The following is a 57,671-nucleotide window of genomic DNA, read 5'->3' as shown; positions in this document are numbered from 1 at the left end:
GAGCGAGCGGATGCTGCCAACTGGCGAGTATCAGCCGCTGACGGAGAACGAACAGCTAATGAAGGGCGAAGGCGTGTATCCGTTCTTCGAGTCGCTCGACAACCACTACACGGCTGTCGCTCAGAACGGCCGCAATCGGATGGAGCTGACCGATACGAAGAATGGTGCGACGCTTGTGTACGATGTCGGTACTTCGTATAAGCAGTGGATGATCTGGAACAACGGCGCGACAGAAGGCTTCTTCTGCCCAGAGCCGCAAGTGAACCTCGTCAACGCGCCGAAGAGCGATCTGCCAGCTGACCAAATCGGCTTGTTCAGCTTGGCGCCAGGCGAGATCTGGGAAGAAACAGGCCGCCTGTACGTGAAATAATTCGTATCTGTACAAAAAAGTGTCGAGACAATCCTACGCCTTATGTTTTACGAAGGTGTGGGAGGATCTCGACACTTTTTTGTTTGTAACGGAATCTAGGAGTTATTGGCAGGGAAAGTGGGAAAATGCACCTACCTGTTCTGCTAAGGAACCTCAGCCCCCTTATTTGGTGCCATTAGCCTGGAACACGCCTCAAAACGTGCAAATAGTGTGTGTGAGTTCCTTAGCTGTTCATTAGCGCCAATTTTGCTCGATTGCCGCTGGAGTTCCTTAGGAGTTCCTTATGATTAGGCTAGACGGCGCAATATACTCCTGCCCCAGACTCGCGTGCTTGAGTCCAGCGTTGAAGTTCATTATCAAATCCAGCGGTCACCACGTCAGACGGAGCACTCTGCCCTAACCATCGAATACACATTCGTCGCGTGAGATCTGCCGCCTTGCACCATATAGTCCCTCAGCACGCCTTCCTGTTGGAAGCCGAGCCTCGTGAGCAGTGATATCGAAGGTGCGTTCTCCGGGAAGACGACTGCGCCTATTCGTGCGAGCCCGAGATTCTCGAATCCGTATGTAATGACCCGCTTCACTGCCTCCGAAGCATACCCGCTTCCCCAATACGCAGGATGAAGCTCGTAGCCGATTTCTGCTCTGCGGTGGGGGAGGACGAGCGCATTAAAACCGATCGTGCCCATTAACCCTGGTGACCCTTTACGTTCAATCCCCCAGCGAATCCCGCGTTTATTTTCATAGTTCGATGCAAATAAACCAATCAGTCTCGCTGCCTGCTCTTCGGATTCGAACGGCTCCTGACCGTAATATTGCGTTACTTCCCGATTGGAGAAACAAGCGAACACTTCTGCTGCATCAGCCTCTGTTATTTCTCTAAGCCGTAACCGCTCCGTTTCAAGCACCGGAAACATAGGCCACGCCACCTCCCTGACTATAACTACTGCCGCCCCTTCCGAATCTCCGTCGGCGCCACGCTGCGCATCTTCTTGAACACGCGGCCGAAATACGTCATGTTAGAGAAGCCAACGAGGTCCGCGATCTCCGTTACGGGATAGTTCGTGTCGAGCAGCAGCCGTTCAGCCTCCTGAACGCGCAGCAGGTGAATATATTCAATGAGTGTCTTGCCGGTCACCTGCTTGAACACTTTGCAGAAGTGCGCCTTGCTCAGGTTCACCATCCGCGCGGCTTCATCGACGCTGATCGGCTCCTGGAACCGCTCGCGCAGCGTGTGCAGCAGCTGCGTGAAGTCGTAGGACTTCTGCTTTGGCACGCGCGTCAATGCTTGAGCCGCGCTCCGCTCGGCATAGCGGAAGTAAAGGCCGAAGATTCGCAGCAGCTCAGCTTTCACGAGCAGCTCGTAGCCTGGCGCCTTACCCTGAAACTCGGCGACGAGCCTGGCGAAGGACGCATTCATCTCCTCGATAAGCGGGTCGGAATCGAGCATCCAGCTTGGCCACTGCAGCTGCTTCTGCAAGTAAGGAACGAAATAATGATGCTCCGTAATATCAAGCCCGCTTCCGCGGACGAGCGCTTCATTGAAGACGATGGAGATCATCTCCGTGCCCGGCGCAAGCGCCACCGCGCTGTGCAGCTGCTTCACATTGACGAAGGCGAGCTCGCCCTTCTGCAGCGCCTGAAACGAAGCATCAACTTGCACTCGCGCCGAGCCTTCCTTCACATAGATCCATTCGATATGATCATGCCAATGCAGATGAATGCTGGAGACGGGAAAAACATTGATCGGAAACGTGCGGTCAGGCATGCGTGTGTTTTCTTTCAACGGGCTTACGGTCATCGGTGGTCAGTCTCCTCTTCGGCATCCATACGATTTTATCGGAAAAGATGCGTCTTGCATTCATGTTACCGCTTTATTTTACCAAACTATCGGAAGATTGTATGAATATATCACAATTTCGTTTCTAGTCTGGGCGAGCTTGTTTCGGTACGATTAGGTCAGTATTGCAATTTCCGAATATAGGGAGAGAATTGACGATGGCGAAGCACCGAATTGTAGTTGCCGGATGCGGCGGAATGTCCAACACGTGGATCGATTATGCAATCAAGCGGGAAAATGCGGAAATCGTTGGCCTCGTCGATATCTATGAAGAAAGCGCAAAGTCAATGGCGGCGAAGAAGGGGCTGGATGTGCCGACGTTTACCGACCTCGGCGCGGCGTTAGAAGCGACTGGCGCGAATCTCGTCTTCGACGTGACGATACCGGCAAGTCATAAACAAGTTGCCATTACGGCGATGCGTGCCGGCTGCAACGTGTTCGGCGAGAAACCGATGGCCGAGTCGTACGAGGATGCGAAAGAAATTGTGGCCGTCAGTGGGGAAACCGGCAAACGCTATTCGGTCATGCAGAACCGCCGCTATTTGCCGCAAATTCGTTCTTTCCGCGACCTGCTTCGTAACGATACGATCGGTACGGTCGGCTCCATTCATGCGGACTTCTACCTCGGCGCACATTTCGGCGGCTTCCGCGACCTGATGGACAGCCCGCTTATTGTCGACATGGCGATCCATACGTTTGACCAAGCCCGATTTATTATCGACGCCGATCCGGTATCCGTCTATTGCCATGAGTTCAACCCTCCAGGTTCGTGGTACAAAGGCAATGCTTCGGCGATCTGTATCTTCGAAATGAGCGACGGCTCCGTATTCAGCTATCGCGGCTCCTGGTGCGCAGATGGTCTGAACACCTCGTGGGAGTCGGACTGGCGCGTAACAGGCAGCAAAGGCGGCGCGCGTTGGGATGGTTTCGGAATGCCTTACGGTGAATACGTTGATGCTTCGAAGCCGGATGCTTTCATCCGTGAGATGACCCGCTTCGAAGGCACGAAGGATTGGAACGGGCAAGAAGGCCACTTCGGCTGCTTCGATGAGATGTTTGCCGCATTGGAGGAGGACCGTCCGGCAGAAACGGATTGCCTCGACAACATTAAGAGCGTCGCAATGGTGTTCGGCGCCGTAGAGAGCGCGCGTACCGGCCAGAAAGTCATGCTCTAATCGATCACTCCAGCCAAGAAGAGCCCCATATAAAGCCAAGAGACAACAGGTGCGAACCTGTTCTTTCTTGGCTTTTATTATTTGTCCTGCTTTGGTCACGAACGGGCATTCGCGCTTATTCGACAGGTTTAGAGCCACTCCCATTTACACATAATGGTAGATATATCTCAAAACCGGAAACCAAGGGGCAGCTATGTCGAACAGTCAAACAGAATCTTCCTTGCCTACGCTGGCTCATACCCTCGACCAATTCGAGGATTGCATGGATCTATCCCATCGTGAGTTTCCGAATCTTGGCGTTCATGCCGTGTATTTGAATACGCTGATTAGCGGAGCAAAACTGCAAAATGAAGTGTTTAAGCCGCTCCACGATCTGGAGCCCGACCAGCTTACAACGTTATTTCAGCAGTCGCAGTTTGAGAAACAAACAGATGATAAAGCGCTTATCCTTGGGATCTTATCAGGTAAAGCGGCAGTTTTTGCAGAAGAACAGGTCTATTTGATCGATGTGAGAGGTGCTGAGGGCCGGGCAATCACGAATTCGGAAATCGAGACGACCATTACCGGTCCCCACGACGCTCTAACGGAGCAGGTTAGCTTAAGTTTGATGCTTATTCGCGCACGCATAAGAAGCACGCACCTGAAGATTGTGAAGCTTAGCGTCGGCGAAATAACGAAGAACGATGTCTATATTCTTTACATCAAAGATATTGCGAATATGGACAATGTCCAGGAGCTCAAACAGCGAATCAGCGACATTGAGATTGACGCGGTACATGATACGAATATGCTGATTCAATTAATCGATGATCGGCCATATGCACTCTTTCCGCAAATTTTAACGACGGAACGTCCGGATGCAGTCGTCTCGAAGCTTGTAGCAGGCAGGGTTGTCGGCATCATGGATGGCAGCCCGTCAGCGTTCAGTGTACCCTCTACGTTCTATGAATTTTTCTCTTCGTCCGACGATTACTATCAGCGCTGGATGCTGGGAACGGCTACGCGGATGCTTCGTTTCTTCGCGCTCATCGTAACCGTCTCGCTAACGGCGCTATATGTGTCGGTTACAACGTTTCACTATGAGATGATTCCTGAGAATCTGCTCATGACGCTTGTTGAATCCCGCAGCCGGGTACCGTTTCCTCCGCTCTATGAAGCGCTTCTGATGGAAATGACGATCGAGCTGCTCCGCGAAGCGGGAGCGCGGCTGCCGACGAAGATCGGTCAAACGATCGGTATCGTAGGCGGTATTGTCATCGGGCAAGCGGCGGTTCAGGCAGGCTTCACAAGCAACATCCTCATCATCGCGGTTGCGTTGTCAACCATCGCCTCGTTCGTTATCCCGAACTATACGATGAGCGCATCGATTCGGCTGATGCGTTTCGGCTTTATTTTGCTGGCCGGCTTATGGGGGAATCTTGGTATCGCAATCGGGATTACAGCAACAACGATTCATCTATGCAGCTTGATTAGCATGAAGGCATCCTATGTAACGCCAATTGCGCCGAACCAGCCTTACGAATGGAGAGATGTGTTCATCCGTGCGCCGTTTAACCTGCTTAAGAAGCGTCCGACCCAGTCTCGTCCTATGAATATGACCCGAGTCAAGCCGAAGAGGTGAGCACCCTGCAAAGTTCGGAGAAGCTGTCTCCCTATCATATCGTCATTCTCGTTTATATGACGCAGTTTGGCGTTATTATATTCTCGCTCCCGCAGCTTCTCAGCAAAGCGTTCGGTACGAACGGTTGGGTGATGAACCTTATATTCGCTATCATCGTCATCGTGAATATGTTGCTGATTGGAGCCGCCTATTGGATGGGGAAGGGCAAGTCCATCTTCGTCATTCTCGAACGAGCCATGCCACGAATCATGCTTTATCCGCTCTATCTGTTTCTCATGTTCGTGTGGTCGGTGCTCGGCTGTCTCGTCGCCAAAGAATATGTGCTTATTTTTCAAATGATCGCATTCCCGACGACGCACCCGATGTTCTTCAAAATTGCGCTCGATCTGCTTGTTTTCTGGCTGATGATTCAAGGAATTTATAACATCTCCAAGTCCATTACGATGCTCTTCTATTTGACGATATGGATGCTTCCGGTTGTCTGCTTCTTCTATGCGGATTTCAGCTGGTCGAGGCTGACCCCGTTTTTCTTTCGGGAAGGCCAGCCTTCACCCGTTGAATTTGTTAACATTTTTGCTTCGTATCTCGGTTATGAGCTGATTCTGATGGTATTCCCGTATACCGACAAGAAGTCGAAGCTGATCAAATCTTCCATTATCGGGTCGCTGCTTCTCGCGTTTATCTATACGTACCTTTGCATTATTACCTTCGGCTTCTTCAGCTTGCGGCAGCTGCAGCGTATGGCATTCCCGCTTCTTGATCTGATGGCCTACATCAAGTTCCCCTTTATCGAGCGGGTCGAAAATTTGTTCTTCGGCGCATTCCTGTTTACGACCGTCGCCACGGTCGTGATGTATTTGTGGTCCGCTCAAGAAACGGCGCTTCAAGTGTTCAAGCGTGCGAATGTGAAGCTCGTCGCCGGTGTATTGGTAATCTTTGCGTATGTTATTGCTTTCATCCCGGATACGCTTAGCGATGTGCAGCATTGGTTAGGCTTGTTTGCTCAGCTTGAGATTGGGATTGCCTTCATCCTACCGCTGCTTCTCGTCGTAGTGCTTGCATTTACGAAGAATAAGAAAGAGGCCGCTTCATGAAAAATGCTCCTATCCGCCTCCGCCGCGCGCTTATCTGTATGCTGTTGCTTCTATTTATGCCTGGGTGCGGCGATCAGCGAATACTGGAGAAGCTCGGCTTCGTCCAGGCAAGCAGCTACGACCTGGGAGAGAACGGTCAGCTTGAGGTTACGATCACGATGCCGAAAGCAGATCAGAATGCAGGCCAGCGGCGCGATGTATTATCTTTGATGGCTAGAACAGGGAAGGAAGCGCGGGTGAAGCTGACAAGGGAGAGCAATCTGCAGCTTGTGAGCGGCCAGCTGCGCAACTCGTTGTTTGGGATGTCGCTGGCACGGAAGGGATTGCTGAAGCATCTGGATACGTTCCAGCGCGATCCTTCGATCTCGCCAAGGGTGAAGCTTTCTGTCGTGCGCGGCAACGCAAAATCGATGCTGGAGCGAAACTATCCCAATCAGCCTATTATTAGCCGATATATTGAAGGATTATTGCAGAAGGAATCAATGGGGCAAAATATCCCGGTCTCGACGTTGTATACATTCATCCGGGATTATTATGACGATGGAATTGACCCGGTGATGCCTGTGCTGCGGAATAAATCGGATAATATCATCATAGACGGCATCGCACTATTCAGAGGAGACAAGTATATTGCTGAAATTCCCGCCGATGATGGCATGGTTTTCTCGTTTCTGCGCGGTTCCTTCAAGCTGGGGGAACTTAGCATTCATCTGAGCGAGGGGGAACCGGGCGGCGATACCGTTATGATCACGTCGATTGTAAGCAAGCGCAAAGTGAGAGTTAGCCGAAGCGCCGAGGGAGCGCCGGAAATTACGATACAAGTTCGGTTGAAAGGAACGGTTATCGAGTATACAGGCGGATTGTCGCTTGATCGGCCAGCGGAGAAGCATACGCTCGAGAAACAAATCGATAAGGAACTCGTTAAAGAGGCGAACGAGATGATCGCTTTTATGCAGAAACATAAAACAGATGCCATTGGAATTGGGATTGCCGTCCGCAACCATATGAGCTACGGGGCGTGGAAGCAGATGAAGTGGCCGGAGATGTATCCGACAGTGAAAGTGAAATGCAACTTCCACTTTGAAATTATGAATGCAGGTAAAGTGGTCGAATAATGCAAAAAGCCGGGTGCTCCACGTACGATGTACGATGTGGAGGCATCCGGCTTTTTATAATTAAGATGCTTCTTTCTGCGTCTGAACAACCTTCTCTTCCTGCGGCTTTGTCTTCTTGATGAAGAACGCGAGGAGAAGTGCTGCGGCTGTCAGCCAAGTTGCAATCGTGAAGGAATGATTGATTCCGGTGACCGTTGCATGCTGGATGACGTCAGCCATTTTCACTTGATCCTTCGGATCGACATTGCCTGCGACTACCAGTTCCTTCGTTACGGCAGTTGCTTTGTTCGTCATAATCGTTACGAGCAGCGCAGTACCTAGAGCACCAGCTACGTTACGAAGCGTTTGCGACATTGCCGAGCCGTGCGCGTTCAGACGCTGCGGCAGCTGATTCAGACCTGCTGTCTGAATCGGCATCATCAGCATGGACATACCGAACATGCGGAATGTATAGGTGACGATAAGATGCATGTAGCTTGTATCGATCGTCAGTGTGCTGAACTCATAGGTTGTAACTGCCGAGATCAGGAGGCCTGCCACGGCAAGCCAGCGTGCGCCGATCTTATCGAATATCATGCCCGTAATTGGAGACATGATGCCCATCAGGATTGCGCCAGGGAGCAGCAGCAAACCGGAATCAATCGGCGAGAAGCCGCGGATGTTCTGCAGATAAATTGGAAGCAGAACCATACCGGAGTACATGGACATTGTAATGATGACGTTGATAACAGTCGTTAGCGAGAACATGCCGAACTTGAAGACGTCGAGCTCAAGGAGCGGCTTCTCTGCCGTCAGCTCACGCCATACGAAGAGAATGAGCGAGACAGCGCCGACGACCAAGCAGGTAATAACGGTTGTGCTATCCCATCCGTCTGCACCGGCATCACTGAAGCCGTAGAGCACGCCGCCGAAACCGAGCGTCGACAGGATAACGCCAAGCGCATCCAGCTTTGGTTTGGATGTCTTCACGACGTTCTTCATGGAGTATGCGCCGTAGATGAACGCGAAGATGGAAAGCGGCAAAATGATGTAGAACAGAACATGCCACGAATAGTGCTCAACGACATAACCAGACAGTGTTGGACCGATAGCAGGTGCGCAAATCATCGCGATCCCCATCATACCCATCGCTTTGCCGCGCTCGGCAACAGGGAAGATGGTCAGAATGACGATGGTCATGAGCGGCATCAGAATGCCGGCGCCAGCTGCTTGAATGAGACGACCGGAGAGCAGCAATCCGAAGTTCGGCGAGAAGGCACAAATAATGGTACCGACCGCGAACAGTCCGGCTGCGGTTAGAAACAGAATACGAGTTGTATAACGGGAAATGAGGAATGCGCTGACGGGTACAAGCACGCCGTTGACGAGCATGTAACCGTTGATGAGCCACTGAATCGTGTTCTCATTGACGTTCAAGTCTTTCATCATGCTCGGCAGCGCGACGTTCAGCACCGTCTGCGCGAGCAGCGCGACGAATGCCGCGATCAGCAGGGACGCGAGAATAGGGCCTCTCCGGAGAGTGCCTGAGGTAGCGGTAGTCAAATTTAATCTTCCTTTCGATATTGCTGTAAAATGTGTGCAAACTGTTTGTGGATGCGAAGCAGTGCGAGTTGATCCTCCGCCGACATCTGCATGAACGGCGTAATCCATTCCATCTTCCGTTCCGTCAATCTCTTCCAGATTTGCTCGCCTTTCTCAGCAAGCCTGAGCGTTACGGAGCGCCGATCCGCTTGGGATCGTTCACGCGTCACAAGCTCAGCTTCCACCATTCGGTCAACGATGCCGCTTGTTGTACTGTTACCGAGATGAAGCTCATCTGACAGCTCAGCCAGCTTCATCTCTGGATTTAGAGCGAGCGATCGCAGCACCATAAATTGCTGAGGTGTAATGCCATGCTGATGAGCGGCCTTCGAGAGCAGCTGGTAGTAAATTTGCTGGATTTCACGGAATGAATGCAGAATCTGAATGGTGCGTTCATAATGCTCTTCATCCATAAACGTTTACCGTCCTTGCCAAAATCGTTTTTATCCAAATAGTTCGCATGCGAAGTATTATAAAACGGGAGGTTTGTATATGTCAATTACGACATATGTACCAGTCGATAAAAAAAAGATGACTTTCTGATTGATCAGAAAGTCATCTTAGCTTTACGCCTGTTACTGCATTAATATACGTTAGGAGCTTCCACGTTCGGTTCTACGTCAGCTTCATAGTCGACGCCTTCGGTCTCGAATCCGAACAATTGGAAAAATTCTTTGCGGTAGCCTTCGAGGTCCGAAAGCTCGTTAATATTCTCTGTCGTCATTGCGGCCCATAGCTTGGCCACTTCTTCCTGCACATCTTCGCGCAGCTCCCAATCGTCGATGCGAATGCGGCCTTCCGCGTCCACTGGAACTTCCCCGCCCGTGTAGAGGCGCTCTGCGAACAAACGGTATGTTTGCTCGATGCAGCCTTCGTGAATGCCTTTCTCTTTCATCACTTTGTACAGTGCGGAGATGTACAGCGGCACAACAGGAATCGCCGAGCTCGACTGCGTAACGAGCGCCTTGCTGACGGTTACGTAGGCGTGACCGCCGATGGAGGAGAGCCGCTCGCTCAGCTTCTTCGCTGTCGCTTCCAGGTGGTCTTTGGCCTGGCCGATGGAGCCTTCTCTGTAGATGGCTTGCGTAATTTGCGAGCCGATGTACGAGTAGGACACCGTCACAGCGCCTTCGGCGAGTGCGCCGCCCTGCTGCAGCGCGTCGATCCACATCTGCCAATCGTCGCCGCCCATAACATGAACCGTTTCTGCAATTTCCTGCTCTGTTGCCGGCTCGATGGATACCATGCTCACTTCACCTGTGTGGAAGTTGACTGTCTTGTTCGTGTATGTATTGCCGATAGGCTTCAGCACCGAGTTGTAGGTATCGCCTGTGCGCGGATCCGTTCTGCGTGCGGACGCTACGCTGTATACGACCAGATCAACCTGTCCGAGCTCCTTGCGGATCAGTTCAACAGCCTTCTGCTTCGTCTCATCTGTGAACGCATCGCCAGTTACGCTGAACGATTTCAGTCCTGCTGCTTGTGCGGCTTGCTCGAATGCGGCCGAGTTGTACCAGCCTGCAGATGCGGTACGGCCGTTCTTGCTCTCGCCTTGGCGGTAGATGCCGACCGTGTTCGCGCCAGCGCCGAATGCTGCTACGATCCGGGATGCAAGGCCATAGCCCGCGGATGCGCCGATGACGAGTACGTTCTTCGGACCTTGGATTGCCGCATGCTCTCTCACATAATTGATTTGCTCCTGCACTTGATGGGCGCAGCCCGTCGGGTGAGCGGTTGTGCAGATGAAACCGCGAGTTCTAGGTTTGATAATCATTTGGGTTGATTCATTTCCTCTCATGCGTTGTCGAAGTGAAGTCTAAATACGGATAAAACCTCAATGTTACGATAGTACCTTTATTGTAGGGAAAAATGCAACAAGGATGACGGTTTACGGCAACTTTTTTTATTCGTGCTACAGGAGGCAGGTTCGATGCTGGAGAATGTTTACAGTATGGTAACTTGGATAAAAAGGAGCAGGTGTAATGCTGAAACGGCTGAGCGAGCATTTATTTCAACATGAAGATACTTGCCTTGTATATGTGATCGTCAATGGTACGGAAGCGGTGCTGATTGATTTCGGATCAGGAGCTGTTCTGGATGAATTGGCTTCGATTGGTGTAGAACGCGTGACAGATGTGCTGATGACGCATCATCACCGGGATCAAGGGCAGGGATTAGCAAGGGCGAATGCAGCCGGCATTCGGATTTGGGTGCCGCATCATGAGCAGGATCTGTTCGCGAACATCGATTTGCATTGGTATGGCCGAGAGATTTATAACAATTATGATGTTCGACAGGATCGGTTTTCATTACTTACGCCTGTTGGGATTGCCGGAACGTTGAAAGATTATGCGCGGTATGATTTTGGCGGGAGATCTTATTCGATTGTGCCAACACCGGGTCATACGATCGGTTCCATCTCGGTTGTGACTGAGCTGGATAACCGAAAGGCGGCGTTCACGGGCGATCTCATCGCCGGTCCGGGCAAAGTGTGGTCGATGTCGGCAACGCAGTGGACTTACAATGGAAGTGACGGTGTCATAAGTACTGTGCTGTCTGTCTCGGACTTGCGAGAATTGGAGCTGGATGTGCTGCTCCCATCGCATGGCGTGGTGATGGAAGAGCCTGCGGCTGCGATTGATCCTTTAATTGATCGTTTGAGGAGCTTGCTGCAGCTGCGCGGTAACGATGGATTGCTGGAATTGTGCCGCGAGCCGGAGTATAAGAAGATTACGCCGCATTTGCTCTGGAATGTGCGTTCTTTTGCTAACTCATATACGCTGCTGTCGAAGAGCGGTAAAGCGCTGATGATCGACTATGGTTATCCGTCGTTTCATCAGACGTTCTATGCCGGTACGGATCGATCTTCACGACGTCCGAATCTGAGGCAAATCGGCTATCTGAAGAAATGGTACAACGTGAGCAGCATCGACGTCGTTATCCCGACGCATTATCATGATGATCATGTGGCGGGCCTCAACCTGCTGAGGGATGTGGAAGGTACGCAGACGTGGGTTGCCGAGAATTTCGCGGATTTGCTAGAGCAGCCAGCGCGTTATGATGTGCCGTGTATCTGGTACGATCCGATTCCGGTGGACCGGCGGCTGCCGCTTGGCGAGCCGATTCAGTGGGAGGAGTATACGTTCCGGCTGTATGAACAGCCCGGGCATACGTTGTATGCGGTGGCAATCTCGTTCGAGGTGGACGGCAAGCATGTGGTGGCAATCGGGGATCAGCAGGATTCGAATGGCAATTTGTACAATTATGTCTATAAGAACAAGTTCAGATCCCATGACTATGTGCTGAGCGCGGAGCTATATCAGCGGCTGAAGCCGGATCTCATCATCTCGGGCCATTGGGATCCGCTAGAATTGACGGATGCCTACTTGGAGAAACTCGCTCGCGATGGCGAGACATTGAAGCAGCTGCATGATGAGCTGCTGCCGCTTGAGGAGATCGATATGGGCGCAGAGGGCTTCTGCGCGTGGATCAAGCCTTATCAGATCGAGCTGTCTGCCGGGGCGACGGCGGAGATCACGGTTGAGGTGCTCAACCCGCTGCCGGTCGCGGAGCGGGTCGCGGTTCGGCTTGTTGCGGCAGCCGAGGGCTTGGCAATCGAGGCGCCGGAACAAGCGGTCGAGCTTGCGGCAGGCGAAGCGGGCGAGCTGCGCTTCTATTTGACGGCAGAGGCGAGCATGCGCGGTGTGAAGCGCGCGCGTATCGCCGCAGACGTCACAGTCGGCGCGCGCAGACTGGGGCAGCAGGCGGATGCGCTGGTGACGGTGATTTAAGGCTTGGTGTTGCTAATGCTGAGAGATCCCAATTCGATCTCTCAGCAGTACTTTCGGTGCGGGATGGTGCTGAGAGAGCCGATACGGGTTTCTCGAGTCTCGCGGGCAGGTGTATTTGGAGGGATTGGTGACTGAGAGATCCCAATTCGATCTCTCAGCAGTACTTTCGGTGCGGGATGGTGCTGAGAGAGCCGATACGGGTTTCTCGAGTCTCGCGGGCAGGTGTATTGGGAGGGATTGGTGACTGAGAGATCCCAATTCGATCTCTCAGCAGTACTTTCGCCGCGGGATGGTGCTGAGAGAGGCTTATTCCTCTCTCGAACCAGATTTACCGAGTTACTGGCTCCGAGAGAGGCTTTTCCCGCTCTCAATCCCTTCGCCGCGCGAACGCAAACGGCAAATACATCAACGTGAATATCGCGACCGCGATGGCTTCCTCTACGAGCAGATAGTACGGATACGGTCCTAGCAGCGAGAGCAGCGATGCACCGGCTGGTTTGTGCCGGAGGAACATGTAGTTGGCGCCCAGCCAGAAGTCGACCCCTCCGACGACGATGACGAGAATATTAAGGAAGATCATCGTGACACCGATCGATTTCCAAGTCGGTCTGTAGCGTTCGGCCCAAGTCATATATAGCGGCGATAGAATGATCGCAATGTGTACGATGAAGAAATGGAAGAAGCGAAAATGCGGGAACGGATAGTCGAGGTCCGGCGTGAGAATCGCCTGCAGCGCACCGCCGATACCGGCAAAATAAACAACGATGTAGAGCAGCCTGCTGCGAGTGACGAGCATAAGAATCGCGAGCATTTGCGAGATACTGCACAGCTCAAGCGGGAGCGTGAATCTGGCATTCCAGAGATCCTCCACGGCATACCAATAATAGAGACCGCCCTCAGGAACAGCGAGCCCGATAAGCAGCAAGACGCGTATCGCGGTTCGAAGCCTAGCATCCTTGCGAACGGTGTCTCGGAACAGAAACATGAGCAGAGCGAGTCCGAGCAGCAATGCGATCATGAGCAGATGCGGAGCCGCGTAAGCGACGAAGTGACTTTCTGTGTGAGCCGAGAAGAATGAACCCATAGTCAAAGCCCCCTTTTCATCCTACCTATTCGGGGTGCAGCTTCGAAAATCCTTTACAGATGTTAGGAGGTACAGCCATGCGAGAGCTTGTCGGTCACTGTCAGCGTTGCGGCAAGGCGGTCTATTGCGAAGATGGCTTCCTGAACGGGGCTATTGTCGAGGGGAGCGGGGCCCTAATTTGCTCTGACTGCGCATACCCACCTAAGGAGGCTGAAGGCTCCGAATCCTCTGAATAGACCTAGCGAGAAAGAGACCTGCGAATGAGTTACCACATTTTGGTGAACATAATGTTAACCCAATAATGAGAGGTGATTCCTACGAAACGGCTCCTTATTCTAGTACTCCTCATGTTCACACTCCAGACGAATGCTAACATCGAAGCTGCCCCTGATGATGACTCGCTCCCGGAACCATATCTTTACTTCACGCAGCACGACGATAGCAGAGGCGTCACCGTCGAAGCCAACCGTGACATCGACCGCCTTTCTCTGCAGCATGCACTTCAACATTCCCTTATCAGGAGAGAAGAAGCGGCTGTCGGTGAACCGATCAGCGCACACGTCGTTTGGTACTCAGCCAGACATGCCGAAATTCTGATTAGCGGCCTTGATGCGGGCGAGTCGGTCAGGTTCTCCTTCAATGGAACGAAAACAGTTCAAGGCGATGCCTTCCTTGCCGGCGAACAACCAGCACGTAATGACATTGTGCTGTTCGGAACCTCGGAGCACGATGAGCTGCTATGGCTCGATCAGAAGGATGCTCGGGAGAAGCGGGCGGTGCCGATCGAAGGGAATATTTTTCAGCAGGTCGGGTTGGACCAAGCATCTAATCTCATTGCGTATCCGAAGTCAGGGGCACCGGTTCTCGTATCGGCAGATACCGGACGAGTCACTAAGCTGCAGCTTCCGAATTGGTGGCCGGGGGCAAAGCAGCCGCCGTTCGGCAATGATTACGGCACCTCGCTCATGTTCGCGGATCGGTTTACGAAGGATGCAACATACGTCGTTGTCGGCAATCGATATGTCTACTTGCTGCATTGGCGCACGGGTCAAGCGGAGAAGCTATTCGAGTCCAAAGCCGCCATTTACGCGATATCCGCTTCGCCGACTGGGAGCAAAGCCGCGATTCTAACCGATTCGGACAGCACGATTGGGCCAGATGCGGATCTAACGGTGCTGAACAGCAAAGGGCAGATTGAGACGGCTTTCAGAAAGGCAGCCATCCAATCGCACAGCCAAGGCTTCTTGTTCGTCTATCCGCTGGCTTGGGTGAATGATAGCTCGGTCTTGGCGGTGGAACAGGATCATTACCGCTCCATTCGGTTAAGTGACGGGGAAGGGGCGGAGCGCGCGCAGGATCAGCTCTCTGCGGAGGAGCGGAAGCTGCTCGAGCAGCAATTTGGAGTTGTACCTGAAACAGCTGAGCTCATTCGAAGCCGCACGGACGCCAATCTAGTAGCAATTGAGATCAACCAGAACGTATTCTCACCCGAGGTTTGGATCATCGACGGCGCAGCAGGCAAGCTTCGCTGGGCGGGAGCGGGTATGCTGCTCGGCATGTCGGGCAGCGGCGAGGTAATCGTCAAGCCGTCAAGCGAGCGGGGGTATCGATTCCCGGCTGTTCACCTGCTGGCAGAGCAAGGACACTAATAAGCGCATCAAGCGCATCAAGCGCATCAAGCCAAGCAAGCTCGGCAAGCCCAGCAAGCTCGGCAAGCCCAGCAAGCCCAGTAAGCCCAGCAAACTCTGCAAGCTTAGCAAGTCAGCAAAAGCACAAAAAAAGCCGAGTGCACCGTCGGGGTCAGCCCCGTTGGTCCGCACTCGGCTTATTGTTATTTCTTCTGCACAACCGGCATCATCATGCCGTCCATGCCCATCATGCTGACGCTCTCGCCATCTGCTTCGTCACCTTCATAGAGATATACCTCTGTGCCGTACTGCGGCTCGGCATAAGGGAGATGCGTCCGGCCGCGGGCAAGAATTTGCCGGTAGTTGCCGGAATCGCCTTCGAAGCCATCGTGATCCCAAGGTACCCACGAGCGGGCATTGCAGTAATGAAGCACGTAGGAGCGGCGGAAACGATCTGCCGTCTTGTTCGCATACGATCTGTGGAACAGATGCGAATGGAAGAACAGTACGTCGCCTGGCTGCATCGGCACCGAGATCGGCGGCGGATACTTCGCAACGACGCGGGACAATGTATTGACTTCATCGTCGAGATGGCTCACGTTCTGAACGGCATGCAGGTTGGAGAACGCATCAAGCGCATGCACGTTGCCGCCGCCGATGCCATCCGGCGGATAAATCGGCTCGTGATTGGAGCCTGGGACAACCCATAGGCAGCCATTCTCTTCATCGACTTCTTCAAGCGCGATCCAAGCGCCGATCAGCGTGTCCGGATGCGTCTTGATATAGCAGGCGTCCTGATGCCAGCCTTGTCCGCCGCGGCCGGGAGGGTTCAGGAACATCATCGATTGCAAGGCCAGCACATCAGGTCCGATCAGTGCTTCAACAACGTCAACGATTTGAGGATGGAGCAGGCCGCGCTCTGCAGCCGGCTCAAGGCGCGACAGCATATGGATACGAGTCTGCTGTTTGAATTCTTCATTAAGCGGATCGCCCGCATTGTTGCGATCTTCATTTGGCTTTGTTTTGAGCCGTGTTTGCTCGGCCAGATCGTAGAGCTCGGTGATGTCTTCTTTTGACACGAGTCCTCTCACAATCAAGTAACCGTTGCGGTGATAATGCGTATATTCGTCTGTGCTGACCAGATAGCGGTCCTCTCGGTCACGAGACTTAGGCGTATAGTAAGTTCCCATCGTTATGAATTCCTCCAGTAAACGTTAGTTATGCTTCTATTGTGCAGGGAGCAGGGAGCGTTTTCAATGGAGGAAAGAGAATAAACGATGTGTTTATTTGATATCTGGATTAACGACAATATGTCGGTTGACGAACGAACGGTCCGGATTAACCTCAATCGCCGCATGACGAAAAATCGGGGATTTGCACCTTTCGATGTACTCCGTCGCTGTAATGCCGCGAATCCGCTTATACATTTTTGAGAAATGATGCTCGTCTCCGAAGCCTGCCAAGTACGAGATTTGCTTCACCGTTCCTTGACCCCGCATCATCAATTCCTCCGCATAGTGCAGACGCCGCTCAAGCAGCATCCGCTTTGGCGTCATCCCGACAGCTGCCACGAACATCCGCGTAAAATGCTCATGCGACCAGCCGGACTGCTGCGCAATGCTCTCGATGGTGATCGGCTCCGTCAAATGCGCGTCCATGTAGGCGATGCTTCGCGCGATTTGCACAGGGTAGCTGCTGATGGCAAACTCCGGAGTCTTGTCCGCATAGGCAGCCAGTTCCTCAAGCGCGGCACTGAGGAGCGCGGACAGCCGTATCTTCCAATGATGAGATTGGTGATTGGCGACGACGACAATTTGCTGCATAATGCCAGCGACCAGCGTGCTGTGGTAAGCGGGAACGACGTGCAGCTGCTGAAGCAGCGAACTGAATCGCGGAGCGTTATTTCGCAAGAGTTCATAATCGAAATGAACGAACAGATGCCGCACGTTGCGGTCTCTATCGAACAAATAGCGGTGACTAACCCCGGGCTGAGTAAGGACGAAGCAGGGAACGTCGAGCGGGAATGATAACCCGCCTTGCTCATAGACGGTGTTCGTTCCATCCGGAAAATAGACGAGTTCGTAGTCGTCAATCGCCCGCGGTCCGAGAATATGGCCGCCTGTTTGCACGAGAATATCTCCGACCACGTTGATGACAGGCTCGGCGATAGAATTGTCCATTCGCTGCTCCACTTCCTTTCTGCTTCTACTGTTATTATTGCGGAGAGGGTAGGATTGGCGCAACTGTCGTTAATCATGCAAAAAAAGAAAGCCTGCACGGATTAACCGTGCAGGCTGTTTGTAATGTCTATGAAATGACGCTACGCAGATGTTCCTTCAATCGGCCCGGAAAATCGGTAATGATGCCGGTTACGCCGATGGAGATCAACCTATCCCACTGAGCAGGATGATTAGCGGTGTAGGGATAAATGTGAAGCCCTGCAGCGATCGCATCCTCGGCATCGTCCGCTCCGATGAGCTCATGATGTGGATGAAGCGACCAGACCTCTGTCTCCAGCAGCGCTGCATAGGCAGCATGATGAATCAGATCTGCAGCATAGAGCAGTCCGATGCGAAGCTCCGGTTCTGCTTGCTTCAGTCTGAGAAGCAGCTTGTGGTCGAAGGAGGAGACGACGGTGCGGTCCAGCCGATTGTCGGCGCGCAGGAAGTTCAGCAGCACTTCATCGAATTGCGTGCCTCTCGAATCTTTCACTTCAACATTGATCTCGATTTGTTCTGGAAGCAGATCATAGACTTCCTCCAGAAACGGAATTCGTTCTCCGGCAAAAGAAGGCGAGAACTTGCTTCCCGCATCCGCCTCGCGGATGACATCCGAACGCAGGGAGCAGATCGCTCCGGACATGTCCGTCGTCCGATCGAGCGTTTCGTCATGGCAGACGATGAGCCTGCCGTCCTCCGACAAATGGATATCCAGCTCCACCATATGGCTGCCTTGCTCAGCTGCCAGCTTGAAGCTTGCCAGTGTATTCTCAGGTGCTTCTCCTGCTGCGCCTCTGTGCCCGATTACGATGGGGCTGCTTACCACGATTTCTTGCTTGATTTCCTCTGGCATCCTCTTGTTTCCTCCCAATAAAGCCCGTTTGTCACGATTATATGCCCTCTGGAAGAGACTGTCGCTCTTGAAATTGAAATGTAAACAAATCTTTAGAAACAAAAGGTTCTTTTCAAATGAAACGTTTTCAACTTGCCATATCTTAACAAAACACTGACATCGGGCTTACAAATGGCAGTTATGGTAGTTAATGTTGGAATTGCCAAGCTCAATCCAGCATGGACAAACTCAAACTCAAACTCTTGGAAGGGCGGTTTTCATTCACATATGAATTCACAAACCTATTCGGACAAGTCTGGACAAGTCTTGTCTCCGGCTTCCGCAGTATCGGCCAGGACTTCAATTCACTCAGGCAGGTTAAAGCGATTGAGAGAGCAGCTGCTAGGTTACGTGTTTCTGGCGCCTAGCTTAGTCGTATTCATCTTGTTTCTATTTTACCCGATGGTCCGTTCCGTCTATCTGAGCTTCCAACTCACCGACCCGCGCGGTCGAGTAGCCGCCTACGCAGGTCTCGATAACTATACGCAGATGTTTCAATCCTCCGATTTCTGGAGCAGTCTGTGGATTACGGTCGAGTTTACGCTCCTGACCGTCCCTGTTGGACTTATTCTCGGGTTGCTATGCGCCAGCCTTGTCCATTCCGCGGGCAGAGGCAGCAAGATCTTCCGCTTCATCTTCTCCCTTCCGCTGGCACTCTCGGTCGGAACGGCATCCATACTATGGATGATTCTGTACCACCCGTCGCTTGGCATGCTGAACTACTTGCTCGGACAGATCGGCATCGGACCTATCCAATGGCTGACCGATCCCGGTGCGGCGCTTGGTTCCGTCTCGCTGATGACCGTGTGGATGAACTCCGGCTTTCCGTTCGTCCTGCTGCTCGCTGCGATTCAAGGACTCGATAACGATGTCATGGACAGCTCGCGCATCGACGGCGCTTCGATGTGGAGAACCTTCTTCTCCATAAAATTGCCGCTGCTGTCGCCGACGCTCTTCTTCCTTGCGGTGGTGTCTATCATGAACGCTTTTCAATCGTTCGGTCAAATCAATATTCTTACACGCGGCGGCCCGGCTGGCTCTACGGATGTTCTGGTGTACTCCATCTATCGGGAGGCATTCATTAATTACCAGTTCGGCACCGGCAGCGCGCTGGCGATCGTCCTGTTCGTCCTGATGCTTCTCTTGACGGCGATACAATTCCTCGTACTTGGAAAGAAGGTGCATTACCAGTGAGAGCAATCAGTCATCCGCGTCATCCATTTCGGTTATCCAGCCATTACGGCTTGTTGATTCTGCTGTCTCTTCTCGTACTGGGACCGCTGCTGTATCTGCTCGCCCAGATCTTTATGACCCCAGACGAAGCAAGCCAATATCCGCCTAAGCTGCTGCCTTCCAGCTTTTATATGGGGGAGCTGAAGAACGCGATCGATACGGTGCCCATCTTCGGCTTCATCATCAACAGCTTCGTTCTGGCTACTGCAATCATGGTGCTTCAGGTCTTGACGGCAGCTCTTGCCGCTTACGCGTTCGTCTATATCCGGTTTTCCGGCAGCCGCTTCTGGTTCGCCTTATTCATAAGCACCATGATGATTCCGTGGGAAGTGACGATCATTCCCAACTACTTAACGATAAAAGGCTGGGGATGGCTCGATTCGTTCCAAGGTCTCATCGTTCCTTTTGCAGCTTCGGCATTTGGTGTCTTTCTGCTCCGGCAGTTTTACATGCAGCTGCCTCGAGAATTGTTCGAAGCGGCGCGCGTCGACGGCTGCGGACATTTCCGCCACTTTGTTTCTATCGTGCTGCCGTTATCCGGACCAGCCGGTGCTTCGCTTGCCGTTTATGTGTTCCTGAACGGTTGGAACCAGTACCTATGGCCGCTTCTCGTTACGAGCAGCGATGCTATGAGAACGGTCCAGATCGGAATCGCCATGCTCCAGTTCGAGGAGCTGACGAGCTGGAATTTGGTCCTCTGCGGTGTGGCGCTCGTTCTAGTGCCATCTTTCGTACTTCTGGCGCTTGGCCTTAAGCCGCTTGTTCGTGGAATTACGGCAGGGGCGGTTAAGGGTTAAGAGGTTCCACGGCTGCAAGCTTTCAAGGTTGCATGGTTTCAAGGCGAAATTACTATCATTTTTTTATCTCAGGGTACGCGTCCTTCGGGACTTACCAAATATATAAATATGGTTACAGTGGAAAGGGAGAGAGATTCAACATGGTTAAAGGAAATTGGAAATTGGTTTTGCCAGCGGCGGCGATGCTCGTGCTGCCTCTATCCGCTTGTGCTTCAAACCCTGACAATGGCGGTAAAAACGCTAACCAGGCAACGAATGTCTCGACTTCCAATGCGGCGAACACAACTGCAAATTCGGCCAACACGACCAACTCCACAAGCACGAACACAGCTGCAACGACTGAACCAGCCAAAGAGCCGGTAAAAGTGGTATGGTGGCACTCCATGAGCGGCGAGCTTGGCACTGCTGCAGACAAGCTGGTAGCTGACTTCAATGCCTCGCACCCGGATATCCAGGTAGAAGGCGTATTCCAAGGCACTTATGATGAGAGCTTGAACAAGCTCAAAGCATCGATGGATTCGAAATCCGGCCCATCTTTGATTCAGGTGTATGAGATCGGTTCCAGATTCATGATTGACTCCGGTGCGGTTACGCCAGTTCAACAGTTCATCGACGCGGATAACTACGACGTGTCTTCGCTCGAACCGAACATCCGCAGCTACTATACGTTTGATGGCAAGCAATACTCCATGCCTTTTAACACATCCAATCCAATTCTTTACTATAACAAGGATCTGTTCACAAAAGCCGGCATTGACAAAGCGCCTACGACTTACCAAGAGGTAGCTGACGATGCGAAGAAACTGACGGGGGGCAATGTGACTGGCGGATCCTTCGCGATCTATGGTTGGTTCATGGAGCAATTGCTCGCGAACCAAGGTAAAGACCTCGTTAATAACGGTAACGGCCGCGACAGCTCCGCTACAGAATCGCTCGTAAACCAGGATGCAGCTGTAAATACGCTGAACTGGTGGAAGGGCATGGTGGATAACAAGTCCATTCTGAACCTTGGCCGTAAAACAGACGACACGAAAAAAGCATTCCTTGCTGGTCAAATCGGGATGACACTTGATTCGACAGCTTCCCTGCGCGGCATTGTTGACGGCGCAGCTGGCAAGTTCGAAGTAGGTACAGCTTTCCTGCCTAAGCCGGACGCTTCTTCCGAAGGCGGCGTTGTTGTAGGCGGCGCGAGCTTGTGGATTATGAACAACAAGTCGGACGAAGAGCAGAAGGCTGCTTGGGAATTCATCAAGTACCTGGCTGAGCCTGCAGTTCAAGCACAATGGCACATCAACACAGGCTACTTCCCAATTACGACTAAAGCGTATGATGAGCAAATCGTAAAAGATAACCTGGCGAAATATCCACAGTTCCAAACAGCTGTTGACCAGCTTCACGCTTCCAAGCCGAGCACAGCAAGCCAAGGCGCTGTTATGGGCGTATTCCCAGAAGCTCGCCAAACAGTAGAAGGCGCGATTGAAGAAGTGTTCACAGGCAAGAAGGATACGAAGGCTGCGCTTGACGATGCGGCGAAGCAAATTACAGAGAAAATTGATGTCTACAACAAGACGGTAAAGAAATAAGCCGGTTTTAGATTCACCTTGAATGGAATGATCTCGAGAAATAGGATCTCAACCTCCAGATTGTAGTGGAGTTTGAGGTCCTTTTCTCGCGGTTTTCCATGCGATGGGCACCATTTCAAAAGTATCGCAAACATCTGTGAACGCACCTGCACCTGCACCTCCCACCATGCACCTCGCACCCTGCACGCCGCACCTCCTAAGGAACCGTACAGCGCCTATTTGCCGAAATATCGTCTAGCTGACGCGCTAAGGAACTCCAGTAACGTTATTAGGTGTCTTATGACTGGAATACGCCTCAAAACGCGTAAATAGCGTGTGTGGAGTTCCTTAGAATTCCAAAACCGCCAATTCCGCCTGCTTAGTGTCGCTGGAGTTCCTTAGAGCTCGGCCGCACCTCGCACCATGCAACCCGTGCGCCTGGAATACGCCTCACTAATTTTTTTGTATTGAAATTAGAAGCAGTGCGAGCTATATTGGAGATAGATCAGTTTACTATATAGAAGTTGGTTTGATATATTAAACCAAACGAAGATGGATGAGGCGATTGTTGTGTCAGAGGAACGCAAATATTGGGTGCCTGCGTTAGAGAAGGCTGATAAAGTGCTGGCCGTTCTTGCCAAAGAGCCGGCCAAGCTGAAGCTGATCGATCTTTCGCGGCAGCTGGACATTAACAAGAGCTCCATGTTCTCGCTCCTGAACACGATGGAGACGCTCGGCTGGGTCAAACGCAGCGGGAGCGGGGGAGATACATACTCGCTCGGGCACGCTTTTGCCGAATTCGGTTCCTCGTATTTGAAGCAGTACGATCTGCATCAGTCGTTTCAAGAGGAAGCGGCCGGCACGCGGGATCGGCTGCAGGAGACGGTTCAACTTGCGAAGCGCGCGGGCGATCAGGTGCTCTACTTAGGGAAGCTCGAAGCGGTATCCCCGGTGCGGCTCCAATCAGAGCCAGGCATGAGACTGCCGGCGCACGCGACTGCTTTGGGCAAAGCGATGCTGGCCCAGCTAAGCGAGGAAGAGCTGCTTCGGCTGTATCCGCAGGAGCAGCTGGAGCAGTTGACGCCGCATACGATCGGCTCGCGAACGGAGTTGTTTAAGCAGCTGGAAACGATTCGTGCACACGGCTTTGCGCTGGACGATCAGGAATCGGTCATGGGCTTTCGCTGTGTAGCGGCTCCGATCCGTGCTGGCAGCGGGGAACAAGCCGCGGTCAGCTGTTCGATGCTGCTGCATCAATGGGCGGTCAAATCCGAACAAGCAAGGGCAGAAATGCAGGATTTAGCAAGACGGTTATCCGTTTAGCACGACTATTATGAATAGGGAGATGAGAGGCATGCGGTTGCAAAATAAAGTGATTCTCATTACAGGCTCAGGTTCAGGTATCGGTAAAGCGACAGCGCTGCTGTTCGCGAGCGAAGGGGCGAAGCTGGTCATAAACGATTTGAATGAGCAGCATGGCCAAGAGACGGTGCAACAGATTGAGGCGGCTGGCGGCGAAGCGATCTTCATTCGCGCCGACGTTACGAAACCGGATGAAGTATCCGCAATGGTGGATCAAATTATCGCTCATTACGGCGTTATCGACGTGCTCTTCAACAATGCCGGCATTAGCGGCGTAGGCGTGCTGCACGAAATCGAGCCGGAAGCTTGGGATCGCGTCATTAATGTAAACATTCGCGGCGTCTTCCTGCCGAGCAAGTATGTGATCCCGCACATGATGGAACGCCGCAGCGGCTCTATCATTAACATGTCCTCCTGTATCGCGGAGATCGGGCTCGCACGCCGTGCTTCTTATGCTGCAACGAAAGGCGCTGTACTCGCGCTGACGAAATCGATGCAGGTTGACTATGCGCCGTATGGCATTCGTGTGAATGCGCTTCTGCCAGGCACGATCATGACTCCATTTGTAGAAGATTATTTGAAAAAGTCTTACGATAATCCAGAGGAAGCGATCAAAGGTCTGAAGAAGCGCCAGCTGAGCGAAGAGCTTGGCTATCCGGAGGATGTAGCGAAAGCTGCCCTGTTCCTCGCTTCGGATGAATCCTCGTTCGTTATGGGTTCGCCGTTCTATGTAGACGGTGGCGTTGTATTCGGCAAGAACGCTTAACGCGAATATTTTCATAGCAGTTTACTATTATTTTGAGTGGAGGTTATCGAGCAATATGAAACTAGTTAGCATTTCGAAACAGGGCCGTAACGCGCTTGGCGTTGCAGCGGCAAACGGTATCATTATCGATATTGAAGAAGCGCTTCAGGCTGTGAAGGCGGAGCAAGAGGTACCAACGACAGTAACAGCAGTTATTGAAGGCGGAGATGCAGCACTCGCAGCGCTTCGCAGCTATGTTGATGCATTGCCAGTAGATGGCGGTGCTGCATATGTGCGGGGGGAGAGCGATATCGAATGGGGACCATGCGTTACCGAGCCGAACAAAATCATCTGCGTCGGCCTCAACTACCGCAAGCATGCGGAAGAAACGAATGCCCCGATTCCGGAATACCCGATTCTGTTCAATAAATTCAACAACACGCTGACAGGCAACTTGAAGGACATCGCCGTACCGAAAGTAACGGAGAAGCTGGACTATGAAGCGGAACTAGTTATCGTAATCGGCAAGAAGACGAAGTATGTAGCCAAAGAAGATGCGCTCAGCCATGTATTCGGTTATTGTGCAGTCAATGACCTGTCGGCTCGCGACCTGCAGCTTCGCACGCATCAGTGGCTGCTTGGCAAGACCTGCGACGATTTCAGTCCGCTTGGACCATACCTCGTAACGGCTGATGAAGTCGGCAATCCGAACGACCTGTGGATCAAATCGACTGTAAACGGCGAAGTGCGCCAATCGTCGAACACATCGGATATGATTTTCCACTGTGATGAGATTGTCAGCTACGTTTCGCAGCATATGACGCTTGTGCCTGGCGACATTATCCTCACAGGAACACCTGAAGGCGTCGTGCTCGGCTTGCCGCCGGAGCAGCAAGTCTATCTGAAGCCTGGCGATGAAGTGACGATCGAGATTGAGAAGCTCGGCGCGCTTACGAACCGTTTTGTGGCAGATCAAGGATAGGATATTAGACACATCAAAAAGGAGTGCCGAGGCACTCCTTTTTACTAGACATCTAGTTCGGGATAACGGCAGCTGTGATCGGGTAGTGGTCGGACGGATAACGTCCATTGTAAAGGCTGCGGTCGATGACGCAAGAGACTAAGCGGGTATTCTGCGAAACATAGATATAATCAATCGGACTTCCCGTGTCGCCGCCTTGAAACGCATGATAAGTGCGGGATAACGGCTCGTCCAAGACGCTAAAAGCGGAGGTAAGACCGGCCTCGTTAATGAGTTCGATGACGCTGCTCTCCGGTTCACAGTTGAAGTCACCGGTCAGCATGGCTGGGAGCTGGATTCGAGCACTGTTCATTCTGGAGAGGATTAGCTGAATGCCCTTCTGCCTCGCTTCTTCGGAGACATGATCGAGATGGGTGTTATAGACGATCCATTCGCCGCCTTCCCGATTGCTGAATTTCGCCCATGTGCACATGCGAGGACATGCGGTATCCCAGCTCATATAGCCTAGCTGCTCCGGATGCTCGGATAAGCCGAAATGACCGCTTTCCTTGAGCGTAACGACATCGGATTTGTAAAATATCGCGCAGCATTCGTCTTCCGTACCGCTGCTCCGGCTTGCTCCAAGCGAGCGATACTCGGGCAGCAGCTCTTGCAGATCCCGGAGCATGGACGGCGTGCCTTCCTGCGTGCATACGATGTCGGCCTGCGCGTGTTTGATCGCTTCCGCTGCTTCTGCTATCCGGTTCGGCCAGGCATTGTCACCATCGTCCAGCACATGAACTCTCAAATTGAACGTCATAATATGAAGTTTAAGTCCCATATAAGCCGAGTCCTCCTGTAAATTAGAATAGATGGAAATCAAAGCGCTTACAGCATGTCCTTATTATAAACGAAGAACGTACGAATTCGATATCAAAAAGAGGTGCTACCTAACATGAGAATTGATGCGCATCAGCATTATTGGAAGCTTGAACGCGGCGATTACGGCTGGCTGACGCCTGAAGCGGGGCCGGCTCTTTATCGTGATTATGGACCTGAGAACTTGGAGCCGGAGCTTGAATGCGCTGGAGTGTCCCGCACCATTATTGTCCAGGCTGCGGCGACGCATGCGGAGACGGAATATATGCTGCAAATTGCGGAAGCGTCGGAATCGGTGGCTGGCGTCGTCGGCTGGCTTGATTTTGGCGATCCTAAGTGGCGTCAAGTGCTGGAGGCGTTCTCCGCGCATCCGAAGTTCGTCGGCATCCGCGTCATGATTCAAGAAATGACTTATGCGAGCGACGTTCTTCAGCCGCATATGGTGGAAGCGCTGCGCGAGCTGGCGGAGATTCAGCTGCCGGTCGATCTGCTGCTTGTGTCGCATCAGCTGGCCGCAGCAATCGAGCTGCTGAAGCAAGTGCCGGGCCTGCATGCCGTCATTGACCACATAGCAAAGCCGCGGATCGGCGAAGGTGTGATGGAGCCGTGGGCGAGCCAGATGAAGGAGATCGCGGAGTCGTTCCCAGGCGTCTATTGCAAGCTGTCCGGTATGATTACAGAAGCGAACCATACGGAATGGAATGCAGAGCAGTTCGCGCCGTATGTGCGGCATATCGTTGATATATTCGGTACGAAGCGCGTTATGTTCGGCAGCGATTGGCCGGTTTGCTTGCTCGCCGGCAGCTATGGCGATGTGTGCGATGTACTTGCTTCCTCGCTGCCGTCTTCGCTTGGTGCGGAGGAGCTGGAGGCTGTCTACGGCGGGAACGCCGCTGATTTCTATAAGTTAACCTAATCCTGGGAGGATGGCAGTGCGATGAGAACGATTATATGTGAGCAGCCGGATCAATGGCTTGTAACAGAGACGGAGCCTCCCGCCGGTGAGTTAAAGGCTGGAGAGGCGATTATCCGAGTACGCCGCATCGGCATTTGCGGCACCGATCTTCACGCGTTCAAGGGCAATCAGCCGTTCTTTCAATACCCGCGGATTCTCGGGCATGAGCTGTCAGGCACGATTGAACGTATCGCGGTGCCGAATGAACAAGGGCTGCATGTAGGCGATCAGGTGGCGGTGATTCCGTATATCGCCTGCGGCGCCTGCATCGCCTGCCGCAGCGGGCGGACGAACTGCTGCACGAGCATGCAGGTGCTTGGCGTTCACGTGGATGGAGGCATGCGCGAGCTGCTCGCGGTACCGACGAAGCTGTTGCTGTCCGTGAACGATTTGACTCTCGAGCAAGCCGCGACGGTGGAGCCGCTGGCGATCGGCGCTCATGCGGTGCGTCGCTCGGGTCTGCAAGCGGGCGAGACGGCGCTTGTTATCGGCGGCGGCCCGATCGGGCTTGGCGTGATGCGGATCGCCAAAGCGCTGGGGGCGACGGTCATCGCAATGGACGTGAACGAAGACCGGCTGCAATTTTGCCGCTCATGGGCAGGAGCCGATCATACGGTGAACGCGCTGGGCGATAATCCGCTCGAGGAGCTTGCAGCATTGACCGGCGGCGAGCTTGCGCCGGTCGTCTTCGATGCGACTGGCAACGCGAAGTCGATGATGAATGCGTTCAATTATTCCGCGCATGGCGGCAGGCTTGTGTATGTTGGTCTTGTTCGCGCGGATATCACGTTCAATGACCCGGAGTTCCATAAGCGAGAGCTTACGCTGCTGGCCAGCCGCAACGCGCTGCCGGAAGACTTCGACACCGTGCTTTCGTTGATGCGGAGCGGGGCGATCGACGTCGATGGGTACATTACGCACCGGGCGGCGTTTGATGAGATGACGGATCATTTTCCGAGCTGGCTCGATCCTAGAACGGGCGTTATTAAAGCGATGGTGGAGCTTTAATTAATAGAGGAGATGGCGCGTCACGGCAATTCCCATAATGGCATGGAATGCGACAATCATGTCCTACATGTAACTACGTTTCATTCGGTAAGCTTGTTCTCGAGTCGCATAGCATAGCCGCTCGCTCGCAATTCTAACGGCTATCACTGCGTCTAGATCGCTCCAAATGCCGATATTAAATTTCTAACGGTTGCTGGGAACGATGAGCTCCTCGCGGGGGCGGGCATCCGCAGGGCACTTCCGGCAAGCCCAATGTACACACGATGTACTTTGGGCTTTTAATTTTGTGTTGAATCGGATTTCATTCCGATGCTCAGTCCACTCCAACTGAAGGATACCTCAGCCTAGCGCCTCGAATGAGGTATTCGATCTCTCAGCTTCAAAAATCGCCTTACTCGGGCTGTTTCCTCCGCTGAGAGTGCCAAATCAGCACTCTCAGCGATAGAGTACCGGCTTTTTGCGTGTGAGAGAGCAAATACGCTCTCTCACACGCAAAAATCGCCATAGATGGGCTGTTTCCTCCGCTGAGAGTGCCAAATCAGCACTCTCAGCGATAGAGTCGCGGCTTATTGCGTGTGAGAGAGCAAATACGCTCTCTCAGCTTCAAAAATCGCCCTACTCGGGCTGTTTCCTCCGCTGAGAGTGCCAAATCAGCACTCTCAGCGATAGTGTCGCGGCTTTTTGCGTGTGAGAGAGCAAATCCGCTCTCTCAGCTTCAAAAATCGCCTTACTCGGGCAGTTTCCTCCGCTGAGAGTGCCAAATCAGCACTCTCAGCGATAGTGTCGCGGCTTTTTGCGTGTGAGAAAGCAAATACGCTCTCTCAGCTTCAAAAATCGCCCTACTCGGACTGTTTCCTCCGCTGAGAGTGCCAAATCAGCACTCTCAGCGATAGTGTCGCGGCTTTTTGCGTGTGAGAGAGCAAATCCGCTCTCTCAGCTTCAAAAATCGCCTTACTCGGGCAGTTTCCTCCGCTGAGAGTGCCAAATCAGCACTCTCAGCGATAGAGTCGCGTCTTTTTGCGTGAGAGAGAGCAAATACGCTCTTTCTTAGCGCGAATACATATGAGCTGCGCCTAGTACGGGCGGTGTCGGAATAGCTCCCGCCTAAATCAGTCCCGAGACCGTTGACTTTGTACATCCGATTTCGTATAGTCGAAATGGACTATGCGATGTTACTACGTTTCGAAGGAGTTTATGAAAGATGATTAAACGGAAAGTGAACAACATGCTGGCACTGGCTGTCTTGTCATTGCTCCATGAGAAACCGATGCATCCGTATGAGATTTCCGCAACGATGAAGCAGCGCGGCATTCCGGATGTGATTAAGCTGAACAACGGCTCGCTCTATTCCACTGTGGAATCGCTGCTTAAGCAGAAGTGGATTGTGCCGCTGCAGACGGAGCGGGAGGGGAAGCATCCTGAGCGTACGATCTATTCGCCGACGGATGCTGGCCGTGAAGGCTTCCATGAGTGGCTCAGAGAGCTGATCTACTCCCCAGTGAAGGAGTATCCGCATTTCCCTGCAGCGCTGTCGCTCATCGGTCACATTGCGCCGCAGGAGACGATCCAGCTGTTCCACCAGCGTATCGGCTACATTCAGAAAGATATCGTGGAGCGGCGTGCCGGTATCGAGCTCGTGCTGGCCAAGGGGCTTGCGCGTATCTTCATTGCGGAGTCGCAATTCATCGTGCATCAGCTGGAATCCGAGCTGAACTGGCTGCAGTCTTTTGTCCGCGATATTAAGGATGGGAGCATGACGGAGCTTCAGGACGGGGAGCAGGTATGGAAGTACTCGGTTCCGGTGTTCGAGGATGAGCTCTGACGAAGACGTAAAACAAACAACAAACAATTGGAGGGGAACTACACACAATGATGGCGCAGCGAAATAATGTAGGGATTGTAGTCGCTGGTTTGCTGCTAGGTATTCTAATGGCATCCATGGACAATACGATCGTCGCGACAGCGATGGGAACGATCGTCCACGATCTCGGCGGGATGGATAAATTCGTATGGGTTACATCCGCCTACATGGTAGCGGAGATGGCAGGGATGCCGATCTTCGGCAAGCTGTCCGATATGTACGGACGCAAACGGTTTTTTATATTCGGTATTTTGGTATTCATGCTCGGTTCCATTCTTTGCGGAACGGCGCATTCCATTGTAGAGCTTAGCATTTACCGTGCGATTCAAGGGATCGGCGGCGGCGCGCTCGTGCCGATTGCGTTCACGATTATGTTCGACGCCGTGCCGCTTGAGAGCCGCGGCAAGCTTGGCGGCTTGTTCGGAGCCGTGTTCGGCATGTCGAGTATTTTTGGCCCGCTGCTTGGTGCGTACATTACGGACTATATCAAGTGGGAATGGATTTTCTACATTAACCTGCCGCTTGGTCTGATCGCATTCATTATGATCGCTTTCTTTTATAAAGAGTCGGTGGAGCACTCCAAGCAGAAGATCGACTACGGCGGCGCCTTTACACTCGTAGCCGGCATTATCTGCCTCATGTTTGCGCTTGAGCTTGGCGGCAAAACCTATGCATGGGATTCCGCACAAATTATCGGTCTGTTCGCAGGCTTTGCCGTGATGCTCATTTCGTTCATATTCATCGAGCGCCGAGTGGCTGAACCGATTATCAGCTTCGGCATGTTCCGCAAACGGTTGTACTGGACCAGCAACGCGATGGCCATGTTCAGCGGCGCGGCGTTTATTACAGCGTCTGTTTACATTCCGATCTTCATTCAAGGTGTACTTGGCGGTAAAGCAACGAACGCAGGTCTCGTCCTGCTGCCGATGATGCTTGCATCTGTCGTGACGGCATCGGGCGGCGGTTTCTTGATGACGAAACTATCGTTCCGCTCGCTGATGATGCCGACGCTCGCGATTCTTGTGGTCGGCAATATCTTGCTGACGACGCTCGGTGTCGATTCCACCCGGTTCACGGTAACGATCTTCATGATTCTAGTCGGTCTTGGCATCGGCGCTTCTTTCTCGGTACTTAGCAATGCTGCGATCTACTCCTTCTCGCCTAGAGAACGCGGCGCTGCGAGCGCGACTCTGAACTTCCTCCGCTCGCTTGGCATGACAATCGGCATCACGGTCTTCGGGATTATTCAGAGCCATGTCATGACTGGTAAGCTCAAAGATGCGTTCGCAGGCTCCGAGGGCGGCGGTCAATTGCCGGCCAATCTGGACCTGAGCGATCCGCGCGCCATTCTGACGCCGGAAACTCGCAAGCTTATTCCAACGGAAGTGCTCGATAAGATCGTTTCGGCGCTGTCCTCCTCCATCACCTACACCTTCCTGTGGGCGATTATCCCCTCTGTACTCGCATTGCTGTTTGCGTTCTTCATGGGACGCGAGAAGCTCGATGCCATTGCAGAGAGCAGCGAATACGGTCCTTCGCACTAAACGAATACGAATGTTAAGAAGCCAGTCGTTCCAAGCAGCATTGCTTGGGCGGCAGGCTTCTTTATTGTTGCTATTGGTTAGGAGTTCAGCAAGAGGGCCAGCATCACGACATCGAGAAACTTGTGCGTCACCTCATGCATGAGATATTGCTTCAGCACGCCCTCCTCATGAAAGCCGAGCTTGTGCAGCACGCGCAGCGATGCTTTATTCTCCGGCAGCACCTCCGCCTGTATGCGATTAAATCCGATGGATTGGCGGCTAAAGTCGAGCACGCCTTCCAATGCCTCGGATGCAATGCCCCGGTTCCAATAGTCGGGGTGCAGGTCGTATCCGAGCGATAACGGAAATTGCGGTACTTCGTCGAAGGTCCCCCGTGTCGGCATCAGAATGACGGACCCGATCACTTTGTCCTCTTCGCGCTGAGAGATTCCCCACGCGAACAGTTTGCGTTCAACGTATGCTTCATTCCAGGATTCGATTAACGACGCTGTCGCTTCAATAGTAGGCGGCCCGGCCCAATCCTGATGCTGCATGACACGAGGGTCCGAGTAGAAGCTGAAGACGTCCGGAGCATCAGCTGCATGAATTTGTCTGAGCCGCAAACGTTTGGTTTGGATAAGCGGGAACGAACGAAACAACGAATTGATTACAGCCATGAATGAATCAACCTTCTATATAAAATGTGAATAGCTATATCGTACACCGCAAAGATTAAAACGAGATGAAAATGAGATGAAAATTGGCGGAATATGAGAGAAGACGCAGTTTTCTAACGTGACATGAGTCGAATCGGTTAGAATTTAGTCGCATGAACATCTCTTTGAATTGTCGAAATTTCGCGAATACATCGCTTTTAACAGGCTATGAAACGGTTTTCAGGCCATGCGGATATTATTTACAATACATCCACAATAGATTAACTCTTATTTTACAATACCGCAGAACTAGATTAACGACCTCTTAACAATAGGTAAATATAATCAATCTTGTACATAGTTGTTGGCGAAAGAAAATGTTGTCCATGTAAGAAAAAGAAACCATACCAGAAGGGTGAGTACGAGCCAAATGTCTATGAAAAAAACGCTTATGATTACTGCACTTGCAGCAGCGCTGAGCACTACAGCAACTGGGGTTGTATCGGCAGCAACAGCTACTGGGGTCACATCGGCAGCAGCAACACTGAACGTGATGGTTAACGACACAGCGGTTCAAGTTCGCACGATTCAAGCACAAGGCGCTGCATTCGTATCGCTTCGCGACTTGGGAACAGCGATCGGCGCATTGTTCGTTGTTAACGTGAAAGCTGGCGTAACAGGTTACGTTGCAGGTCATGCGGTTGAGCTTCACGCAGGTTCGAACGAAGCGATCGTTGATGGCGAAGCAGTAACTTTGGAGCAAGCAGTGCAAAGCGTAGGCGGAAGTTACTATATCGCTCCTGAAGATTTCCTGACTGTATTCGGTGTGGACGGTAATGTTGACGATGAAGGCGCACTGTCGGTTGACTCTGTACAGAAAGTACACGCTGACGCAGCTAGCTGGCTCGACGCAGGTCACCTGCTCGCTTCCGAACTGACAGAAACAGGCCGTAACGATTATATCGTAGACGCAAAAACAGGTGCATTCAAACTGGTTCTTGCTTCGGAATCTGCTTCCGAATTGACAGTTTCCCCGAACGGTGCGCTTGCAGCTTACACGAACGAAGATGGCGTCGTAAGCGTAATCGACCTGAAGAGCAGCAACTTCGCTTCGAGAACAGTTTCGACTGACAACTCGATCAAGCCTGAGCTCGTATGGGCAGCGGATAGCAGCGCAATCTACTTCCTGCAAGGCGACAAAGGAACTGTAATCGCGAAGATGAACGTAGCTGATGGCACAATCTCCACCGTATTAAACGACAAGGTTGACTACAAGTCCAGCCTGAGCGTTTCCAAAGACGGCACGAAGTTCTTCTATGTTGTAACTAAGCCAGGTACTGTAACTGCTGATGCTACTAAGCCAGTTGACGCTGACGATGTAGCAATCGACACAACAGGTACTGAACCGCAAGTATTCAGCTTCGACGCTTCCGTGAAAGACGGCAAGCCGGTTCAAGTGACTTCGCAAACAGATGACAAAGTATTCGTTGGTACTACAACTGACGGTTCGAAAGGCGTATACGTTAGCGTTGTTGACGGCAAGCCATCGACACTGGTTGCTGTAAAGGCTGACAAAACTTCGACAACATTGATCGGCGACAAGGACGTTCTTGCAGCTACAATCGTTGAAGATACTGTATATGCACTCGTTATCAACTCCGACGACACAACTTCCCTGATCAAAGTGGATGTTGCCAGCGGCAAAACAGAAGAACTCGGCAAGTCCGATGCAGACGTAAGCGAAGTAATCGCAGCTCCAGGCACACCGGTTGCAGTTTATGCTGACGGCGCGGTTCAAGTTGTAAACGGCACTACACTGAAAAAAGTTACGAAGTAATTCACTACATTGTTTAAAAATTGAGAGGAGTCTTACATTCAATGAAAACAAAATGGTTTAAAGGCGTTGCGTTCGCTGCAATCGCATTGACAGTCGCATTCGGTTCGATTTCTTCTGCTAGCGCAGCAAGCAAATTGAGCGGTCGTATCGTAGTTAACGGTTCTTCGGCACTTCTTCCACTGACGCTTCAAGCGAAGAACGAATTCCAAAAGCTGAATCCGAAAGTAAGAATCTCGGCATCGGCAGCTGGTTCCGTAACTGGTCCACAATCCGTTCGTAAAGGTATCGCTGATATCGGCGCATGTGACTGGGATGCATCCCTTGACGTGCCAGGCTTCAAAGCATTCACTGGCCTCGTAGCTAACAAAGTAGCAGTTACGCCTTTCGCAGCAATCACGAACAGCAACGTAGGCGTAAGCAGCCTGTCGACAGCTGACCTGCAAGGTATCTTCTCCGGTAAAATCACGAACTGGAAAGAAGTTGGCGGTAAAGACGCTGATATCATCGTTATCAATCGTGCATTCGGTTCCGGTACACGCGTTAACTTCCAAGTTAAAGCACTGAACGGTACTGACTACATGACGAAAGGCGCTAACTACAAAGAAGTTAAGTCCAGCGGCGACATGAAGACAGCAATCGAAACAACTCCAAACGCTATCGGTTACATCGACCTTGTATATGTAACTAGCAAAATGACTGCACTTAAAATCAACAATGTTGCTCCAACAGAAGCTAACGTAATCAACGGTTCTTACAAAGTATGGGGCTACGGTTACTACATGACTAAAGGCCAACCTACTGGCGCTGTAAAAGCATTCATCGAGTACATCCAAAGCACGAAGTTCCAAAACGGCTCTCTGAAAAAGCTTAAGTTTATCCCGCTTTCCGCTATGAAGAAGTAATAGAGGGAACGAATGAGCCAGCTTCTGCAGTTGACACTCGGAAGCTGGCTTTTCTTCACACTTTAGAATTCAAATGCTTCGCTCATATGAATTTCTATAGTGTCTCCGCGAAACGTACACTGTTGCCACCAGTGGTCGGCGACAGCCGTTTACGCTTGGAAAATTCGAAAGGAGTTAAAGCGCCATGAGCATGATTGAAGTTCCCACGTCTGGCAAGGTATTGAATACGGATGAACTGGGAAGCAGTCTTAAAGCTTCATCAGGCAAGAAATTCGGCCGCAAGGCAAGGCTAACCTTCTATAATAAGACATTCAAAGTCATCTGCATCGTAAGTAGCCTATTTGTTTGTGTCATCCTTTTCTCCATCTTGTTCCTTATGGGCCGCACAGGGGTGCTTACCTTTGAAACGGTCTCAATTAAGGAGTTCTTCTTCAGTACGGATTGGGTACCAGAAAATGATCAATATGGTGCATTTATCTTTATTTTCGGTACGTTTGCACTCACATTATTGACGATGCTTATTTCCGTGCCGCTCTCCGTCGTAATCGCGGTTTTCTTGGCTGAGATGACGCCGAGTTGGCTGAAGACCATGCTTCGTCCGGTTCTTGACCTGCTTGTAGGTATTCCGTCAGTTGTTTATGGTTTCCTTGGCATGACGGTATTGATCCCTATGCTCCGTACGTTGACGGGCACGAATATGGGAGACGGCATTCTGGCCGCAGCGATCGTCCTCACGATCATGGTGCTTCCGACAATCAGCCGGATTATTGACGATTCCATCGTCGCTGTTCCGAAGAAGTTCCGCGATGCATCGTATGCGCTAGGCTCCACCCGGTTCCAAACGATTACTCGAGTTGTAATTCCTGCTGCAAAGAGCGGCATTATGTATGCAGTTATTCTTGGCATGGCCCGTGCGATCGGTGAAACCATGGCCGTCGTAATGGTTATTGGTAACACGCCTCAGCTGGCGAATGCACTGTTCAAACCAACGTCCGTTTTGACAAGTAACATCGTAATGCAAATCGCGAATGTCCCGTTTGATTCCACTTGGAACTACGCGCTATATATGATGGGCTTTATTTTGCTCGTAATTTCTCTGATTATGATTGTGGTTGTTCGTATGATTCAAGGTAAAGGAGTGAAACTATGAGTTCGGACACAACTAAATCCACTGCTTTACCGTCGAGCCCGTTCTCTTCGCGCCGAGGCTTGAGCCATTTCAACAACCGCCTATTCACTGGTGTCGTTTGGATCATTGGTGTATGCACGGTCGTCTTTATCTGCAGCCTCTTGTTCCTGATTCTCCAGAAGGGGCTTCCTAAGCTTGACTTTGGCTTCCTCGTCGGACTTCCTAGTGAGATTGATGAAGGCGGCGGCGTCGGTCCAGTCCTATTCAACTCGTTCTATGTGCTGTTCATCTCGCTATTGATCTCTATTCCGCTTGGTATGGCTGCGGGGATTTACTTGGCAGAATTCGCGCCTGCGAACAAATTCATCGCATTTATCCGTATTTGCGTAGAGGGACTCGCATCGGTTCCTTCGATTATTTTCGGTTTGTTCGGTATTGCGCTATTCGTTGAGCAGCTTGATATCGGTCTGACCATTATCGGTGGTGCGGTCAGCTTGGCGTTCTTGAATTTGCCTGTATTGACGCGTGTAACGGAAGAAGCGATCCGTGCGGTTCCGCAGGAGATGAAGCAGGCTTCCTTCGGGCTTGGTGCAACGCATCTGCAGACGATCCGCCGCGTCATGATTCCGGTTGCGCTAAACATGATTATTACAGGGATCTGTTTGACTGCAGGTCGTGCGTTCGGTGAGAGCGCCGTCATTATTCTGACAGCTGGCGTATCGTCGTCCGGCGTGATGTGGGATTTCAATCCGCTGTCTCCTGGTGCAACGCTTGCGGTTCACTTGTGGTACGTACAGTCGGAAGCGATCGTTCCGGATGCGAAGCTTATTGCTGAGAAAGCGGCAGCCGTGCTCGTGTTCGTCGTTCTTCTGATCAATATTGTGTTCCGTGTTCCGCTTTGGCTGAATGCGCGCAGAACGCGCTAAACTATGAATGGCATTGCAGATCAGATCTGTAATGCCATTTTTTTGCGGTTTATATGCGAAAAAGGTCGGATTTTGACATTCGCTTAACATAACGCGATATTACCGATAATGCTTTGTACCTATAGTTAATAGATAGATACATAGCCCTGGGAGGGAGAGAAGTCATGTCAATCTCATTGCTAGAAAGAGAAGCTGAGCTAGAAATCGCTCAGGAGTTGACTCCAACTGCAACTGAAGCTCCGACTGCAACGACAACCTACGAAGAGACAACTGCGATTAACAACATAGAACAGACAGAAGCGATGTCAGCAGTCACTGAAATTGGTTACGAAATGTTGATTCCCTTCATCCGGCGCGTGCCGGTTGTCGGTATTGGCCACTCGTGCGAGGATGTTATTGAACAGTTCGCGGAAGCGCCAGATAACGAATGTGTCGTTGTCTGCAACGAAGCGCATAAACCGCTTGGACTTGTAATGAAGAACCGGCTGACGATTATTCAGACGCACCGCTTCGGGAGAGAAATTTATTACGGCAAGTCGATTGCGAAACTGATGGATAAGCACCCGCTTGTTGTTAACCAGCATATTTCACCTCAGTACCTGCTTGATCTGGCACTTGGCCGCGATGAAAAGACGCTGTACGACTGCGTAATTGTAGCCGAGGATGACCGTTATGTGGGAATTCTGACCATGTCGGATCTGCTGAAGCTGTCGCGGCTCATTCAACAGAAGACGGTACAGACGCAAGTGGCGACCATTCGCGGTGCAGAAGCGATGATTCACGAGATCGACCGCTCTGTCGTGCAGGTGCATGAAGCTTCCCAGCATGGCGAATCGATGTCGCAGACGATGCTGGATTTGACTCTGAAAGGGAAGAACGAGCTGGACAAGGTATCGGTCGCATTCCACAACCTGTCGGCGCGTACGAATGTGCAGGAAGCTCAAATTAGCGAGCTGCAGGACCGGGCAGGAGCAATCGGCAAAGTATCGAAGCTGATTCGCGAACTGGCGAACCAGTGCAACCTGCTTGCGGTGAACGCGACAATCGAGGCAGCGCGCGCAGGCGAGCATGGCCGCGGCTTCGCAGTCGTTGCGGACGAGGTACGCAAGCTTGCATCGCAGACGAAACAATCTGCTGACGATATTAACGGGCTAATCGGCTCGATTCTCGAAGCCGTTAAGGAGACTGTCCATTTGGTAAGCGAGGGCAAGTCGGAGGCGGATTCGAGTCAATTGTACGTCAAGGAAGCATCTGATGTGTTCCAGCAGCTGTTCCATGCGGCAGCAGGCAACAGCAGCAGCGCAGGCGAGATCGGTAAGCTGGCGAACGACGCATACCAGCAATCGCAGCGCGTTACAGAGCAAATGAAGCAGTTGATGGAGGATATACAGGTTAGGTAGTAGTACGGATGCGACTCGCGATGCGAGTCGTATTTTTATGGAGAGAAGAGAATCACTCAGCAAGGCGACAGGCGACACAAGCTGATCTTCGGCTGCTGAGAGAACCTACCCAACGAGAAAGGGAAACCCGCTCTCGTTGGGTAGGTTCGCGTTAAACGCAGCCCGAGAGAGGGAAAAGCCTCTCTCCGAGCGGACAAAACCGGCGAACACCTAGTCGTGCACTGAGCTTCGAGAAAGCGTTGTGAGTTGGCTGGGAGGGTTAGGTAATAAGCCAAACAAGCTGATCTCCAGCAGCTGAGAGTGGCAATTTCCGACTGTCAGCGTTAGATTGCCGTAACACCAGGGCTGAGAGTCGGAAAAACCGACTCTCAAGCGAGCTTACGCTGATGAGAGCAGTCGAAACGATGCTGAGAGTGGCAATTTCCGACTCTCAGCGATAGATTGCCGTAACACCAGGGCTGAGAGTCGGAAAACCCGACTCTCAACCAGCCTTCCACTCAGCCGATCTCCCGCGATTACGCTGCATAACGTGCTTCGTGAAATTTTAATATAGAATTTACAAATCAAACATATATTCATGACAATTGGAAGATAATCTAGCATAGATGCAATATGAAATGAAACGAACATTCTACCCAAATGAAAGGGGTTCATCATGCAAACTACAGCTGCGCAAACCTTAATTGATATCCGTAAATTGAACCTGTATTACGGCAACTTCCATGCGCTTAAGAGCGTAACGATGGACATTCCGGAGAAAGCGATCACGGCTTTCATCGGCCCATCCGGCTGCGGCAAGTCCACGCTTCTTCGTACGTTGAATCGGATGAACGATATGATTCCAGGCACGCGTATTGATGGCACGATAACAATCGGCGGTGCTGATATTTATTCGAAAGAGGTTGATGTCGAGACGCTTCGCAAGAAGGTCGGCATGGTGTTCCAACAGCCAAATCCTTTTCCGAAATCAATTTATGATAACGTCGCTTACGGACCGCGTCTGCATGGAACGCACAGCAAGAGCAAGCTCGACGAACTCGTTGAGACTTCCTTGCGTCAAGCAGCACTGTGGGATGAAGTGAAGGACCATCTGAAGCGTTCGGCCCTTAGCCTCTCCGGCGGTCAACAGCAACGTCTATGCATCGCGCGTGCGATCGCAGTTGGCCCGGACGTACTTCTGATGGACGAAGCAACTTCTGCGCTTGACCCGATCTCGACGCTTAAGATCGAGGAGCTTGCACAAGAGCTGAAGGATAAATATACGATCGTCATGGTAACGCATAACATGCACCAAGCTGCGCGGGTATCGAACCAAACCGTATTCTTCCTGAACGGTGAAGTTGTAGAGTTCTCCGATACAGAGAAGCTGTTCTCGAACCCGCGTGATCAACGAACGGAAGATTACATTAGCGGACGCTTCGGTTAATAGAGCGATATAAGCCGCAATTAGAGGGGGAAGCATTTTATCATGATGACAAAACGCAGAGAGCTCGATCACGGACTTGAAGAACTGAATGAACTCATTATTGATATGGGCCGCCGTGTTGAAACCGCGCTGAAGCAATCGATCGAGGCACTTGAGAAGGTCGATGCAGAATCAGCGACGCGCCTTATTAGAGAAGATAAAGAGCTGAACAAGATCGAGGAGAAAATTTCCGAGATCGGCTCACGCCTCATTGCGACGCAGCAGCCGGTTGCAAAGGATCTGAGAAGAATCCTTGTCGCATTCAAGATCGCGAGCGACCTTGAGCGTATGGGCGACCTTGCCGTTGACGTTGCGAAAGTGGTTATCCGTTTGGAAGGCCAAGCACTCATTAAGCCGCTGATCGACCTTCCGCGTATGGCTCAAATCGTACAAATGATGACGTACGAGTCGATTCAATCTTACGTTCAGGAGAACGTGAATATGGCGTACAAAATGGCGAAGGACGACGACCTTGTCGATGCGCTTTACGCTCAAATTATCCGCGAGCTTCTGACGATCATGATGGAAGATCCTAGAACGATCTCGCAGGCGAACCTGCTGAGCTTCGTGGGCCGCTACATCGAACGTTTCGCCGATCACGCAACGAATATTGGCGAATCGGTTGTTTACCTGGTGACAGGTTCGCGTCCCGACTTGAACGCATAATCGAATCAGAATACCTCTATTATTCCTAATTACTAAGCAGCTAATCGAAGGCAATTCTTCGTTAGCTGCTTTTTGGTTATTGGGCTAGCAAATCCTTGAGAAACAGCAGCATGCGCTGGATTAGCGCGGGATTCCAGTAATCAGTTCGCCACATCGCGGTCAAACTATATTTGGGCTGCTCGCCAGTTAAGGGCACCCCGGCAAGACCAGACAGCAACTGCGGCGAACGAAGCTCCGGCAGCATGGCTAGAACATGACCTGTACGAACCGCACTAAGCGTCTGTTCAACGCGGTCCGTGCTGAACTTCATGGAGAGCTTCACTTTCTCGTGCTCCTCCCATCGACGAAGCGATGCCTGCAAATCGATGTCATCCAGTGCGACGAAAGGGTAGGAAGACAACCGATAGGATGGGACTGCAGCAGCCTTGGCGAATGGATGGGAATCAGCCATGTAAATGGACAGCGGCATTTCGCGAATCACTTCGCAATGGAGCAGCGATTCGCTCTCATAGGAGAGTTCGGTACCTCCGTTTACGATGAGATCGATAGAGCGTTCCTTGAGCCGTTCCACGAGGAGATGACTCGGCCCGGTTTCGAACTTCATTTGCAGCTCCAGTCCTTCGTTAACGAGCGAGAACCAGTCTTTTGCAAAAAGTATAGATGAAGCAATGTCCGTACAACCTATAACGAAATGTTGGTTGCCCGTTTGCTGAAGCGCTGCAAACCGAATCTCGGCTTCTTTGTAAATGCGGGTGATCTCTGCGGCATAATGGTGCAGCAGACGCCCGGCTTCGGTTAGCAGAACTTTGCCTGTCTTAATCTCAAAGAGCGGCACTCCCCATTCTTCCTCGAGCTTTTTCATATGAAAGCTGACGGTTGGCTGTTTTAAACCGAGCTCATTCGCGACCGAAGTGACCTTTTTCAAGCGTTCTAGCATTACCAGAATTTGAAATCTTAATAAATTCATAATATTAAAGCTCCTACACGATCATTTTATAAAATTAATATATAGTAAACGGTTCCAACATTCAAATCGTCTATATATTTTTATCATTGCGTTAACACATCGAAAATATCACATTAATAAGCGGGGCGTAGAATTAGTTCTGTAAGCAAAACAAAAAACACCGCAAAGCGCGGAAGGAGAAAAATCACGAAATGAAAAAAGTATTGCTAGTAGTTGTTGCTTTAATGTTGACAATCGGTCTGGCGGCTTGCGGCTCTAAGAATGAGTCCTCTAATAATGGCGGTACATCAAACACAGGCAACGCTGGCACAGGTAACGCCAATACAGGCGGCGCAGCACTTAGCGGTTCCCTTCTGGCAGCAGGCTCCACGGCGCTTCAACCACTGGTCGAGCAAGTTTCGAAGAAGTTCATGGATGACGCGAAATACTCCGGCATCACCGTTCAAGTTCAAGGCGGCGGCAGCGGTACTGGTCTGACTCAAGTATCCGCAGGACAAGCAGATCTCGGCAACTCCGATATCTTCGCTGAAGAGAAGTTCGTTGATGCAGATGCAGATAAAGCAAAAGAATTGGTTGACCACCAAGTAGCGGTTGTTGCAATGGCTACTGTAGTAAACAAAGAAATATCGGTTGATAACTTGACTAAACAGCAGTTGGTTGACATCTTCACAGGCAAAGTAACGAACTGGAAAGACCTAGGCGGCAAAGATCAAAAGATTACAATCGTTAACCGTCCAAGCAGCTCCGGTACTCGTAAAACGTTTGAAAAGTATGCACTCGGAACAAAATCCGAAGACATTCAAGGTTCGATTCAAGAAGATTCCTCCGGTACTGTTAAGAAGCTCGTTGCCGAAACACCTGGCGCTATCGGTTACCTTGCGCTTTCCTACCTTGATGACACTGTAAAAACAGTGAAATACGAAGGCGTTGAACCAAAAGAAGAGAACATCGTATCCGGTAACTATCCAGTATGGGCTTACGAGCACGTGTATACAAAAGGCGAGCCGAACGAAGTTGCTAAAGCATTCATCGACTACCTGATGAGCGACGAAATTCAAAACGCAGACGTTGTAGAGCTTGGTTATATCCCAGTTGGCAAAATGCAAGTTAAACGTGACGCAGCAGGTAACATCACGAAGTAAATAGCTTAAACGGTGACGAGCAAGAGGTGGAGCCATTCTGCCTCTTGCTTCATCCGGTCTATACGAAACTGTTTCAGAGAAGGGGAGAAATCCATGGAGCGGCCCGCTGTTAAAGATAATCATATGGAGCAACAGGGAAATAGGGCAAGAAAAGTGGTTAAACCGCATGTGGTTGAAGAGTGGGTAGGAAAGGTCTACACGGCAATATGTATTCTCGTACTTGTCGTGACAATCGGAGCTATCGTTTATTTCGTTTCTTCACGCGGTTTGACGACATTTATCAAAGATGGTGTCAGCCTCAGCGGGCTGCTCGGTGGATTGAAATGGGATCCGGAAGCGGACATTCCGCTCTATGGTGCCTTGCCGTTTATCTTCGGTTCCTTCAGCACTTCGCTTCTTGCAGCATTGATTGCAGCACCGCTTGGCGTGTGCGCAGCAGTATTCATGACTCAAATTATGCCCGGCATCGGCAAACGTATTCTGCAGCCGGTTATTGAATTGCTTGCAGGTATTCCATCGGTTGTATTCGGCTTTGTTGGTCTTAGCGTAATCGTTCCGGCACTCCGTTCGATTTTCCCGGGTCAAGGTATCGGTATTGCGGCAGGTGCGATCGTATTGTCGCTTATGATTCTGCCGACCATTACAACAATCGCAACCGATGCGCTGGCAGGCTTGTCCGCCGGACTTAAGGAAGGCTCTTACGCGCTCGGCGCAACTCGCTGGCAGACGATCTACCGCATCGTCATCCCGACCACATTGCCTGCGCTTCTAACAGGCGTCGTCCTCGGCATGTCGCGTGCATTCGGCGAAGCACTCGCCGTTCAGATGGTCATCGGTAACTCGCCCCACATCCCGCACTCGCTGTTCGAGTCTGCATCGACGCTGACAAGCGTTATTACACTCGATATGGGTAACACCGTTATGGGCTCTGCACATAACAACGCACTTTGGTCTTTGGCACTTATTCTGCTTGCTATGACGTTCGTATTCGTGTTTGTAGTCCGCTTCCTTGAAAGGAGAAAGAATCGATGAGCGCAAAAACTGCAGATCGCATTGCAACAGGGGTCATCTATGCTGTGTCCGCACTCATCGTAGTCATTCTTGCGGGCTTGCTCGGCTATATTATTTTCCGCGGTATTGGTCATATCAGCTGGCACTTCTTGACTTCTGCACCGCAGACGATCAAGGCTGGCGGCGGTATCGGACCGCAATTGTTCAACTCGCTGTTCTTGCTTGTACTTACACTGATCATTACAATTCCGCTTGGCCTTGGCGCTGGCATTTATATGAGTGAATATGCGAAAGCAGGCCGTCTCACGGACACAATCCGTCTGATCGTCGAAGTGCTTTCGTCGTTCCCTTCAATCGTAATCGGTTTGTTCGGTTTGCTCGTAATCGTAAACTTGTTTGGACTTGGCTTCTCATTATTCTCGGGCGCACTGGCGCTCACAGTGTTCAACTTGCCGCTAATGGTGCGTATTACGGAGCAAGCACTAAGAGGCGTTCCGCGCGAACAGAAGGAAGCAAGTCTTGCGCTTGGCCTCTCCCGCTGGAAAACGATCACATCCGTCATGCTGCCGATTGCAACACCTGCAATCGTAACAGGTACCATTCTCGCTGCAGGCCGTGTATTCGGTGAAGCAGCAGCATTGCTGTTCACAGCCGGCATGAGCTCGCCGCGCCTTGATTTCACGAACTGGAATCCGCTCGACGAGCGTTCGCCGCTTAACCCTTTCCGTCCGGCTGAAACACTTGCCGTGCACATCTGGAAAATTAACAGCGAAGGACTCGCACCGGATGCATCGCAGATCGCAGCAGGCGCTTCGGCAGTTCTGATCATTATGGTGCTGGTATTCAACTTCGGCGCTAGATGGTTTGGACGTTATCTGCACCGTAAATTTACAGCGACCAAATAGGGGAGAGTGACGAGCTGTGGAAACACAAAGCTTAACAGCAAAAAATATTCACGTGCACTATGGCGAGAAAGAAGCGATCAAAGGTGTTTCGCTTGATTTCGCTCCTCGTGAAGTTACAGCGCTTATCGGACCTTCCGGCTGCGGTAAATCAACATTTCTGCGCAGCTTGAACCGAATGAACGATACCATTGACAATGCTCGCGTTACTGGGGAAATTTGGATCGATGGCGAAAATATTAATGAGCCCGGCGTCGACGTCGTTTTGCTTCGGCAGAAGATCGGCATGGTATGGCAGCGCCCGAATCCTTTTCATAAATCGATTTACGAGAACATCGCTTTCGGTCCTCGTTATCATGGCATCAAGAATAAGAAGCAGCTTGATCACATCGTGGAGGACTGCCTCCGCAAAGCCGCACTGTGGGATGAGACGAAGGACCGTCTTCACAATTCCGCACTGGCGTTGTCCGGCGGCCAGCAGCAGCGTCTTTGCATCGCACGCTCCATCGCGGTAAAACCTAAGGTTATTCTGATGGACGAACCGGCATCGGCACTCGATCCGGTATCGACAGCGAAGGTAGAGGAGCTCATCTCCGAGCTTAAGCAGGATTACACCATTGTCATCGTAACGCATAACATGCACCAAGCTGCACGCGTTTCAGACAAGACGGCGTTCTTCTATATGGGTAAAGTCGTGGAGTATGACAGAACGGAAAAGATCTTCACGAACCCGTCCGAGAAAGCGACAGACGATTATATTTCCGGCCGTTTCGGCTAAACCAAAGATCCGATTGCTGTTAGGTGAACTAGACCTAAGCGGCGCGGATCTTTTTATTTTTACACGAATTTAATGCTCCCTTCACAATCATGTCCTACAATAGTAATGTTTGGAATCTCCTATTATATGACTGGATACCTAAAGAGGGATGCAAGTGGACGAAATAGGATATGGGCTGTTAGACCGCACAATGATCCAGCGCCTTCGGGAGCGGTCAGGCAGCGGAGGGATCGGGATCATCATCGCACAATTATCCGCAGCAGTGCCTTTGTCCGTTCAAGAAGCGATGGCGGGATGGGTTATGCAGCAGCGCGGGCTTGTGTGGCGGTACAGGATGGAGAACGATTACTTTTTCTTTTTGCAGCGCGGCGGCAAATCGGAGGAGAAGCTGGACAAGCTGCTGCGTAGTAGCGTGGACTCGCTCCAGAGCAAGCTGCTTCGAGGCTATGAAGGCTATGAGGATTTTGGCGGCACGGGAACTAAATTCAGCATTGGCTTCGCTGCGGCTGTTCCATCGACGAACGGACGATCTGCGGAAGCTACGATTTACAAAGGTATTCGAGAAGCAGTGACGATGATGTTAAACCAGCAGCTGCGAAATGCGGCAATCGAGCAAGCTGCGGCAGCGATCGAACAGGACGCTTTTGCAAGCGGAGGCAAGGACACGGACCAGCAGGAGTGGAACTGGGGAAGTGGGAGTAAAGGACTGCCGAACGTCTCGCCTGCGCCATTCTTGATCGGAGCGCTTGCGAAGCCGATTCCGACCTTCTCGCCAACATCGCTTGTATCAGACCTTGCCCGCATGTTTGAGATTAACACGCATGTGCAAGGCGCGGTAATTGCAAGTGAAGGCAGGCCTCTTGGGCTCGTCATGAAAGAGAACATGAATCAGCTGCTCGCAGGACAGTTCGGGCTTCCGCTCTATTGGAACCGATCGATCACGAAGATTATGGATGAAGAGACGCTCGTCGTCGATGCGAATCTGACCGTTGAGCAGGTGGCGCAGCAAGCGATGGCGCGCGATATTTCCAGACTGTATCATGTCGTCATCATTACAAGGCACGAGAAGCTGATCGGTGCGGCATCCATTCGTTCGATTCTCGAATGCATGACGCAGCTGCGTACGGAGGAAGCTAGAACCGCGAATCCGCTCACAGGATTGCCTGGCAATGCGACGATTCAACGGGAGATGCAGCGGCGCATCGATTCGGGCAAGCCGTTCTCGATTGTTTACGGCGATCTGGATTATTTCAAATGGTATAACGATTGCTTCGGTTTCAGCCAAGGGGATGAATTGATCCGGTATCTCGCCACTGTGCTGCAGGACGTAACACGGCATGTAGGCGAAAAGCAGGATTTTGTCGGCCATATCGGCGGGGATGATTTCATCGTTCTCTCTCATACATCTGAACCGGAGAAGCTGTGCAAATATATTATTGCCCGCTTTGACGGCGGAATTAGCGCCTACCATCAAGGTGGGAAAGCAGGCACAACCGTTATGGACCGAAGCGGCAAAGCGGTGGAGCAAGACGGCGTTACATTATCGTTATCATTGCTGCAATGGGACGGGGAGCATGAGGTGACGACAGCGATGATCTCGCAGGCAGCTGCCAGACTGAAGAAACAGGCGAAGGCGGTGAGCGGCAGTGCCTTTGTTGCAGCCGATGTACCCGAAAAGCATCCGGGAGAGGGAATAACGTGACATTAACAACTACAGAGCAGATGGGGATCATCTATTTCGCTTGGCATGGCAAGGCGCAGGAGCGAATGGAGATCAGCGCAAGGCTGCAGGCAGAATGGAAGGCGTTCGCCGAACTTGTGCTGCAGGAACAGAAGCCATCAGGTTCAAGCGACTTGTCGAGATTATGGCTGCGAGACGATCTATTCGTGTGTTTGAAGCTGCCTTATGTAAGGAGGGAACTGATGGAAGAACAGCTGCTTGAGCTCGGCAGCCAGATGAAGAAGGATTGGCAGCATCGGTTCATGGATTCGGCCTTCGGCGGCAAAGTGCCGGAGCTAAATCTCCATGCAGGCGTATCGATTCTCGACAACGACATTCATTCCGAGCAAGAGCGGCTGTACGAAGGGATCAAGCGTGCCATCATTCATGGTCAGACAAAGTGTGCGACAGAGCGAGGTCTTAAGCGGCGCACGCTGGATCAGATCTTGCAAGGGCGACTCATTCAGCCCGTTTATCAGCCGATTATTTCATTGCAATGCGGAACGGATGCGGCTTACGGCTACGAAGCGTTGTCGCGGGTGCCGTCTCAGCGCTGGTTTGACGGTCCGCTGGGGCTGTTTGATTTTGCCGCGGAAGAAGGACTAACCTACTCCGTTGACCGACTTGCACGGGAACGAGCGATTGAATGCTGCACCGGGCTGTCGAGCGGGCAGAAGCTGTTCATTAACATAACCGCGCAGATTATGCAGGACCCGACCTTTACGCCGGGACAGACGTTGCTGCTGCTCGAGCGGTATGGGCTGTCGCCTCATCATGTCGTGTTTGAAATTACGGAGCGCAGCTCGATTGAGGACTTTGCCTCTGCCAAGAAGCTTCTGCAGCATTACCGCAGCCAAGGGTACCAGATCGCAATTGATGATGCGGGCGCAGGCTACTCCTCTCTGCAATCGATTGTTGAATTGAAACCGGACTATATCAAGATCGACCGGTCGCTCATTAGCGGCATTCATCAGGACGAAATGAAAGGCCACCTCGTTCATACCTTCACAGAGCTGGCGAAGCAGATGAACATCTCGCTGGTAGCCGAGGGGATTGAAGAGGAGGCGGAGCTCCAATTCGTGAAAGAGCTTGGCGTGCAGTATGCGCAAGGTTATTTGCTGGGACGACCAAGGCCGACAATCGGATAATTTTTGTGCGAAAAAAGCTTTTCCACTTCTTGCTTGCAGCTTGCGGGCGGAGGTGGGAAAGCTTGTTTGCTTTATGCTATGATAAGCAGTAGGAAAAATAAGGTGAGGTGTGCCTGTCTAATGGCGAAATGGATATTGATCGACGGCAACAGTATCATTTATCGGGCATTCTTCGCATTGCCGCCGCTGACCAATTCTGCGGGGCTGCATACGAATGCGGTGTACGGCTTTACAACGATGCTGCTGAAGCTCATTGAGGAAGAGAAACCGACGCATATGCTCGTTGCGTTCGATGCCGGCAAGACGACATTCCGTCATGAAGGCTATGCTGAATATAAAGGCGGACGCGAGAAGACGCCGACGGAACTGAGCGAGCAGTTCCCAATCTTGAAAGAGCTGTTGAAATCATTCGGCATCGCGCAGTATGAGCTGCCGGGCTATGAAGCGGACGACATTATCGGAACGCTCAGCCGCATCGCGGATGAAGGCGGCGTAGAGACGGTCGTTGTCTCCGGCGATAAAGATATGCTGCAGCTCGCGTCCGACAACGTGACGATTGCGCTTACCCGTAAGGGGATCAGCGAAGTGGAGCGATACAATCCCGCTGAGATTAAGGAGCGCTACGGTCTGACGCCGCTGCAGATTATCGATCTGAAGGGGCTTATGGGCGATACGTCCGATAACATCCCGGGCATACCGGGCGTCGGGGAGAAGACGGCGCTGAAGCTGCTGCATGAATTCGGCAGCGTTGAAGCGGTCATCGCAGGCGTGAATGAGCTGAAGGGCAAGATGAAGGAAAAGGTCGAGGAGCATCAGGAAAGCGCCGTGATGAGCAAGAAGCTCGCGACGATCTACCGCGAAGTGCCGCTCGAGCATGAATCGGACGAGCTTGCGTACAGCGGCTATGACGATGCGGCACTCGGCGATGCGTTCCGCAAGCTGGAGTTCAAGTCGCTCATCGAGCGGCTCGGTCTCTCAGCTGCGGGCAGTGCAGCGGATGTGCCGGCTGCGGAAGCGAACTATGAGGTCGTGTCTCTGAGCGGCTTGCCTGCTGACGAGGTGACCGAATTGTTGAGGGCATCCGAGAGCATCTATATTGAAGCGATCGGTGATAATCCGCATCAGTCTAGGCTGATCGGCATTGCAGTTGCCAGCGGCGACCGCATTCTGACGGTGACGTATGACGAGCTGATGGGGACGACATTGTCCGCGCCGGTTCGTGCATGGCTGGAAGATGCGAATGCGCCGAAGAAAGGCTACGATCTGCATAAAGCGGAGCTGACCTTGCATTGGATGGGCATCGACCTGCGCGGAGTGGCGCTCGACACGATGCTTGCTGCGTATTTGCTTGATCCGACCGATACAAGCTTGACGCTTGCTGCGCTTATTTCCCGCTATAAGCTTGCTTCGATTCAGTCGGACGAAGCGGTATATGGCAAAGGCGCGAAATTCCAAGTGCCAGGCAGCGACGTGCTTGCCGCGCACTTGGCTGCGAAGGCTGATGCAGTTCGCAGGCTTATCCCGGTTCTGACGGATGAGCTGGAGAAGGGCCATATGAGCAAGCTGTGCTACGAGCTTGAGCAGCCGCTCGCGGTTGTTCTTGCCGGCATGGAGAAGCAAGGGATCAAGGTGAACCCTGCCGTGCTGGAAGACCTCGGCGCAGAGCTGGAGCGCAATATCGCCCAGTATATGAGCGATATCTATACGCATGCGGGCATGGAGTTCAACATCAACTCGCCAAGACAGCTCGGCGAAGTGCTGTTCGAGAAGCTTGGCCTGCCGGCGTGGAAGAAGACGAAGACGGGCTACTCCACCGATGCAGAGGTACTCGAGAAGCTGGCGCCGTATCATGAGATTGTTGGCATGATCCTGCACTATCGTCAATTGGCGAAGCTGCAATCCACGTACGTGGAAGGGCTGCTTAAAGAGATTCGCCGCGATACGGGCAAGGTGCATACTTATTACCGGCAGACGATTGCCGCGACTGGCCGTCTGTCGAGCCAATTCCCGAACCTGCAGAACATTCCGATCCGCCTCGAGGAAGGACGCCGAATCCGTAAGGCATTCGTACCATCTGAACCGGGCTGGACGATTCTCGCTGCCGACTATTCGCAGATCGAGCTCCGCGTCCTAGCGGAAATTTCGGGCGATGAGAATATGAAGGAAGCGTTCATCAAAGATATCGATATCCATACGAAGACGGCGATGGACGTGTTTGGCGTAACGCCTGATCAAGTCGATTCGAACATGCGCCGCCAAGCGAAAGCCGTAAACTTCGGTATCGTCTACGGCATCAGCGACTTCGGTCTTTCGAACAACCTGAACATTACGCGGGATGAGGCGGCAAGGTTCAAGGAGCAATATTTTGCCGCGTTCCAAGGCGTTCGTGCGTACATGGACAACATCGTCGTGCAGGCGCGGGAGAACGGCTATGTGACGACGCTGCTGGATCGCCGCCGCTACTTGCCGGACATCCATGCGTCGAATTTCAATATCCGTTCGTTCGCGGAACGGACGGCGATGAATACGCCGATCCAAGGTACGGCGGCGGATATTATCAAGCTGGCCATGGTGAACATGGACAAGGAAATCCGCGCGCGCGGCTTGCGCAGCCGGATGCTGCTGCAGGTGCACGATGAGCTCGTCTTCGAGGTTCCGCAGGAAGAGCTGGAACTGATGAAGACACTCGTGCCGCAAGTCATGGCGAGCGCGCTGAAGCTGGATGTACCGCTGCGGGCGGACGTCAGCTATGGCGACAACTGGTATGAAGCGAAGTAATTGAAAGAGAGAGGCTGCCTATGACTGTTAATGATTATGTTCATATTCATGGCAGCCTCTTCATTGCTTTATCTTGCAACCGCTTACTTTACTCGAGGAGGGCTATGAAATGACAGTGACTTCGATTCCGAACGATTATATAGAGCGTGTATACGCCGGCTGGCTAGGCAAAGTCATTGGCGTGCGCCACGGCGGCAATATTGAACAGTGGACATATGACCGGATTGCGCGAACGTTCGGGGAGATTACCGGGTACTTGCATACGTTCAAGAACTTCGCCGCGGATGATGACACGAATGGTCCGATGTTCTTCCTGCGCGCGTTAGAGGATTTCACACATACAAGCGACATTACGGCGGAGCAGATGGGTCTTACGTGGCTCAACTATGCGCCGGACGGCCACAGCTTCTTCTGGTGGGGCGGCTATGGCAAGTCGACGGAGCATACGGCATATCAGAATTTGAAGAATGGAATTATGGCGCCGCGTTCCGGCTCGATTGAGCAGAACGGTGCAGCCGTCGCCGAGCAAATCGGCGGTCAAATCTTCATCGATGTATGGGGACTCATTAATCCAGGCAATCCGAAGCGCGCTGCCGAGTATGCGGAGAAAATTGCAAGTGTCTCTCATGACGGTAATGGCAAGTACGGCGGCATGTTCATTGCGGCGTGTATCGCGGCTGCATTCGTACATAAGGATATTCGCACGATTCTGGAGGAAGGACTGACGGTCATTCCGGCGGATTGCGAATTTACGCGCATGACGCGGGCGGTCATGGATTACCACGCCCAGCAACCGGAGAATTGGCGCGAAGCGTTCTTCTATGTAAGAGACAATTTCGGCTATCGTCTGTATCCTGGCGAATGCCACATCATCCCGAATGCGGCGGTCATCGTACTCTCCCTGCTCTATGGAGGCGGCGACTTCTCACGAGCCATTAACATCTGTAATATGTGCGGCTGGGATACGGACTGCAACGTTGCGAACGTCGGCACGATTATGGGCGTCATGAATGGACTGGACGGCATCGATGCTTCGTGGCGCAAGCCGATCAACGACTTCCTCTGCTGCTCCAGTGTCATTGGCACGCTCAATATGCTGGACATCCCTTGGTGCGCATCGTATATCGCAAGCTTTGGCTACAAAATTGCTGGCGTAGAATTGCCTTCGGAGTGGGCTTCGGTGCTGAAAGGTGACGGGCCGCGGTTCCATTTTGAATATCCAGGCTCTACGCATGCCTTCCGTACCGACTTTGATCCAAGCGGCGCACATGTCACGAGCTTCGTGGAAAATACGACTGAAGCAGTGGCGAGCGGCAGCCGCGCCCTGAAAGTGGTGTTCGACCGGGCAACATGCGGTTATGGTTACCGGACGTACTACAAGACCTACTATCGTCCGGATGATTTCAACGACAGCCGCTACGATCCTAGCTTCTCGCCGCAGCTGTATCCGGGGCAAACGATTAGCACTAAGGTGATGGTGCCTGACTTTGGCAGGGCAGGTATTCGGGCACGGCTATATGTACTTGATGGCAATGCTGAGGTGCGTCATTACGGTGAAACAGTTGAACTCGTACGGGGCGAATGGACTTCGATACGGTTCGAGCTGCCTTACATGGAGAATGTGTGCATCGAGGAAGCAGGCATCGAATTCATACCGTCGGAAGGCTGGAACGATAATCTGGTCGCTTATGTCGACCATATGGACTTCTCGGGTACGCCACAATATGCGGTGAGCTTCCAGCACGAACGGACAGAGCGCTGGCACGGACTTCATCTTCCGGTGAGCCAGTTCACCAGTCTACGTGGACTTTGGGCGCTTGAAGGCGGCGAGTTGTCCGGCAGCTACAGCGGCGAGCCAGCTGAAACCTACACCGGCGATCTGAAGTGGCAGGACTATGTGTACGAAGCGGTCGTTCATCCGATTGCTGGCGGTCATCATCACATTCAGTTCCGCGTCCAAGGCGGCATCCGGTCTTACGCGGTTGGTCTCGCACCTGGCGATAAGGTTTGCTTTTACAAGAATTCGCATGGTTACAAGGAGCTTGCTTCGGCTGACTTTGCATGGTCGCTGCAGAGCGATTATACGATTAAAGTTGCTGCGATTCAGAACCGTTTCATCGTCTACGTAGATGGGATCAAGGTGCTTCAGGTGGAGGATACAGATGCTCCGTATCTGAACGGGCAAATCGGGTTCTCGAATATGGCGGGCAGCCATACGCATTACAAGCAATTTTCGGTTCGCGGGCAATAATCGATACAATTGTGGTGAAGCTCTCGTCGCTGCGTGCGGCGGGAGTTTTTCTTATTGAGAAATCGTTGTAAACCGCTGAAGATGGGAGTCCTTGTCGCTAGGAGTTTTGGCCGCGCTGAGGTATAATGGTGGTTGAGCTTTTTGCATGGGAGGGAAATAAGAAATGCCGGAATTACCAGAGGTTGAAACCGTTCGCCGGACGCTGAACGAGCTTGTTGCAGGCAAACGGATCGAGCGGGTTACCGTTACCCTTCCGCGAATCATTCAACGGCCGGAGGAGCCGGAAGCTTTCGCTGCTGCGCTTGCGGGCCACACGATTCAATCCGTGGAGAGACGGGGTAAATTTCTAAGGATTATACTGGATGGTCTTGTCCTTGTTTCGCATTTGCGCATGGAAGGCCGTTATGGTGTATATAAGCAAGACGAACCAGTTGAACTGCATACGCATGTGAGGTTCCACTTCGATGACGGCATGGAGCTGCGTTATAAGGACGTACGCCAATTCGGGACGATGCATTTGTTCGCGCCGGGCGATGATCTGACGCTGCCGCCGCTGAATAAGCTAGGCATCGAGCCGCTCGAAGAAGCGTTCACGCTGCAGGCGTTCAAGAAAGCAGTCGCCAGCCGCAAAACGAAGATTAAGCCGCTGCTGTTGAATCAAGAGCATATCGTCGGACTCGGCAATATCTATGTGGATGAGGCGCTGTTCACGGCAGGCATCCATCCGGAGCGGACGCCGGATACGCTGAAGGCTGCGGATTGGAGCCGATTGTACGATGCCATTCGAGCAACGCTCGGCCGCGCAGTTGATGCGGGAGGTTCCTCGATTAAGTCGTATGTAAACGGTCAAGGCGAGATGGGCATGTTCCAGCATGAGCTGCTTGTGTATGGCCGCGAGAAGGAAGCATGCCGCAGCTGCGGCGGTCCGATCAGCAAATCCGTTGTCGGCGGACGTGGCACGCACATTTGTCTGCGTTGTCAGCCTCTGCCGAAAGCGGGTAAACGGGCGAATCAGGTCAAGCAGGCCGCCAAATAAGGCACGAGTTGAAGCAGCGCGCATATGATGTACCATTCATGTTTCTAGGCGAATGCACAGAACGCCTGTGCTTTGTCATCATGGGAGGGACATCAAAGTGCTTGTACATGCCGCTTCACTGCTGCTGCTTGCTTTTGCTGTAAGCTTGGATGGATTTGGCGTTGGGGTTACGTACGGCTTGCGCCGTATTCGGATTCCGATTCTGTCGGTAATCATTATCGCGTTCTGCTCGGGTCTTGTCGTCTGGCTATCGATGCAAATCGGTTCGATCTTAACCAATTATATGTCGCCGACCGTGGCCAAAATGATCGGTGCGCTGCTGCTCATGTGTATCGGCGTCTGGGCGCTCATACAATATTGGCAGCGTCGCAAGGCCGGGGACAACGTCGCGGATGACGAGGCTGCCGATAGCGCGGCATCGCAAGTGAGCGGCATCGCCGTCACGGAAGTACAGCCTGCGTCAGGTGAAGTGACTGCATCGGCGATCGTCAACCTCGAGCTCAAACGACTCGGTATCGTCATCCAGATTTTGCGGACGCCGCAGGTCGCTGACGTAGACCGTTCCGGAATCATCTCGGCATCGGAAGCGATTTTGCTCGGCTTCGCCTTGTCGCTCGACAGCTTCGGCGCGGGTCTTGGAGCTGCGATGGTCGGGTATGATCCACTGCTGACTGCACTTATTATCAGTACGACCAGCGGGCTCTTCCTGCTTGCCGGCATGCGGCTCGGATTCCGATTCGCCGGATGGCGCGGTATGCGTGCTTTATCGGTGCTGCCGGGTATTATGCTGATTGTGATGGGCTTCTTGCGGCTCATGTAGAATAGAATGGTAATGATATACTGCAACACATGGTTCATTTAGGCTTATTCCATTATGAGGTGAATGTATTGAGACTCGGATTAACAGGCGGCATCGCTTGTGGTAAAAGCACGGTCAGCGCGATGCTTCTCGCGCGAGGCGCCAAGCTTGTTGATGCTGATCAGGTCGCCCGGGAAGTGGTGCTTCCCGGCGAGCCTGCGCTCGCGGCAATTGTTTCTGAATTCGGACAAGCTGTCTTGAATGAAGATGGAACGATGAATCGGGCTCAAGTTGGCAAGCTTGTGTTTAACAATCCTGAACAGTTAAGCAAACTGAATTCTATTCTGCATCCTGCAATTCGGAAGCGAATGTGGGAAAGAATAGAAGCGTATGAAGCGGAAGATCCGAAGCAGCTGATCGTCGCAGACATTCCCTTATTGTTTGAAACGGGACAAGATGCGATGTACGATGCGGTGATGGTCGTCTACGTGCCGCAGTCTGTTCAGCTCGAACGGCTTAAGCAGCGGAACCAGTTAACAGAAGAGCAAGCGTCGCAGCGGATCGCGCTGCAGCTGGATATTGAAGAGAAGAAGCGCCGGGCTACATACGTCATCGACAACAGAGGAACACTGGCGGAGACGGAACAGCAGATTGAACGATTTTGGCGTGAGCAGGGATTGCCATGAAGAAACGAAGAAACAAATTTCGGCGCAGAGTGGTTCTCATCTTGTGTATTGCACTTCTCACCTTACTATTCGTACGCTCGGAATGGATGAGCCACTGGCTGTACCCGGTGAAATACCGAGAGGATATTGTTATTAGCGCAAACAATTATAAGCTGGAGCCGCATCTCGTGGCAGCGATTATCCGCGTCGAGACGAATTATAAGACAGGCGTCGTTTCGAAAAAAGGTGCGATCGGCGTGATGCAGCTTATGCCAGATACAGCCAAGTGGATTATCGAGCGGGGTGGATTCACGAATGTTACGTTGGAATCCATTTCGAACCGGGCTGATGTTGGAATCGAGATCGGCGCCTGGTACTTGAACTCATTGTATAATCAGTTTGACGGCAATATGTATACGACCATCGCAGCGTATAATGCCGGTCCCGGAACGGTAAACCGCTGGCTAAAAGGCGGCACATGGGACGGGCAGCTGGACACGATAGATCAGGTACCGTATGGCGAAACAAGGCACTATATACAGCGTGTCATTTATTATTATAATAAGTATAAGGACCTATATCCGGATTTGCTTGTAGATACCGGTGCCGAATAAGACTTTTTTGAAATGATAAAAACTTTGGCCGGCTGCCTACCGGCAACCAGCCAAAGCTTGTTGATTAAGACCTTTGATTATCGACCTGCTAGAGATTGCTCTGCAATTTGCACTAGTTTGCGGGTAATGCTGCCACCGATGGAACCGGCATCTTTTGTTGTGATGTTGCCGTAGTATCCATCTTGCGGAAGGGAAATACCCAGCTCTTGTGCGACCTCATATTTCATTTGGTCAAGTGCAGCGCTAGCTTGTGGTACAACTAGTTGGTTGCTGTTTCCGTTAGCCACTGTCGTTCACCTCCTTGCGGTTGGTAACTGTATTATGTGCGGAATGCCTTTTTTAATAACAGGTAACGGCTGGTAATCGATTGGTGAAGAGAATTTGGCGTTCACACACTGCTATGAAGACGGAGGATATTAACCGATGAAATGTCCGTATTGCGACTATGCCGGGACAAAAGTGCTTGATTCCAGACCCGCTAACGAAAATAAATCGATTCGCCGCCGCCGGGAGTGCGAGAAATGTACACGGCGGTTCACGACGTTCGAGATGGTGGAGGAAACGCCGCTGATCGTCATTAAGAAAGACGGCAGCCGTGAAGAATTTAGCCGCGACAAAATTTTGCGCGGACTTATTCGTGCCTGCGAGAAACGTCCGGTATCGATTGATCAGCTTGAAATCATCGTGTCCGAAGCGGAGAAAGAATTGCGTACGACGGCGCTTGCCGAAGTAGAGAGCCGCGAAATCGGCGAGCTCGTTATGTCACAGCTGTATCCGGTTGATGAAGTCGCTTACGTCCGGTTCGCCTCCGTTTATCGGCAGTTCAAGGATATCGACATGTTTATGAAAGAGCTGAGCAATCTGCTCTCGAGGAGTGACGGTTGATTGAGTGATGGTTGAGCGTGGATGATTGATGCGTGATAGTTGAATAAGTGATGATGCGTGTTAAAGCCTGAACCCTGTGAGGGTTTGGGCTTTTCTTGTGTAGTGGCGGATGGCCTCTAACGGACTACAGAGACGTTATTCGTGCGAAATCGACAGTTTTGAAATTCTAACGGACTCCAGATTCCTTATTCCCAGCATTTGAGCCAATTTTGGCTCAGAAATGGAGTGATAGTGACACTGTAGTCCGTTAGCGCAGCTGGAGCTCGAAAAAGCCAGCCATAAGGTCTGCTGTGTCCGTTAAGCCTATTGCTGGATTGGACTGGAGTCGGAGGAGGCTACAGATCCCGTTTGATGTTAGGCGATCAACTGGCCAGCGAACCCGCCCCAACAAGTAATCGGGTAGGAGGCTACCCATTAGTTGAGTAGCCGACCTCCCACACCACCGTACGTACCGTTCGGTATACGGCGGTTCCTAAGTTTACGTTGTAACTTGTCGGTAGTAATCTGAAAAGAATAAGAATCCGAGTTCTTTGAGGGTATTGTTGTCGAGGGATTTGGAGAGGATCGGGCTATGGGAGGTTCTCCAGTAGCCCTTTCTTGTGTTGGCGTATTCCCATGCTTGTTTGGCGCGGATCCCAAATGCTTTTAGGTTCGTAAACCTTGTCTTCACTCGTTTCCATTGTTTCCAGTACACCATG

The 57,671-nt window shown here is 51.9% G+C and carries 50 protein-coding genes and 1 pseudogene (1 of these 51 running past the window's edge); 37 read left to right on the top strand and 14 right to left on the bottom strand.

The window, feature by feature from the left end; genetic code table 11:
* Positions 1-370: the 3' end of an aldose 1-epimerase gene (locus A8990_RS18680; protein ID WP_116190559.1), read on the top strand. Its footprint begins 629 nt before the window's first position; the window shows 370 of its 999 coding nt (coding positions 630-999); its start codon lies off the left edge, out of view; the stop codon is at positions 368-370.
* A 377-nt stretch (positions 371-747) separates the two neighbouring features.
* On the opposite strand, the gene A8990_RS18675 is transcribed toward A8990_RS18680, so the two are convergent.
* The gene (locus A8990_RS18675) at positions 748-1,287 is read right to left on the bottom strand and encodes a GNAT family N-acetyltransferase (RefSeq protein WP_116190558.1); all 540 of its coding nucleotides are present in this window, start codon (positions 1,285-1,287) and stop codon (positions 748-750) included.
* Between the two features lie 26 nt (positions 1,288-1,313).
* Entirely contained in the window at positions 1,314-2,171 is an 858-nt protein-coding gene (locus A8990_RS18670) for an AraC family transcriptional regulator (RefSeq protein WP_116190557.1), read from the bottom strand.
* Positions 2,172-2,368: 197 nt separating this feature from the next.
* Between A8990_RS18670 and A8990_RS18665 the strand changes: the two genes are divergently transcribed.
* The 4 genes from A8990_RS18665 to A8990_RS18650 all read left to right on the top strand — a co-directional run bounded on the left by A8990_RS18665 (position 2,369) and on the right by A8990_RS18650 (position 7,215).
* On the top strand, positions 2,369-3,385 hold the full coding sequence (locus A8990_RS18665; protein WP_116190556.1) for a Gfo/Idh/MocA family protein: 1,017 nt from the start codon (positions 2,369-2,371) through the stop codon (positions 3,383-3,385).
* A gap of 193 nt (positions 3,386-3,578) precedes the next feature.
* On the top strand, positions 3,579-5,006 hold the full coding sequence (locus A8990_RS18660; RefSeq protein WP_116190555.1) for a spore germination protein: 1,428 nt from the start codon (positions 3,579-3,581) through the stop codon (positions 5,004-5,006).
* Positions 5,003-6,100 (top strand): GerAB/ArcD/ProY family transporter, encoded by a 1,098-nt coding sequence (locus A8990_RS18655; protein WP_245996096.1) that lies wholly within the window; start codon positions 5,003-5,005, stop codon positions 6,098-6,100. Before A8990_RS18660 ends, A8990_RS18655 begins: the two co-directional genes overlap by 4 nt.
* Complete coding sequence (locus A8990_RS18650) at positions 6,097-7,215, top strand: Ger(x)C family spore germination protein (RefSeq protein WP_116190553.1); 1,119 nt, start codon at positions 6,097-6,099, stop codon at positions 7,213-7,215. The genes A8990_RS18655 and A8990_RS18650 overlap by 4 nt, the downstream gene beginning before the upstream one ends.
* A gap of 60 nt (positions 7,216-7,275) precedes the next feature.
* On the opposite strand, the gene A8990_RS18645 is transcribed toward A8990_RS18650, so the two are convergent.
* The 3 genes from A8990_RS18645 to fabV form a co-directional block, all read right to left on the bottom strand.
* The gene (locus A8990_RS18645; protein WP_245996095.1) at positions 7,276-8,757 is read right to left on the bottom strand and encodes a DHA2 family efflux MFS transporter permease subunit; all 1,482 of its coding nucleotides are present in this window, start codon (positions 8,755-8,757) and stop codon (positions 7,276-7,278) included.
* 2 nt (positions 8,758-8,759) lie between these two features.
* Positions 8,760-9,209: a MarR family winged helix-turn-helix transcriptional regulator gene (locus tag A8990_RS18640; RefSeq protein ID WP_116190551.1), complete on the bottom strand. Its 450-nt coding sequence runs from the start codon at positions 9,207-9,209 to the stop codon at positions 8,760-8,762.
* A 170-nt stretch (positions 9,210-9,379) separates the two neighbouring features.
* A complete protein-coding gene (gene fabV / locus A8990_RS18635) occupies positions 9,380-10,570 on the bottom strand; it encodes an enoyl-ACP reductase FabV (RefSeq protein ID WP_116190550.1) in 1,191 nt (396 codons plus the stop codon).
* A gap of 208 nt (positions 10,571-10,778) precedes the next feature.
* Here fabV and A8990_RS18630 point away from each other — a divergent pair, with 208 nt between their 5' ends.
* A complete protein-coding gene (locus A8990_RS18630) occupies positions 10,779-12,587 on the top strand; it encodes an MBL fold metallo-hydrolase (RefSeq protein ID WP_116190549.1) in 1,809 nt (602 codons plus the stop codon).
* A gap of 367 nt (positions 12,588-12,954) precedes the next feature.
* On the opposite strand, the gene A8990_RS18625 is transcribed toward A8990_RS18630, so the two are convergent.
* Complete coding sequence (locus A8990_RS18625) at positions 12,955-13,671, bottom strand: YwaF family protein (RefSeq protein WP_116190548.1); 717 nt, start codon at positions 13,669-13,671, stop codon at positions 12,955-12,957.
* A gap of 308 nt (positions 13,672-13,979) precedes the next feature.
* On the opposite strand from A8990_RS18625, the gene A8990_RS18620 reads away from it, so the two are divergent.
* A complete protein-coding gene (locus A8990_RS18620; protein ID WP_116190547.1) occupies positions 13,980-15,320 on the top strand; it encodes a hypothetical protein in 1,341 nt (446 codons plus the stop codon).
* Positions 15,321-15,502: 182 nt separating this feature from the next.
* On the opposite strand, the gene A8990_RS18615 is transcribed toward A8990_RS18620, so the two are convergent.
* From A8990_RS18615 to A8990_RS18605, 3 genes are all read right to left on the bottom strand, one after another.
* Positions 15,503-16,489 carry a phytanoyl-CoA dioxygenase family protein gene (locus A8990_RS18615; RefSeq protein ID WP_116190546.1) on the bottom strand — a complete coding sequence of 329 codons (987 nt, stop codon included), beginning with the start codon at positions 16,487-16,489 and terminating at the stop codon, positions 15,503-15,505.
* A 93-nt stretch (positions 16,490-16,582) separates the two neighbouring features.
* Positions 16,583-17,479, bottom strand: coding sequence for an AraC family transcriptional regulator (locus A8990_RS18610; RefSeq protein WP_116190545.1), 897 nt, complete (start codon positions 17,477-17,479; stop codon positions 16,583-16,585).
* Positions 17,480-17,606: 127 nt separating this feature from the next.
* Positions 17,607-18,371, bottom strand: coding sequence for a glycerophosphodiester phosphodiesterase (locus tag A8990_RS18605; RefSeq protein ID WP_116190544.1), 765 nt, complete (start codon positions 18,369-18,371; stop codon positions 17,607-17,609).
* A gap of 267 nt (positions 18,372-18,638) precedes the next feature.
* Between A8990_RS18605 and A8990_RS18600 the strand changes: the two genes are divergently transcribed.
* The 6 genes from A8990_RS18600 (at position 18,639) to A8990_RS18570 (ending at position 25,091) form a co-directional block, all read left to right on the top strand.
* A complete protein-coding gene (locus tag A8990_RS18600; protein ID WP_116190543.1) occupies positions 18,639-19,604 on the top strand; it encodes a carbohydrate ABC transporter permease in 966 nt (321 codons plus the stop codon).
* Positions 19,601-20,440 (top strand): carbohydrate ABC transporter permease, encoded by an 840-nt coding sequence (locus A8990_RS18595; protein WP_116190542.1) that lies wholly within the window; start codon positions 19,601-19,603, stop codon positions 20,438-20,440. Before A8990_RS18600 ends, A8990_RS18595 begins: the two co-directional genes overlap by 4 nt.
* A gap of 140 nt (positions 20,441-20,580) precedes the next feature.
* A complete protein-coding gene (locus A8990_RS18590) occupies positions 20,581-22,023 on the top strand; it encodes an ABC transporter substrate-binding protein (RefSeq protein ID WP_245996093.1) in 1,443 nt (480 codons plus the stop codon).
* Positions 22,024-22,572: 549 nt separating this feature from the next.
* Complete coding sequence (locus A8990_RS18580) at positions 22,573-23,325, top strand: IclR family transcriptional regulator (RefSeq protein WP_245996092.1); 753 nt, start codon at positions 22,573-22,575, stop codon at positions 23,323-23,325.
* Between the two features lie 31 nt (positions 23,326-23,356).
* Positions 23,357-24,130, top strand: a complete 774-nt coding sequence (locus A8990_RS18575; protein WP_116190539.1) for an SDR family NAD(P)-dependent oxidoreductase — start codon at positions 23,357-23,359, stop codon at positions 24,128-24,130.
* 55 nt (positions 24,131-24,185) lie between these two features.
* The gene (locus tag A8990_RS18570; protein WP_116190538.1) at positions 24,186-25,091 is read left to right on the top strand and encodes a fumarylacetoacetate hydrolase family protein; all 906 of its coding nucleotides are present in this window, start codon (positions 24,186-24,188) and stop codon (positions 25,089-25,091) included.
* A gap of 52 nt (positions 25,092-25,143) precedes the next feature.
* Here the strand turns inward: A8990_RS18570 and A8990_RS18565 are convergent, their stop codons facing one another.
* Positions 25,144-25,911, bottom strand: coding sequence for an endonuclease/exonuclease/phosphatase family protein (locus tag A8990_RS18565; RefSeq protein ID WP_116190537.1), 768 nt, complete (start codon positions 25,909-25,911; stop codon positions 25,144-25,146).
* Between the two features lie 114 nt (positions 25,912-26,025).
* Between A8990_RS18565 and A8990_RS18560 the strand changes: the two genes are divergently transcribed.
* The 4 genes from A8990_RS18560 to A8990_RS18545 all read left to right on the top strand — a co-directional run bounded on the left by A8990_RS18560 (position 26,026) and on the right by A8990_RS18545 (position 31,317).
* A complete protein-coding gene (locus A8990_RS18560; RefSeq protein ID WP_116190536.1) occupies positions 26,026-26,865 on the top strand; it encodes an amidohydrolase family protein in 840 nt (279 codons plus the stop codon).
* Between the two features lie 21 nt (positions 26,866-26,886).
* Positions 26,887-27,912: a zinc-binding alcohol dehydrogenase family protein gene (locus A8990_RS18555; protein WP_116190535.1), complete on the top strand. Its 1,026-nt coding sequence runs from the start codon at positions 26,887-26,889 to the stop codon at positions 27,910-27,912.
* 1,201 nt (positions 27,913-29,113) lie between these two features.
* Positions 29,114-29,734 (top strand): PadR family transcriptional regulator, encoded by a 621-nt coding sequence (locus A8990_RS18550; protein ID WP_116190534.1) that lies wholly within the window; start codon positions 29,114-29,116, stop codon positions 29,732-29,734.
* A gap of 47 nt (positions 29,735-29,781) precedes the next feature.
* Positions 29,782-31,317 carry an MDR family MFS transporter gene (locus A8990_RS18545; RefSeq protein WP_181909660.1) on the top strand — a complete coding sequence of 512 codons (1,536 nt, stop codon included), beginning with the start codon at positions 29,782-29,784 and terminating at the stop codon, positions 31,315-31,317.
* A 77-nt stretch (positions 31,318-31,394) separates the two neighbouring features.
* On the opposite strand, the gene A8990_RS18540 is transcribed toward A8990_RS18545, so the two are convergent.
* Positions 31,395-31,973: a GNAT family N-acetyltransferase gene (locus A8990_RS18540; RefSeq protein ID WP_116190533.1), complete on the bottom strand. Its 579-nt coding sequence runs from the start codon at positions 31,971-31,973 to the stop codon at positions 31,395-31,397.
* 409 nt (positions 31,974-32,382) lie between these two features.
* On the opposite strand from A8990_RS18540, the gene A8990_RS18535 reads away from it, so the two are divergent.
* The 7 genes from A8990_RS18535 to phoU all read left to right on the top strand — a co-directional run bounded on the left by A8990_RS18535 (position 32,383) and on the right by phoU (position 40,277).
* Positions 32,383-33,789 (top strand): stalk domain-containing protein, encoded by a 1,407-nt coding sequence (locus A8990_RS18535; protein WP_116190532.1) that lies wholly within the window; start codon positions 32,383-32,385, stop codon positions 33,787-33,789.
* Between the two features lie 41 nt (positions 33,790-33,830).
* A complete protein-coding gene (locus A8990_RS18530; protein ID WP_116190531.1) occupies positions 33,831-34,691 on the top strand; it encodes a phosphate ABC transporter substrate-binding protein in 861 nt (286 codons plus the stop codon).
* A gap of 190 nt (positions 34,692-34,881) precedes the next feature.
* On the top strand, positions 34,882-35,841 hold the full coding sequence (gene pstC, locus A8990_RS18525) for a phosphate ABC transporter permease subunit PstC (RefSeq protein WP_116190601.1): 960 nt from the start codon (positions 34,882-34,884) through the stop codon (positions 35,839-35,841).
* The gene (gene pstA, locus A8990_RS18520; protein ID WP_116190530.1) at positions 35,838-36,746 is read left to right on the top strand and encodes a phosphate ABC transporter permease PstA; all 909 of its coding nucleotides are present in this window, start codon (positions 35,838-35,840) and stop codon (positions 36,744-36,746) included. The genes pstC (A8990_RS18525) and pstA (A8990_RS18520) overlap by 4 nt, the downstream gene beginning before the upstream one ends.
* A 164-nt stretch (positions 36,747-36,910) precedes the next feature.
* Positions 36,911-38,146 carry a methyl-accepting chemotaxis protein gene (locus A8990_RS31610; protein WP_116190529.1) on the top strand — a complete coding sequence of 412 codons (1,236 nt, stop codon included), beginning with the start codon at positions 36,911-36,913 and terminating at the stop codon, positions 38,144-38,146.
* A gap of 655 nt (positions 38,147-38,801) precedes the next feature.
* The gene (gene pstB / locus A8990_RS18510; RefSeq protein WP_181909659.1) at positions 38,802-39,572 is read left to right on the top strand and encodes a phosphate ABC transporter ATP-binding protein PstB; all 771 of its coding nucleotides are present in this window, start codon (positions 38,802-38,804) and stop codon (positions 39,570-39,572) included.
* A 45-nt stretch (positions 39,573-39,617) separates the two neighbouring features.
* Positions 39,618-40,277, top strand: coding sequence for a phosphate signaling complex protein PhoU (gene phoU, locus A8990_RS18505; RefSeq protein WP_116190600.1), 660 nt, complete (start codon positions 39,618-39,620; stop codon positions 40,275-40,277).
* 76 nt (positions 40,278-40,353) lie between these two features.
* Here phoU and A8990_RS18500 read toward each other — a convergent pair whose 3' ends face one another.
* Entirely contained in the window at positions 40,354-41,244 is an 891-nt protein-coding gene (locus tag A8990_RS18500) for a LysR family transcriptional regulator (RefSeq protein ID WP_116190527.1), read from the bottom strand.
* Positions 41,245-41,435: 191 nt separating this feature from the next.
* On the opposite strand from A8990_RS18500, the gene A8990_RS18495 reads away from it, so the two are divergent.
* The 12 genes from A8990_RS18495 (at position 41,436) to A8990_RS18440 (ending at position 56,088) form a co-directional block, all read left to right on the top strand.
* Positions 41,436-42,386, top strand: coding sequence for a phosphate ABC transporter substrate-binding protein (locus A8990_RS18495; protein WP_116190526.1), 951 nt, complete (start codon positions 41,436-41,438; stop codon positions 42,384-42,386).
* Positions 42,387-42,509: 123 nt separating this feature from the next.
* On the top strand, positions 42,510-43,418 hold the full coding sequence (pstC, locus tag A8990_RS18490; RefSeq protein WP_116190599.1) for a phosphate ABC transporter permease subunit PstC: 909 nt from the start codon (positions 42,510-42,512) through the stop codon (positions 43,416-43,418).
* Positions 43,415-44,302 carry a phosphate ABC transporter permease PstA gene (gene pstA / locus A8990_RS18485; RefSeq protein WP_116190525.1) on the top strand — a complete coding sequence of 296 codons (888 nt, stop codon included), beginning with the start codon at positions 43,415-43,417 and terminating at the stop codon, positions 44,300-44,302. The genes pstC (A8990_RS18490) and pstA (A8990_RS18485) overlap by 4 nt, the downstream gene beginning before the upstream one ends.
* A gap of 16 nt (positions 44,303-44,318) precedes the next feature.
* Positions 44,319-45,077 (top strand): phosphate ABC transporter ATP-binding protein PstB, encoded by a 759-nt coding sequence (gene pstB, locus A8990_RS18480; RefSeq protein ID WP_116190524.1) that lies wholly within the window; start codon positions 44,319-44,321, stop codon positions 45,075-45,077.
* Positions 45,078-45,231: 154 nt separating this feature from the next.
* A complete protein-coding gene (locus A8990_RS18475) occupies positions 45,232-46,779 on the top strand; it encodes a GGDEF domain-containing protein (RefSeq protein ID WP_181909658.1) in 1,548 nt (515 codons plus the stop codon).
* The gene (locus A8990_RS18470) at positions 46,776-47,945 is read left to right on the top strand and encodes an EAL domain-containing protein (protein ID WP_116190522.1); all 1,170 of its coding nucleotides are present in this window, start codon (positions 46,776-46,778) and stop codon (positions 47,943-47,945) included. Before A8990_RS18475 ends, A8990_RS18470 begins: the two co-directional genes overlap by 4 nt.
* Before the next feature lie 120 nt (positions 47,946-48,065).
* Entirely contained in the window at positions 48,066-50,723 is a 2,658-nt protein-coding gene (polA, locus tag A8990_RS18465) for a DNA polymerase I (protein ID WP_116190521.1), read from the top strand.
* A gap of 109 nt (positions 50,724-50,832) precedes the next feature.
* Positions 50,833-52,974 carry an ADP-ribosylglycohydrolase family protein gene (locus tag A8990_RS18460; protein WP_181909657.1) on the top strand — a complete coding sequence of 714 codons (2,142 nt, stop codon included), beginning with the start codon at positions 50,833-50,835 and terminating at the stop codon, positions 52,972-52,974.
* A 163-nt stretch (positions 52,975-53,137) separates the two neighbouring features.
* Positions 53,138-54,010 (top strand): DNA-formamidopyrimidine glycosylase, encoded by an 873-nt coding sequence (gene mutM, locus A8990_RS18455; protein WP_116190520.1) that lies wholly within the window; start codon positions 53,138-53,140, stop codon positions 54,008-54,010.
* Between the two features lie 97 nt (positions 54,011-54,107).
* Complete coding sequence (locus tag A8990_RS18450; RefSeq protein ID WP_245996090.1) at positions 54,108-54,830, top strand: MntP/YtaF family protein; 723 nt, start codon at positions 54,108-54,110, stop codon at positions 54,828-54,830.
* Between the two features lie 68 nt (positions 54,831-54,898).
* Positions 54,899-55,495: a dephospho-CoA kinase gene (coaE, locus tag A8990_RS18445; protein ID WP_116190518.1), complete on the top strand. Its 597-nt coding sequence runs from the start codon at positions 54,899-54,901 to the stop codon at positions 55,493-55,495.
* Entirely contained in the window at positions 55,492-56,088 is a 597-nt protein-coding gene (locus tag A8990_RS18440) for a lytic transglycosylase domain-containing protein (RefSeq protein WP_116190517.1), read from the top strand. The genes coaE and A8990_RS18440 overlap by 4 nt, the downstream gene beginning before the upstream one ends.
* Before the next feature lie 77 nt (positions 56,089-56,165).
* Here the strand turns inward: A8990_RS18440 and A8990_RS18435 are convergent, their stop codons facing one another.
* Entirely contained in the window at positions 56,166-56,375 is a 210-nt protein-coding gene (locus A8990_RS18435; RefSeq protein WP_090572721.1) for an alpha/beta-type small acid-soluble spore protein, read from the bottom strand.
* 136 nt (positions 56,376-56,511) lie between these two features.
* Here A8990_RS18435 and nrdR point away from each other — a divergent pair, with 136 nt between their 5' ends.
* On the top strand, positions 56,512-56,973 hold the full coding sequence (nrdR, locus tag A8990_RS18430) for a transcriptional regulator NrdR (protein ID WP_116190516.1): 462 nt from the start codon (positions 56,512-56,514) through the stop codon (positions 56,971-56,973).
* Between the two features lie 478 nt (positions 56,974-57,451).
* On the opposite strand, the pseudogene A8990_RS31850 reads toward nrdR, so the two are convergent.
* Positions 57,452-57,671 (bottom strand): annotated as a pseudogene (locus A8990_RS31850) (group II intron reverse transcriptase/maturase); the annotation flags it as partial.

Source organism: Paenibacillus taihuensis (genome assembly GCF_003386535.1).
Taxonomy (GTDB): domain Bacteria; phylum Bacillota; class Bacilli; order Paenibacillales; family Paenibacillaceae; genus Paenibacillus_Z; species Paenibacillus_Z taihuensis.
Note: the sequence above shows the minus strand (reverse complement) of the source record. Positions and strands in the feature narration are given on the sequence as shown.

Excerpts from the sequence above, each read along its gene's own strand:
- A8990_RS18675 (WP_116190558.1), bottom strand. The coding sequence starts at position 1,287 with ATGTTTCCGGTGCTTGAAACGGAGCGGTTACGGCTTAGAGAAATAACA.
- A8990_RS18670 (WP_116190557.1), bottom strand. The coding sequence starts at position 2,171 with ATGACCGTAAGCCCGTTGAAAGAAAACACACGCATGCCTGACCGCACG.
- A8990_RS18665 (WP_116190556.1), top strand. The coding sequence starts at position 2,369 with ATGGCGAAGCACCGAATTGTAGTTGCCGGATGCGGCGGAATGTCCAAC.
- A8990_RS18660 (WP_116190555.1), top strand. The coding sequence starts at position 3,579 with ATGTCGAACAGTCAAACAGAATCTTCCTTGCCTACGCTGGCTCATACC.
- A8990_RS18650 (WP_116190553.1), top strand. The coding sequence starts at position 6,097 with ATGAAAAATGCTCCTATCCGCCTCCGCCGCGCGCTTATCTGTATGCTG.
- A8990_RS18640 (WP_116190551.1), bottom strand. The coding sequence starts at position 9,209 with ATGGATGAAGAGCATTATGAACGCACCATTCAGATTCTGCATTCATTC.
- fabV (WP_116190550.1), bottom strand. The coding sequence starts at position 10,570 with ATGATTATCAAACCTAGAACTCGCGGTTTCATCTGCACAACCGCTCAC.
- A8990_RS18630 (WP_116190549.1), top strand. The coding sequence starts at position 10,779 with ATGCTGAAACGGCTGAGCGAGCATTTATTTCAACATGAAGATACTTGC.
- A8990_RS18625 (WP_116190548.1), bottom strand. The coding sequence starts at position 13,671 with ATGGGTTCATTCTTCTCGGCTCACACAGAAAGTCACTTCGTCGCTTAC.
- A8990_RS18615 (WP_116190546.1), bottom strand. The coding sequence starts at position 16,489 with ATGGGAACTTACTATACGCCTAAGTCTCGTGACCGAGAGGACCGCTAT.
- A8990_RS18610 (WP_116190545.1), bottom strand. The coding sequence starts at position 17,479 with ATGGACAATTCTATCGCCGAGCCTGTCATCAACGTGGTCGGAGATATT.
- A8990_RS18605 (WP_116190544.1), bottom strand. The coding sequence starts at position 18,371 with ATGCCAGAGGAAATCAAGCAAGAAATCGTGGTAAGCAGCCCCATCGTA.
- A8990_RS18600 (WP_116190543.1), top strand. The coding sequence starts at position 18,639 with ATGAATTCACAAACCTATTCGGACAAGTCTGGACAAGTCTTGTCTCCG.
- A8990_RS18590 (WP_245996093.1), top strand. The coding sequence starts at position 20,581 with ATGGTTAAAGGAAATTGGAAATTGGTTTTGCCAGCGGCGGCGATGCTC.
- A8990_RS18575 (WP_116190539.1), top strand. The coding sequence starts at position 23,357 with ATGCGGTTGCAAAATAAAGTGATTCTCATTACAGGCTCAGGTTCAGGT.
- A8990_RS18570 (WP_116190538.1), top strand. The coding sequence starts at position 24,186 with ATGAAACTAGTTAGCATTTCGAAACAGGGCCGTAACGCGCTTGGCGTT.
- A8990_RS18565 (WP_116190537.1), bottom strand. The coding sequence starts at position 25,911 with ATGGGACTTAAACTTCATATTATGACGTTCAATTTGAGAGTTCATGTG.
- A8990_RS18560 (WP_116190536.1), top strand. The coding sequence starts at position 26,026 with ATGAGAATTGATGCGCATCAGCATTATTGGAAGCTTGAACGCGGCGAT.
- A8990_RS18555 (WP_116190535.1), top strand. The coding sequence starts at position 26,887 with ATGAGAACGATTATATGTGAGCAGCCGGATCAATGGCTTGTAACAGAG.
- A8990_RS18550 (WP_116190534.1), top strand. The coding sequence starts at position 29,114 with ATGATTAAACGGAAAGTGAACAACATGCTGGCACTGGCTGTCTTGTCA.
- A8990_RS18545 (WP_181909660.1), top strand. The coding sequence starts at position 29,782 with ATGATGGCGCAGCGAAATAATGTAGGGATTGTAGTCGCTGGTTTGCTG.
- A8990_RS18540 (WP_116190533.1), bottom strand. The coding sequence starts at position 31,973 with ATGGCTGTAATCAATTCGTTGTTTCGTTCGTTCCCGCTTATCCAAACC.
- A8990_RS18535 (WP_116190532.1), top strand. The coding sequence starts at position 32,383 with ATGTCTATGAAAAAAACGCTTATGATTACTGCACTTGCAGCAGCGCTG.
- A8990_RS18530 (WP_116190531.1), top strand. The coding sequence starts at position 33,831 with ATGAAAACAAAATGGTTTAAAGGCGTTGCGTTCGCTGCAATCGCATTG.
- pstC (WP_116190601.1), top strand. The coding sequence starts at position 34,882 with ATGATTGAAGTTCCCACGTCTGGCAAGGTATTGAATACGGATGAACTG.
- pstA (WP_116190530.1), top strand. The coding sequence starts at position 35,838 with ATGAGTTCGGACACAACTAAATCCACTGCTTTACCGTCGAGCCCGTTC.
- A8990_RS31610 (WP_116190529.1), top strand. The coding sequence starts at position 36,911 with ATGTCAATCTCATTGCTAGAAAGAGAAGCTGAGCTAGAAATCGCTCAG.
- pstB (WP_181909659.1), top strand. The coding sequence starts at position 38,802 with ATGCAAACTACAGCTGCGCAAACCTTAATTGATATCCGTAAATTGAAC.
- phoU (WP_116190600.1), top strand. The coding sequence starts at position 39,618 with ATGACAAAACGCAGAGAGCTCGATCACGGACTTGAAGAACTGAATGAA.
- A8990_RS18500 (WP_116190527.1), bottom strand. The coding sequence starts at position 41,244 with ATGAATTTATTAAGATTTCAAATTCTGGTAATGCTAGAACGCTTGAAA.
- A8990_RS18495 (WP_116190526.1), top strand. The coding sequence starts at position 41,436 with ATGAAAAAAGTATTGCTAGTAGTTGTTGCTTTAATGTTGACAATCGGT.
- pstC (WP_116190599.1), top strand. The coding sequence starts at position 42,510 with ATGGAGCAACAGGGAAATAGGGCAAGAAAAGTGGTTAAACCGCATGTG.
- pstA (WP_116190525.1), top strand. The coding sequence starts at position 43,415 with ATGAGCGCAAAAACTGCAGATCGCATTGCAACAGGGGTCATCTATGCT.
- polA (WP_116190521.1), top strand. The coding sequence starts at position 48,066 with ATGGCGAAATGGATATTGATCGACGGCAACAGTATCATTTATCGGGCA.
- A8990_RS18460 (WP_181909657.1), top strand. The coding sequence starts at position 50,833 with ATGACAGTGACTTCGATTCCGAACGATTATATAGAGCGTGTATACGCC.
- mutM (WP_116190520.1), top strand. The coding sequence starts at position 53,138 with ATGCCGGAATTACCAGAGGTTGAAACCGTTCGCCGGACGCTGAACGAG.
- A8990_RS18440 (WP_116190517.1), top strand. The coding sequence starts at position 55,492 with ATGAAGAAACGAAGAAACAAATTTCGGCGCAGAGTGGTTCTCATCTTG.
- nrdR (WP_116190516.1), top strand. The coding sequence starts at position 56,512 with ATGAAATGTCCGTATTGCGACTATGCCGGGACAAAAGTGCTTGATTCC.